Raw genomic sequence first — 55521 nt, forward strand, 5'->3', positions numbered from 1 at the left:
AACACGTTGAAAATAACCAGAACGAAAAATGGGATGTGCATAATTTCATGATGGCATATCATAGGGAGGCGACTGCCGATCTGTATGAGTACCTTTTGCTAACTGGCGAAGAGACATTTTGTGATAATAGCGAGCCAGAGTGGATCTTTTCGTATGCCGTAGGTGTGGATATTCCACTCACTTCGCTAAATATTGTTGGTTAAATTTCTGGGGATGTAAACCATGCTGGGTTCATTATTTGCTTTTCTTTCTTACTTCTTAACCGGTCTGGCGATGACCGTCATATTCTTATTCATCTACTCAAGAATAACGTCACATGATGAATGGATACTGATTAAAGAAAATAACCTGGCGGCGGCAGCAGCATTCAGTGGCACTCTATTGGGGTATGTGATTCCTCTGTCCAGCGCTGCCGTAAACTCGGTTAGCATGCCGGATTACCTGATATGGGGATGCGTTGCGCTAGTCGTGCAGTTACTGGTGTATGGCTGCGTACGCATTTATATGCCGAACATCAGTGAAAAAATCGTTAACCGCCACTACGCCGCAGGTTTATTTATGGGGATGGCAGCACTGGCTGGCGGAATCTTAAATGCTGCCTGCATGACATGGTAATAAATGAACATGGCTAAAAAGAAAAAAACACGGAAGTCTAATCCGATTCAATCTGCATTAGGTAGCCAAAATGCAGCGTTCCGCTCTTCGCCCTCAAAGCGCAAAAGCGGGAAGTATTTGACGCTGGCAATTATGGGCGGAGCTGCATTTATCGCCCTGAAGGGGTGCGATAGTTCGGCTGATGATAATGACGGTGATGGCGTGTTTTACGCATCGCCGCAAGCGTGCATTGACGATGGCAATAGTGCTCAGGTTTGCAGCGATGCATGGAACAATGCGAAAGCTAAATTTGAAGCAGATATGCCGAAAAATATGTCCAGGGAAGACTGTATACGTCAATTCGAGAACTGCTATTACGACAATATCGAAAATAGCTGGATACCGGTTCTGTCAGGATTCTTACTTAATAAAAAAGTCAGAGAAGACGCTGATGAAGGATACAGGTATACAAGCGGAGGTTCATTTTACTCTTCCCGTCCTGTGTGGCGAAGCTCTTCATCCTATGTCTGGCGCTCCGGTAAGCAGGCCAGTAGTCAAATGGGCTATACAACAAAGCGCGTATCAACAATTTCTCGTGGTGGATATGGGCGCTCATCCAGTGCTCGTGGAAGTTGGGGGGGATAATTATGTTACGTCATGACGTTCCTGTTCGTCCGGGGCTGGACAAAATTGCCCACGACCATGGTTTTCATTTTCATATCATCGACGATGAAATTTACTGGGATGAAAGCCGTGCCTACCGTTTTACGTTACAGCAAATTGAAGAACGAATAGAAAAACCCACGGCTGAACTCCATCAAATGTGTCTGGATGTGGTGGATCGTGCGGTAAAAAGTGAAGAACTGATGACGCAGTTAGCCATCCCGCCACTTTACTGGGATGCCATTGCGGAAAGCTGGCACAGCCAGGATCCTTCACTGTATGGCCGTATGGACTTTGTCTGGACTGAAGAAGGTAGCGTCAAACTGCTGGAATACAATGCCGACACGCCGACGTCCTTGTATGAGTCAGCCTACTTTCAGTGGCAATGGATGGAGGACGCTCGTCGCTCCGGGTTCATTCCGCGAGACGCCGATCAGTTTAATTCCATTCAGGATAAGCTTGTTGCTCGCTTTGAAGAATTAGCTACAGATATTCCACTTTACTTCTGCTGCTGCAAAGAGAGTGAGGAGGATCGCGGCACGCTTCTTTATCTGGAGGATTGTGCCGTCCAGGCCGGGCTGAACACCCGCTTTATCTATATGGATGATATTGGCCTGGGCACCGGCGGATTTTTAACAGACATTGACGATAACGTGATCCGTCGTGCGTTTAAGCTCTATCCTCTGGAGTGGATGATGCGTGATGAAAATGGTCCACTTCTCTGCGCCAGAAGAGAACAGTGGCTGGAGCCGCTCTGGAAAAGCATCATTAGTAATAAGGGTATTTTGCCCCTCTTGTGGCGCTTTTTTACGGGCCATCCCAACCTTCTTCCTGCGTGGTTTGAAAATGAGTTAACGTCGATTCCAAAAGGCGTTCCGATAGTTCGTAAGCCCTTGTTTTCGCGGGAAGGGGGAAATGTGACTATTTTCGACGCACAGCGCAATATCATTGAGAGTGAAGCAGGGGATTATGCAAACGAACCTATGATTTATCAGGGTTTCCAGGCGTTACCGCGTTTTGGCAACAGCTATACCTTGATAGGAAGTTGGGTGATTGATGATGAACCTGCGGGAATCGGTATTCGTGAAGACGGATCGTTGATCACGAAAGATACTTCGCGTTTTATCCCGCACTATATAGCGGGTTAATTTAAGCTGGGGTGAAAACCCCAGCTCTGAGGCTCACTCCTCCAGAGACCGTAAATGGTCATCCTTCCTCAGCGTCATCAGCGCGAAAATACTCACCACCGCCGTTGCCATCACGTAGTACGCCGGAATATCCAGGTTACCCGTCTGCTTAATCAGCCCGGTAATAATTAACCCCGCACAGCCTGAGAAAATCGCGTTCGATAACGAGTAGGCCAGCCCCAGCCCGGTATAGCGTACGCGCGTCGGGAACATCTCAGAGAGCATCGCCGGGCCGGGCCCTGCCAGCATGCCCACCAGACCGCCCGCAATCAATACCACTATCGCTTTCACCGCCAGCGTGCTGGACTCCGCCTGCAGAAGTTTCAGCAGCGGCAGGGCGAGGATCAGCAGCAGCGCGGTGGCGATAATCATCACCGTGCGACGCCCGATCCTATCGCTCAGGATCCCCGACGGAATGATGGTCAGCGCAAACCCAACGTTCGAGATCACCGCGATCAGCAGCGCCTGGTTAAACCCGGTGTGCAGCGCCGACTGCAGATAGGTCGGCATAATCACCAGGTAGGTGTACCCCGCCGCAGACCAGACCATCACGCGGCCAATCCCCATCATGATGGCCCGGAGCGTGGCGGCAGTATCCGCCTGAGCGACAACCGGTTTATCCTGCTGCTGCACAAAGCTGGGTGTCTCTTCCATACTGACACGAAGCCACAGCGCAACAACGCCCATGGGCAGCGCCAGGAAGAAAGGAATGCGCCAGCCCCAGTCGTGCAGGGCCTCAGGCGTGAGGAGGGCAGAGAGCAGCGCCACGATGCCTGCACCCGCTAACAGCCCCAGCGCTACGGTAAAGGACTGCCACGCGCCGTACAGGCCACGCTTGCCGCGCGGAGCAAACTCCGTCATCAGCGAGACCGCACCGCCGTACTCGCCGCCCGCGAACAGCCCCTGCAGGATGCGAAGCAGCGTAACGATCAGCGGTGCGGCAATCCCGATACTGGCGTAGACCGGCACAATGCCGATGGCGGCTGTGGCCAGCGTCATGAGCACCAGCACAATAATGAGCGTCGGCTTACGGCCAATTCGGTCGCCGATGCGTCCAAACACCACCGCACCCAGCGGACGGAAGAAGAAGGCGATGGCGAATGAGGCGTAGGTGAGGATCAGGCTGGTAAGCCCAGCTTCCCCTTCAAGCTGGAAGAAGTTCTTCGCAATGACGGTCGCCAGAAAACCGTAGACCGCAAACTCATACCACTCGATAAAGTTACCAATGGAGCCGGCAATTAATGCTCGCTTGTGCGCATCCGGTTGCATAACGATCCTCACTGAAAAGGGTAAGAATAAATTATTCAACAAAAGCGAAGTCATGAAATAGTTTATTCTTATGTTCTGTGAGCTATTTCACGAATGATATCAGCGGGATCGTGAACGTGTGACTCCCCTCCCATGCAGCGTGTGCGCGGTCTGTCCATACTTATCGTCATTGCCACTGAAGGAGGGAGACAGTATGCACTGGCAGACCCATACCGTTTTCAATCAACCCGCACCACTCTCTAACAGCAACCTTTTTCTCTCGGACTGCGCGCTGCGTGACGCAGTTTCGCGCGAGGGTGCCGAGTGGGATATCGAGCTGCTCGCCAGCATCGGGCAGCAGTTAGGCACCGCAGAGTCGCTGGAGCTGGGCAGGCTGGCGAACGTGAATCCGCCGGAGTTGCTTCGCTATGACGCCACCGGAGAGCGACTGGATGACGTCCGCTTTCACCCGGCATGGCACCTGCTGATGCAGGGGCTGTGTGCCAATCGGGTACATAACCTGGCATGGGAAGAGGAGGCGCGTAAAGGGTCGTTTGTCGCGCGGGCCGCACGCTTTGTGCTTCATGCTCAGGTGGAAGCGGGCACGCTTTGCCCGGTCACCATGACGTTTGCCGCCACGCCGCTTCTGCAGCAGGCGCTTCCCAAAATATTTCACGACTGGCTGACGCCGCTACTCAGCGATCGCTACGATCCGCATCTGGCGCCTGGCGCGCAAAAGCGCGGCCTGCTGATCGGTATGGGGATGACGGAAAAGCAGGGCGGCTCGGACGTGCTGAGCAACACCACCAAAGCGGAAAAATGCGGCGACGGCAGCTACCGGCTGGTGGGGCATAAATGGTTTTTCTCCGTCCCGCAAAGCGATGCGCATCTCGTGCTGGCGCAGGCGAAGGGCGGGTTGTCCTGCTTTTTTGTGCCGCGCTTTTTGCCTGACGGACAGCGCAACGCCGTCCGGCTGGAGCGCCTTAAGGACAAGCTCGGGAACCGCTCCAACGCCAGCAGCGAGGTGGAGTTTCTCGATGCCTCCGGCTGGCTGCTGGGGGAAGAGGGCGAAGGGGTCCGGCAGATCCTCAAAATGGGCGGTCTGACGCGCTTTGACTGTGCGCTGGGCAGCCACGGACTCATGCGCCGTGCGTTGTCCGTGGCGCTGTACCATGCGCATCAGCGCCAGACCTTCGGCAAAAATCTTATCGATCAGCCGCTCATGCGCGAAGTGCTAAGCCGGATGGCGCTGGTGCTGGAGGGGCAAACGGCGCTGCTGTTCCGCCTGGCGCGGGCGTGGGATAAACGCGCGGATCCGCAGGAGGCGGCATGGGCGCGGCTGTTTACCCCGGCCGCGAAATTTAGCGTGTGCAAAGCGGGCATCCCGTTTGTGGCGGAAGCGATGGAGGTGCTGGGCGGAGTCGGGTACTGCGAGGAGAGCGAACTTCCCCGCCTGTATCGCGAGATGCCAGTGAACAGCATCTGGGAAGGGTCCGGCAACATCATGTGCCTGGACGTGCTGCGCGTGCTGGCGAAGCAGCCGGGTATTCACGATCTGCTTGCCGAGGAGTTTGCACAGGTCAAAGGGCAGGACAGACACTTCGACCGCAGCTGGCGACAGCTTCAGCAAAAACTGCGTAAACCGCAGGAGGCGCAGGGGCGGGAAATTGCGCAGCAGCTTTTCCTGCTGGGTGCCGGGAGCGAAATGCTGCGGCACGCATCGCCCCCGGTGGCGCAGGCGTGGTGCCGCATGATGCTGGATACCCGTGGCGGCACGCTGATGAGCGAGCAGGTGCAAAGTGACCTGCTGCTGCGTGCGACGGGCAGAGTCGGTTAGTCTTTTAGCTGGAACAGGCTTACCAGCTGGGCCAGATGTGATCCCTTCTCACGCAGCGTTTGAGCCGTTTGTTCGCTGCGTGAGATACGATCGGCATTAATATGCGACGCTTCGCCAATGTGGGTCATGGCGAGATTCACCTGGCCAATCCCGGCGGACTGCTCGCGTGAAGCATGGTTAATCTCGGTGACCAGCTGGCTGATGTTATCGATATGAATGATGATGTCATCCATCGCCAGGCGCGTCTTTTCAGACAGCGCATGGCCTTCGCTCACTTTCCTGAGCGTATCGCCAATCAGCTGTTCAATCTCCTTCACCGCGTTAGCGCTGCGTCCTGCCAGGGCGCGAACTTCCTGCGCGACTACCGCAAACCCTTTCCCATGCTCGCCCGCGCGGGCCGCTTCCACTGCCGCATTCAGCGCCAGGATATTGGTCTGGAAAGCGATAGACTCAATCACGCGCGTGATGTCTTCGATGCGTTTTGACGCTTCGCGAATGTCGTCCATCGTCGACACCGCGTGGGTGACCGTCTCACCGCCCTGATGCACCGCGAGCGAGGTTTCACCCACCAACTGCTGCGTTTGCTCCATGTTGGCGGCATTTTGCTGCACGGTGGCGGCCAACTGCTCCATGCTGGCGGAGGTCTCTTCCACGCTGCTGGCCTGCTTGTTGATCTGCTCTGAAATCTCGCCGGTATCGGCGGCCAGCGCGTTGGTGCCCAAATGGATCTCGCCTGCGGCCTCGCGGACCTGCAGGACAATTTTTTGCAGGCCGCCGCCGATGCCGTTGATGGCGTCGATCAACTGGCCGACTTCGTCATGGCGCGTCACGGGCAGGCTGGAACGGAGATCCCCTGCGGCATATTGCCGGGCAAGATGGATCACATTGCGCAGCGGTCGGGTCAGCACGCGGCGAATAAGGACCACGAACAGACCAGCAAACAGGATAGATAAGACCACGCCGGCCAGCAGGAAGCGATCGCGCATGGCGTTGACGCTTGCGAGCAGCACCGATTTATCCACTTCGCCGACAATAGTCCAGTTCCAGCCTGGCAGCGGGGTATACGCCATTTTCAGCGTGCGGCCGTCGTCGCTTACGCGTTCCAGGGTGCCGGGCTTGTCACCCAGAAGCTGCTGCTGCGTCGCGTCGTCCCACTTCGGCAGCTGTCCCTCTTCACCGGCATTGAACAGGTATTGCCCGCGCGTTTTGCCGTTGCTGCGATCCAGCACGAAGAAGTGACCGCTCTCACCCAGGCGGCGGTTGAGAATTTTCTCGCGCATGACGTTCCAGGAGTGAGTGATGTCCACCCCGACAAAGACGATCGCAATGACCTGTCCTTCGGCGTTTTTTACGGGCTGATACTGGGTGATGTAGCGTTTGCCAAACAGCAGCGCCAGGCCGCGGTAGACTTCACCTTTGTTGACGGCGGCAAAGGCCGGACTGGAAGTATCCAGCACGGTGCCCATTGCCCGCTCGCCATTCTCTTTGCGCAGGGAGGTCGCTACGCGAACAAAGTCGTTTCCGCTGCGTACAAACAGCGTCGAGATGGCTCCCGTACGGTTCAGGAAGTCGTCCGACAGGGTGTTATTTTCATGTAGCCCGGTGTCGCCGCCTTTCAGAAGCGGGACGCTGAGCCCGTTGATCGTCTGGGGTTGGGAAGGATCACTATTCAGGGGCTGCGGTAAAAAGGTAGTAAACAGCCGGGTATAACTCTCAACCTCTTCACTCAGGCTGGTGTTAAACATCTGCACCATGTCGACCATGCCGGTAGACTGATTATGCAGGTCTTCTACCGCAAGGGCTTCAAGCTGCTGGCTGGCTTTTTGACTGAGCAGAAAAGTGAAAAGCAGAAACAGCGTGGCGACACTGACGCCTGTAAGCAGCGACAGCTTCGCCCCCAGGCCTGCACGGCGAAAAACGTTGATCATAAATTGCTCATCATTGAAAAGGTATGGTTCTTCAACGGCAGAGCGGGGATTACGTTTACTGAATTAATGTAACAAAATGTTATTTTGTTGTTATTGATTGGTTTTTGATTAGATAAAAAATTTGCAAAAGCGAAAAGCCACTAAAAATAAGTGGCTTTTATCAGGAGGGATATTACACGTAGAGAATGGCCTGTACCCGCCAGTGGTCGATATGGTTATCTTCCTGCATCTGGATGATGCGATACCATGAAGCACCCTGCTCATCGGCCTTTAATGCCACAACGCGTTCAACGTCTTGCGGGCTCCCCGAGATATTATTCACGGAGATCTGGCCAATTTCATTCAGGCCAGTTACACAGTCAGCACTGGCGAATTCTGCTGACTGCGCAGTGGTGCTCACCAGGCCTGCTGAGAGCAACAGAGAGGTCAAAGCAAGAGTTCGTTTCATCGTCAGCTCCATTTCACATATCTCCGGTATCCGCCGGGCAATCCTTCGCGAATAAACTCCCTTCCATTGACGCGGGCATGGAGTTTATTGTGGACAGGAAAATGTCTATGGACGCAAAGCAGTGTAAATCTCGTTCAAAGGAAAACCATTATTTACGGTACAAAATGGCCTGTGAATACCACTGTCCCGTTATGATGGTTTCGTCGATCATAATGATGACGTAATAATCTGCTTTGGCGGCGACGGCTTGTGCTTTGATTGCCGCTTCTGCGTCATCCGGGGAGCCGCGAACCAGCGCGGAGACGGTGCCCATTCGTTGTAATCCTTCCGTCTGATTACGACGAATCTCCTGTGGATGATCGGCGACCGGTGGAGCGGGTTGCGGCGTTCCCAGCAGCGCGCTACAGCCACTGAGCAGAAACACCAGCACTAAAGCAGCAAACCTGCGCATAACCATATCTCGTTTCCTGATAGCCATAGTGTAGTTGTCTGTGAATTTAGTTTTGGGGGAATGTTCCCGAAGTGTTATCTGGGACGTATATTTCGAATGAAAATGATGTGAAAGCGTAACCCAGTTCTCAACATTATGAATCATACATTCGTACAGGGTCGACAATGATTGAAATTGAAATACGCCACCTCGGCGACCATGAAATTTTACACGCTATGCCAGCGGGTAAACGTGATAAACCGCTGCCTGTTGTGGTTTTTTATCATGGGTTTACCTCATCGAAGCTGGTTTACAGTTATTTTGCGGTTGCGCTGGCGCAGGCGGGTTTTCGCGTGGTGATGCCGGATGCGCCTGACCACGGCGCCCGCTTTATGGGTAACGAACAGGCGCGCCTTGGGCAGTTCTGGCACATTCTGCACGGGAGCCTGACCGAGTTTGCCGGGTTGCGCGATGCGCTTTATGAGGCAGGGCTGGTGGCAGAGAATCGTCTGGCCGTGGCCGGGGCGTCGATGGGCGGTATGACGGCGCTGGGGATTATGACGCATCATCCGGAAGTGAAGTCGGTCGCCTGCCTGATGGGCTCGGGCTATTTTACGTCGCTGGCGAAGACGCTCTTTCCCCCTCAGGATTTAGCGGAAATCACCGCGACGCTCGAAGAGTGGGACGTGACCCGGGCATTGCCGCGCCTGGCGGATCGCCCGCTGCTGCTGTGGCACGGCGACGCGGATGATGTGGTCCCGCCAGAGGGAACCTTCCGACTACAGCAGGCGTTAATGAATGCAGGCCTGGACGGTAATCTCACCTGTCTGTGGGAAGCGGGCGTCCGCCACCGCATCACGCCCACGGCGCTGGACGCTACGGTGGCGTTTTTCCGCCAGCACCTTTAAACGCGCAGCACTTTTACGCCCTGATCTTCCAGCTTCTGGAGGATCTCAGGGTTGGCGCCTTTGCCGGTGATCACCATGTCGATCTGCTCGGCACGGCTGAACAGCATGCCAGCGCGCTCGCCCACTTTGCTGCTGTCGACCAGCACAACGAGCTTGCCCACAACGTTGAGCATGTTTTGTTCCGCCATCGCGGTCAGCATATCGGTTTTATACAGGCCATCTGCCGTCAGGCCTTTGCCGCTGGTAAACATCCAGTGCCCGGCATAGAGACTGTTTTCGCTGTCCTGAGGGCTAAGGGTGATGGACTGGCTTTTGTTGTACTGCCCGCCCATGATCACCACGCTCTCATGCTCCTGGTCGATCAGATAGTTAGCTAGCGGTAAGTAGTTGGTGATGATTTGCACCGGCTTGCCGCACATTTCACGGCCCAGCAGAAATGCCGTGGAACCGCAGTTGATCACGACGCTCTCACCGGGATTCACCAGCTGCGACGCGGCTCTGGCAATCCGCACTTTTTCATCATGATTTTGCGCCTGATGAATATTCATTGGCGTCCAGCGAGGGCGCTGCTGGCTGATCGCTTCCGCGCCGTTGCGGACCTTTTTCAGCTTGCCGCTTTCATCCAGCTTGTTGATATCCCGCCGCGCCGTTGCCGGGGAGATCCCTAAACGTTCGATCACTTTCTCGACGGTGATAAACCCGGTTTGCGCCAGGAGTTCCAGGAGAATTTGATGCCGTTGCGCTTCCGTCATGAGCTATTCCGATAAGAATTGATTTGAAAAGATGATATTTGAAATAGCGTGAAATTACTAAAAGAAATATGACATCGCCAGACATCAAATCTGGCGATGTGGCTGCACAATCAGAGGAAGGACTTGAACGGCAGGTCTGGCTCAATGGTGAAGCAATCATCGAAACCACGTGGGTAGTGATATTCAAGATTATCTTTGTCCAGCGGCCAGGTGAACTTGCCGCCGACCTGCCAGATGAACGGCTTGAAGCCATACTTCAGGCGGTCTTTTTTCATCTCCCACAGCACGCGGATTTCCTGCGGATCGGCCTGGAAGTTTGACCAGATATCGTGGTGGAACGGAATCACCACTTTGGTATTCAGCGCTTCCGCCATGCGCAGCATGTCGGCGCTGGTCATTTTGTCGGTAATGCCGCGCGGGTTCTCACCGTAGGAGCCCAGCGCCACGTCGATCTGGTGCTCGTTACCGTGCTTCGCGTAGTAGTTAGAGTAGTGAGAGTCGCCGCTGTGGTACAGGGAGCCGCCAGGGGTTTTAAACAGATAGTTAACCGCGCGCTCATCCATACCGTCCGGCAGTACACCCGCGGCTTTCTGATCGGCAGGCAGGGTAATCAGTGCTGTACGGTCAAAGGCATCCAGCGCATGGATTTCAATATCTTTAATTTTCACCACGTCGCCAGGCTTCATCACGATGCAGCGCTCTTTCGGCACGCCCCAGCCAATCCACAGATCCACGCAGGTCTGCGGCCCGATAAACGGCACATCGTCAGCACAGTTTTGCATCACCGCTGCCGCCACGTTCACATCGATATGATCGTTGTGATCGTGAGTGGAGAGCACGGCGTCGATCTGGCGAATGGCAAACGGATCGAGCACAAACGGCGTGGTACGCAGGTTCGGCTGCAGTTTTTCCACGCCCGCCATGCGCTGCATCTGGTGGCCCTTTTTCATCAACGGGTTGCCGTGGCTCTGCTTGCCGGTGCCGCACCAGAAATCGACGCAGATATTGGCGCCGCCTTCTGATTTCAGCCAGATACCGGTGCAGCCCAGCCACCACATCGCAAAGGTACCAGGAGCAACCTGTTCCTGCTCGATCTCTTCATTCAGCCAGCTGCCCCATTCCGGGAAGGTGCTCAGAATCCATGACTCACGGGTGATGGTGTTCACTTTACTCATCGTTTTGACTCCTGGTTTAATCAAAAGTAATCACTTGGTGATTTGTTGTGATTAATGCTGGCACCATTTGACGCGCTTTGCAATGGTAAAAATGCGGATTTTTATCCGTTCAACTTCACAGATTCTCCGCTTCTTGCTTGTTATAGTAGTACGCACAACTCATTAATTTGATGAATTATAAAGATTAATTTGTTTTTGCAATGCAGTAGTGAAAATCATTATTAACTGCATGGAAATAAATTGCGTGATACGTCACAAATAATCAAATGCAATCTTGTGGTGATTATTTGTGATTAATAGAGTGATGACACCAACCGCACAGGGATTACCCCTCGTGTTCTCATTTCTGGAGAGAGTTATGGAGATCCTCTACAACGTCTTTACCGTGTTCTTTAATCAGGTAATGACCAACGCCCCGCTGCTGCTGGGTATCGTGACGTGTCTGGGCTATATCCTGCTGCGCAAAAGCGTCAGCGTGATTATTAAAGGCACCATCAAAACCATTATCGGCTTCATGCTGTTACAGGCGGGGTCTGGCATTCTGACCAGCACCTTTAAGCCGGTCGTCGCCAAAATGTCCGAAGTGTATGGCATCAACGGTGCGATTTCTGACACTTACGCCTCAATGATGGCGACCATCGAGCGCATGGGTGATGCCTATAGCTGGGTGGGGTATGCAGTGCTGCTCGCCCTGGCGCTGAACATCATCTACGTTCTCCTGCGCCGTATTACCGGCATTCGCACCATCATGCTCACCGGGCACATCATGTTCCAGCAGGCGGGGCTGATCGCGGTTTCTCTCTATATCTTCGGTTACCCAATGTGGACCACGATTATCTGCACCGCGGTGCTGGTCTCGCTCTACTGGGGTATCACCTCCAACATGATGTACAAGCCGACTCAGGAAGTGACGGACGGCTGCGGTTTCTCCATCGGCCATCAGCAGCAGTTTGCTTCCTGGATTGCCTATAAAGTTGCGCCATACCTGGGCAAAAAAGAAGAGAGCGTTGAAGACCTCAAGCTGCCTGGCTGGCTGAATATCTTCCACGACAACATCGTTTCGACCGCAATTGTCATGACCATCTTCTTCGGTGCCATTCTGCTCTCCTTCGGTATTGACGTGGTGCAGGCGATGGCAGGCAAAACCCACTGGACGGTTTACATCCTGCAGACCGGTTTCTCCTTCGCGGTGGCGATCTTCATCATCACTCAGGGCGTACGTATGTTCGTCGCCGAACTGTCGGAAGCGTTCAACGGTATCTCCCAGCGCCTGATCCCTGGCGCGGTACTGGCCATCGACTGTGCCGCTATCTATAGCTTCGCGCCAAACGCGGTGGTCTGGGGCTTTATGTGGGGCACTATCGGCCAGCTGATTGCGGTGGGCATTCTGGTCGGCTGCGGCTCCTCAATCCTGATTATTCCAGGCTTTATCCCGATGTTCTTCTCCAACGCCACCATCGGCGTATTCGCTAACCACTTCGGCGGCTGGCGTGCGGCGCTCAAAATCTGCCTGGTGATGGGCATGGTGGAAATCTTCGGCTGCGTGTGGGCGGTCAAGCTCACCGGTATGAGCGCCTGGATGGGTATGGCGGACTGGTCAATTCTGGCACCGCCGATGATGCAGGGCTTTGCCTCCATCGGGCTGGTCTTTATGGCCATCATCATCCTGATTGCTCTGGCTTATATGTTCTTCGCTGGCCGTTCGCTGCGAGCAGAAGAAGACGCGGAAAAACAAACAGCAGAAGTCTCTGCTCATTAAGGAGTTTCGATTATGACCGTACGTATCCTGGCTGTGTGTGGTAATGGGCAAGGCAGCTCCATGATCATGAAGATGAAAGTGGACCAGTTTTTAACCCAGTCCAACATCGACCACACGGTGAACAGCTGCGCAGTGGGTGAATACAAAAGTGAGCTGAACGGCGCGGACATCATCATCGCCTCTACTCATATCGCCGGCGAAATCAGTGTGTCGGGTAATAAATACGTGGTGGGCGTGCGCAACATGCTGTCGCCTGCGGATTTCGGACCAAAACTGCTGGAAGTGATTAAAGAGCACTTCCCACAAGACGTGAAGTAAGGACGCCATATGAAACTACGTGATTCGCTGGCAGAGAATAACTCCATCCTTTTACAGGCTGAGGCCAGCACCTGGCAGGAAGCGGTAAAGCTGAGCGTGGATCTGCTGGTTAAGGCTGACGTTGTCGAGCCGCGTTACTACCAGGCCATTCTGGATGGCGTGGCGCAGCATGGCCCCTATTTTGTGATTGCGCCGGGCCTGGCGATGCCGCATGGCCGCCCGGAAGAGGGCGTCAAGAAAACCGGCTTCGCGCTGGTGACGCTGAAAACGCCGCTGGTGTTTAACCACGAAGATAACGACCCGGTCGACATCCTGATCACCATGGCCGCTGTTGACGCTAACACCCACCAGGAGGTGGGCATCATGCAGATCGTCAATCTGTTTGATGACGAAGCCAATTTCGACCGTTTACGCGCCTGCCGTACCGAGCAGGACGTGCTGGATTTAATTGATAACGCCACAGCGGCGGCTGTTTAAGAGGAATTGAAAATGTCATTACCCATGTTGCAGGTTGCGCTTGATAACCAGACCTTGTCCCACGCTTATGAAACGACCCGTCTGATTGCGGAAGAAGTCGATATCATCGAAGTGGGTACCATTCTCTGCGTGGGCGAGGGCGTTCGCGCCGTTCGCGACCTGAAGGCGCTTTATCCGCACAAAATCGTGCTGGCAGATGCCAAAATAGCCGACGCAGGCAAAATCCTCTCCCGCATGTGCTTCGAAGCCAACGCCGACTGGGTCACCGTCATTTGCTGTGCGGATATCAACACTGCCAAAGGCGCGCTGGACGTGGCAAAAGAGTTTAACGGCGACGTGCAGATTGAGCTGACCGGTTTCTGGACCTGGGAACAGGCCCAGGAGTGGCGTGATGCGGGTATACAACAGGTGGTGTATCACCGCAGCCGCGACGCGCAGGCCGCAGGGGTGGCGTGGGGCGAAGCGGATATCAGCGCGATCAAACGTCTGGCGGATATGGGCTTTAAAGTCACCGTTACCGGCGGTCTGGCACTGGAAGATCTGCCGCTGTTCAAGGGCATTCCGATTCACGTCTTTATTGCCGGTCGCAGCATTCGTGATGCGGCGTCTCCGGTGGAAGCGGCGCGTCAGTTCAAACGCTCAATCGCTCAGCTTTGGGGCTAAGGAGCGGGTATGTTGTCCAAACAGGTCCCGCTTGGCATCTATGAAAAGGCACTCCCTGCGGGGGAGTGCTGGCTGGAGCGGTTACAGCTGGCAAAACAGCTGGGCTTCGATTTTGTCGAAATGTCCGTGGATGAGACGGACGAACGCCTCTCTCGTCTCGACTGGGGCCGTGAACAGCGCCTGGCGCTGGTGAGCGCCATCGCCGAAACGGGGGTACGCGTGCCGTCGATGTGCCTGAGCGCCCACCGCCGGTTCCCTCTCGGGAGCGAAGATGATGCTGTGCGCGCTCAGGGGCTGGAGATCATGCGTAAAGCCATTCGCTTTGCGCAGGACGTGGGTATCCGCGTGATCCAGCTGGCGGGTTATGACGTTTATTACCAGGAAGCCAACGATGAAACGCGCCGTCGTTTCCGTGACGGGCTGAAGGAGAGCGTTGAGATGGCCAGCCGTGCGCAGGTCACGCTGGCGATGGAGATCATGGACTACCCGTTGATGAACTCCATCAGCAAGGCGCTGGGCTACGCGCACTATCTGAATAACCCGTGGTTCCAGCTTTATCCTGATATCGGCAACCTGTCGGCATGGGATAACGATGTGCAGATGGAACTGCAGGCAGGTATGGGGCATATCGTGGCGGTGCACGTCAAAGATACCCGTCCTGGCGTGTTTAAAAACGTACCGTTCGGCACCGGGGTGGTGGATTTCGAACGGTGCTTCGAGACGCTCAGGCAGACCGGCTATTGCGGGCCTTATCTGATTGAGATGTGGAGCGAAACGTCGGAAAACCCTGCGGCGGAAGTAGCAAAGGCGCGGGACTGGGTGCGCGAGCGTATGGCGCGCGCGGGATTACTGGAGGCTGAACATGCTTAAGCTTAAACAGCAGGTCTTTGAAGCCAACATGGATCTGCCGCGCTATGGCCTGGTCACCTTCACCTGGGGTAACGTCAGCGCTATCGATCGCGAACAGGGGCTGATCGTGATTAAGCCGAGCGGTGTGGCGTATGACACCATGAACGCTGACGATATGGTGGTGGTCGATCTTGACGGAAACGTCGTAGAGGGAAAATGGCGTCCCTCGTCAGATACGGCGACCCATCTGGCGCTTTATCGTCGTTATCCCTCACTCGGCGGCGTTGTGCATACCCACTCGACCCATGCCACGGCCTGGGCACAGGCGGGGCTGGCGATCCCGGCGCTGGGAACAACGCATGCGGACTACTTCTTTGGCGACATCCCCTGCACGCGCGCATTAACGCAGGATGAAGTGGAAGGAGAGTACGAGCTCAACACCGGAAAGGTGATTATCGACACGCTGGGAGAATGCGAGCCGCTGCATACGCCGGGGATTGTGGTGTATCAGCACGGCCCGTTCGCCTGGGGAAAAGATGCCCACGACGCCGTCCATAATGCGGTCGTCATGGAGGAAGTGGCACGTATGGCGTGGATTGCCCGCGGCATTAACCCACGGCTTCAGGGCATTGATGATTTCCTGATGAACAAGCATTTCATGCGCAAGCATGGCCCGAATGCCTATTACGGGCAGAAGTGAATAAGTGCTCTGGAATACCGAAAAACAGTTGTAACCGGTGGTATTCCGGAGCCATTCACAAAAAAAGCCCCCGGGCAGGGGGCAACGTCAACTATGGCTATGTTCTCGTTGTTGGCTTTCCTGGTGCTAGCGTTAAGGCGTTATCGGTAAATATCTGCACTGGCGTGCATATTGCCGTTGCTGCCGGGCTCACGGATTAACATCACGTGGTAATAGGTTGCGCCCTGGGCGTCGGTCTCTTCATTTAGTGCCTGATCTGCTTCGCTTTCGGTGGCGAAATTATGATTAATATAGATTACGCCTAAGCTGTGCACATCATCCATGTTTCTGGCCTGTCGGCTGTCTATCTTGATGGCTGCCATCGCGTTTGCACTGAGCAAAAGCGCTGCCATTAGGGCTAATGCGATTTGTTTCATGATATGCGCTCCACGACTGCGTGCTCTGAGAGGGGGACTCCTTCTTCTGTTCAGGTGATCTCTGATTAAAGTGTAATCATTCCTCCGGCGGGGAAGCGTGACCATTTCTGATGCAGTTGTTCAAAAAAACACCGCTTCCGGGTGTGAGTAATTTTAAATCACCCACTTAGACCCGCTTCGCGCTTTGTGCGAATTATTTGTGCAATCAGCTTGAGTTTCCGGGGGCGCGCAAGTATTATGACGCGTCAATTTTTCAGCCGACCTTTAACACGTTCCTTGCCTCCCCGGGCCTCGGCTGACCCAGACAGGAGGCTGAATAATCCGTAAGGAGCAATTCGATGCGTCATTACGAAATCGTTTTTATGGTCCATCCTGACCAGAGCGAACAGGTTCCGGGTATGATCGAGCGCTACACTGGTGCAATCACTGCAGCAGCGGGCACGATCCACCGTCTGGAAGACTGGGGCCGCCGTCAGCTGGCTTATCCGATCAACAAACTGCACAAAGCTCACTACGTTCTGCTGAACGTTGAAGCGCCGCAGGAAGTGATCGATGAGCTGGAAACTAACTTCCGCTTCAACGATGCCGTTATCCGCAGCATGGTTATGCGTACTAAACACGCAGTTACCGAAGCATCTCCGATGGTTAAAGCGAAAGACGAGCGCCGTGAGCGTCGCGATGATTTCGCAAACGAAACCGCAGATGATTCTGATGCTGGGGATTCTGAAGAGTAATTTCTGATGACCAACCGTCTGGCGTTGTCCGGCATCGTATGCAGGGCTCCCCTTCGAAAGGTCAGTCCATCAGGAATTCCGCATTGCCAGTTCGTGCTTGAGCATCGTTCTGTGCAAGAGGAAGCCGGGTTTCACCGGCAGGCGTGGTGCCAAATGCCCGTTATTATTAGCGGACACGAAAACCAGGCCATTACTCACAGTTTAACGGTCGGTAGTGCAGTAATCGTTCAGGGGTTCATCTCTTGCCACAAGGCAAAGAACGGTCTGAGCAAAATGGTTCTGCATGCCGAGCAGATTGATTTGATAGATTCTGGAGACTAGCCATATGGCACGTTATTTCCGTCGTCGCAAGTTCTGCCGTTTCACCGCGGAAGGCGTTCAAGAGATCGACTATAAAGATATCGCAACGCTGAAAAACTACATCACCGAAAGCGGTAAGATTGTCCCAAGCCGTATCACCGGTACTCGTGCTAAATATCAGCGTCAGCTGGCTCGCGCTATCAAACGCGCTCGCTACCTGTCCCTGCTGCCGTACACTGATCGTCATCAGTAATCGGGCACGGTCCATTAATACGACTTTAAGAGGATAAGGTAATGCAAGTTATTCTGCTTGATAAAGTAGCAAACCTGGGCAGCCTGGGTGATCAGGTAAACGTTAAAGCGGGCTACGCTCGTAACTTCCTGGTTCCACAGGGTAAAGCTGTTCCAGCTACCAAGAAAAACGTAGAGTTTTTCGAAGCACGTCGCGCTGAACTGGAAGCCAAACTGGCAGACGTTCTGGCGGCTGCTAATGCTCGCGCTGAAGCAATCAACGCACTGGGCACCGTTACCATCGCGTCCAAAGCTGGCGACGAAGGTAAACTGTTCGGTTCCATCGGTACCCGCGATATCGCTGATGCAGTTTCTGCAGCAGGCGTTAAAGTGGCTAAGAGCGAAGTTCGTCTGCCGAACGGCGTTCTGCGTACCACTGGTGAGCACGAAGTTGACTTCCAGGTTCACAGCGAAGTGTTCGCTAAACTGGTTGTTAACGTTGTAGCTGAGTAATTTTTTACTCTGCTCACGTTGAAACGCCGGCCTTGTGCCGGCGTTTTGCTTTTTACAGATCCCAGTCCTTAACGTGCCCTGATAAAACTGCCGTCCGGCTGGCGGGTAAACAGCACCTGTTGTCCATTTCCGGTATCAATCGTTAACCCTGTCACCACCCCACTGGCATTCTGACGTATTTGCACCATCTGGCCATTCTGCAGGTTACTGAGCGGCTTACCCGCACCTTCCACTTTCGCCATGGCATACACGTCTGTCGGCGGCAGGTTGTGGTCACGGAACAGCTGCGCCAGCGTTTTACCCGGTTCTACGCGATAGGAACGCCACTGTTGCTCAATGCCGGTGGGCTGTTGCGTCTGAGGCTGAGACGGGGCGGCGGCTTGTTCCTGCGGCTGTTCGTCCTGAATGGGCTCTGGCTCAACCGGCGCGACCTGACCCGGGTCGTTAGACGGGGTGACGAGCTGCGTCTGCATCGGCTGTGCGTCAGGCTGCGGTCGGGTTTGCGACTGAATATCCAGCTGAGCATTGCGGGTGACGGGGGCGGTATCAACATCATCGCCACCGGAAGGAAGCAGGAAGCCCACAATCACCATCAGCGCACCAATGATGATCCCTCTGCGATGCAGAGGCGGCAGCGGGTCCATGATGCGAAAATTGTCCGGCGCCTGCCAGATTTTCGCCAGGGTAGGTTTCAGTTCAAATCGCCCGGGCATGGCACTCCTCCTGCTCCGCGTATTTTTTATCCTGTGCCCCGAAGTATAGTTTGCTAACTGCCTGAACGGCGTAGTAAACCCGACATCCGTGACATCAGTTCGGGATTAATCCTGGTTCTCTCTATTGTTTCTGTTTCGTCGCGGTTTGTCACCTTAACTTCAGACAAAGTTTTACCCATAAGGGCATGGCTGATATGCTGCCCGCTACTTTAAATGTGATGGAAGGAAAACCCATGACCACCCCGACTTTTGACACTATCGAAGCGCAGGCAAGTTACGGTATCGGCTTGCAGGTAGGACAGCAGCTGAGCGAATCCGGCCTGGAAGGTCTGTTACCCGAAGCGCTGGTGGCGGGTATCGCTGACGCGCTGGAAGGTAAACAGCCTGCCGTTCCGGTTGACGTTGTGCACCGTGCGCTGCGTGAAATCCACGAACGTGCTGACGCCGTGCGTCGCGCACGTTTTGAAGAGATGGCCGCCGAAGGTGTGAAATATCTGGAAGAGAACCGTGAGCGTGAAGGCGTGAACAGCACCGAGTCTGGTCTGCAGTTCCGCGTGATCAATCAGGGTGATGGCGCAATCCCGGCGCGTACCGACCACGTTCGCGTACACTACACCGGTAAGCTGATCGACGGTACCGTCTTCGACAGCTCCGTGGCGCGCGGCGAACCGGCTGAGTTCCCGGTGAATGGCGTTATCGCAGGCTGGATCGAAGCGCTGACCCTGATGCCAGTGGGTTCTAAATGGGAACTGACTATTCCGCACAACCTGGCCTACGGCGAGCGCGGCGCTGGCGCGTCCATCCCGCCATTCAGCACCCTGGTCTTTGAAGTCGAGCTGCTGGAAATTCTGTAATCGACTTTTCTTATTTCCTCTCCCCGGCTGGGGAGGGGAAAATAGCGTGAAAACCTATAGTTAAGCCGGAATCAATATTTTATCTTGCAAACGAAACTGTTGCGTGTATTTTTGTGAGCTGTTTCGCGCTGTATGAGTGATATGACACTCACTTTCAACATATTATTAACATAATATCTAAATCATAGTATTCATCCCGCCGATTCTTACCTAATATCGATTAGCCCTTACAAGGGAACGTCATTTTTTTGGCGTATTTAAAGGCCAGAAGAGCCTTAACAACACAGACAGGCATAAACAGGAAAATATCACATGGTAGATCAGGTCAAAGTCGTCGCCGACGAAGAGGCGTCGTCTGAACAGTCGCTACGGCGCAATCTCACAAACCGTCATATTCAGCTCATTGCCATCGGGGGTGCCATCGGTACCGGGTTGTTTATGGGGTCAGGCAAAACCATCAGTCTCGCCGGACCGTCAATCATATTCGTCTATATGATTATCGGTTTTATGCTGTTCTTCGTGATGCGTGCAATGGGTGAACTGCTGCTCTCGAACCTTGAATACAAATCCTTCAGCGATTTCGCTTCAGACCTGCTCGGACCATGGGCGGGCTATTTTACCGGCTGGACCTACTGGTTCTGCTGGGTCGTGACCGGTATGGCGGACGTCGTGGCGATTACCGCCTATGCGCAGTTCTGGTTCCCGGGGCTGTCGGACTGGGTGGCCTCGCTGGCGGTCATCGTTCTGCTGCTGAGCCTTAACCTCGCCACCGTTAAAATGTTCGGTGAGATGGAGTTCTGGTTCGCAATGATCAAAATTGTGGCCATTGTCGGGCTCATCGTGGTGGGCCTGGTAATGGTGCTCACCCACTTCCAGTCACCAACCGGCGTTCAGGCGTCGTTTACCCATCTGTGGAATGACGGCGGCTGGTTCCCGAAAGGCATCAGCGGCTTCTTTGCCGGCTTCCAGATTGCGGTGTTCGCGTTTGTAGGGATTGAGCTGGTCGGAACGACCGCTGCGGAAACCAAAGATCCGGAGAAGTCCCTGCCGCGCGCCATCAACTCCATTCCGGTGCGCATCATCATGTTCTACGTCTTCGCGCTGATTATCATTATGTCCGTGACGCCGTGGAGCTCGGTGGTGCCAAGCAAGAGCCCGTTCGTTGAGCTGTTCGTGCTGGTAGGTCTGCCTGCGGCAGCGAGCCTGATTAACTTCGTGGTGCTGACCTCTGCGGCTTCTTCCGCAAACAGCGGCGTGTTCTCAACCAGCCGTATGCTGTTTGGTCTGGCGCAGGAAGGCGTGGCGCCGAGCGCGTTCGCCAAGCTCTCTAAGCGTGCCGTACCGGCAAAAGGGCTGACCTTCTCATGCATGTGTCTGCTGGGCGGTGTGGTGATGCTCTACGTGAACCCAAGCGTGATTGGCGCATTCACCATGATCACCACGGTCTCTGCGATCCTGTTTATGTTCGTCTGGACCATCATCCTCTGCTCCTATCTGGTGTACCGCAAACAGCGCCCACACCTGCATGAAAAATCGATCTACAAGATGCCGCTGGGCAAGCTGATGTGCTGGGTGTGCATGGCGTTCTTCGTCTTCGTGCTGGTTCTGCTGACGCTGGAAGATGATACCCGTCAGGCGCTGATCGTCACGCCGCTGTGGTTTATCGCGCTGGGGCTGGGCTGGATGTTTATCGGTAAGAAACGTATGGCTGGCATGCGTTAAGCATGTTGCCGGGTGGCGCTGACGCTTACCCGGCCTACGTTCGAGGACGTTGCAGGCCCGGTAAGCTCTAGCGCCACCGGGCTTTTTATTCCCCCGCCAATGCCCGTGGGAACAGAACGTTATTCTCCAGACTGATGTGTTCCATCAGGTCGTCGATCGTTTCGTTAATGCCGTTGTACATCGCTTTCCACGTTGTGCACGCTTCTGGCGGCGGCGTGACGTTGTGGGTGGTATGTTTGATCACCTCCAGCAGTTCGCCCGCGTCATCATGCTCGCTTTCCATCACGCTGATGGGCCCCATCGCCTGGCTTCCCATTCCCTGTTTAATCATCGGGAAGAGGATCTGCTCTTCTTTCATCATATGGCTGGAAAGCTCTTCGTGCAGAAGGGTCAGGTATTTCGCCAGACCGCGCGGTACGGAAGGTTTGTCGGCATGGACGCGCTCGACTTTGGTCGCCTGCAGGATCAGCTCCGGCAGCTGTTCACGGTGACGGTCATGATAACGCACGATGATATGGTCGATGATTTCCGCGAGCGGAGCGGTTCGCCAGTCTTTGTCGATGGGCTGCGCGGCCAGTTGCGCCAGCTCGGCTTCAATCACCTCAACGTCCAGCTCTTTGCGTAACGCCGCACGCGCCAGGGTTTGCTTACCGCCGCAGCAGTAGTCCATATCGTATTTACGGAACAGCGCAGAAGCGCGAGGAATGGAGAGCGCCAGCTCGCCGAGGGGTTGGTCGCGAAAGGCCATAGCAGTTACCTCATTCTCAATAATATAAGATGCATATTAAATGCATCTTTACGATGACGCTATAACCCTTTAGAGGGACGGGTAAAAATGAGATGCAGATCACAAAAAAATATCCGATTTAACTCTCTGAATGGGCTCAGGAAAGTGGTTTCGAAACTTTTTAAAGGTGGAGAAACAGTAAACAACCCGCTGTGCCTGCCGATATATCCACGTCAGACAAACCTGCATATAACAAAGGCAACGCATGTTTAAACGTATAAAAGTCATTACCCTTCTGATTTCGGTGCTGCTTGTGCTCGGCATCATGCAAGTGATTTCCGCCGGTATCTTTATCAACGCCCTGAACAACGATAAAGACAACTTCACCGTGGCGCAGCTCTCCAGCAAGAACGTGGCGGAGTTTACTGATGCGTGGATCAGTCTGAACCAGGCGCGCGTCACCCTGAACCGCGGGATGCTGCGCCTGCAAAGCAGCATGGCCTCGCAAATTAACGGCGGTCAGCTGAATGAGCTGGTGACCACGGCGAAAAATCTGCTGACTGAAGCGCAGGTTCATTACGATAAATACTATGCCTTGCCGAACACGCCAGGCCTGGATGAGAGCCTGACTAACCAACTCGAAGAGCAGTACCGCATTTACTCTGCGACGCTGACGCAAATGAACGTTCTGCTGAGCCAGGGCAATCTGGAAGATATGTTCAAGCAGAATGCCGAACAAAAACAGAACGCGATGCAGACGGTGTATCGTGAATGGCGTGAAGCGCAGGCTGCGCTCACGGATAAAGGCATTCAGGATAACGAAAGTGATTACAAGCGCATCCTGTGGATCCTCTCTGCGGTCATGTTGCTGGTGATTGTGGTGATTATCTCCAGCTGGATTGCGATGCGCCGCGTGCTGCTGCTGCCGCTGGAAGAGGTGATTAACCATATTCGCGCCATTGCGGCAGGCGATCTCACCCAGCCGATTCAGGCCGACGGGAAAAATGAAATGGCTATCCTGGCGCGCAACGTGCAGGAGATGCAAACTTCGCTGGCGAACACCGTGGGCGTAGTGCGTGAAGGCGCAGATACCATTTACACCGGTGCAGGCGAAATCTCTGCAGGCAGTAACGATCTCTCTTCCCGCACCGAGCAGCAGGCCGCGTCTCTGGAAGAGACGGCAGCCAGCATGGAGCAGCTGACGGCAACCGTGAAGCAGAACGCCGATAACGCGCGTCAGGCCTCCCGTCTGGCGCTGGATGCCTCCTCAACGGCGAAGAAGGGCGGTAACGTGGTGGAAGGCGTCGTACGTACGATGGATGAGATCGCCACCAGTTCCAGCAAGATCGCGCAAATCACAAACGTGATCGACGGTATTGCTTTCCAGACGAATATTCTGGCGCTGAACGCGGCGGTGGAAGCGGCCCGTGCAGGCGAGCAGGGCCGTGGCTTTGCGGTGGTGGCAGGGGAAGTGCGTACCCTTGCCCAGCGCAGTGCTCAGGCGGCGAAAGAGATCAAAGCGCTGATCGACGATTCTGGCGAACGCGTGAACGCGGGTTCGCAGCTGGTTAACGAAGCCGGGGCCACGATGGCCGAGATCGTCAATGCGGTCACCCGCGTCACCGACATCATGGGCGAAATAGCCTCGGCCTCTGACGAGCAGAGCCGTGGTATCGACCAGGTGGGCCAGGCGGTAGCTGAGATGGACCGCGTGACCCAGCAGAACGCCTCGCTGGTGGAGGAGTCTGCGGCCGCAGCGGCGGCGCTGGAAGATCAGGCTGCACGTCTGAACGAAGCGGTGGCGGTGTTCAAAATCACCCGCAACCAGGCGGTTAAAGCGGCGCCGGTGAAAACCTATGCGCCAAAAGCGCAGCCCGTAGCGACGGCACCTGAAGCGAACTGGGAAACGTTTTAAGGTCTTGCCCGGTGGCGGCTACGCCTTACCGGGCCTACGGTTTTGTAGGCCCTGCAAGCGCAGCGCCGCCGGGCAATACTCACATCTCCGACGCCGGAACAACACTCGGTTTTTCCGGCTTCGCTCTCACCGCCATCACCACGCCCACGACCAACAGCACGATCCCGCAGGCCGTGAACAACGGCGGCACGCTCTGGCGCATCAGGAAGGTATACAGCAGCCCGGCCAGGGTTTCGAAGACAATCAGCGGCCCTAAGATCACCGTCGGCAGCTTCTGGCTGGCAATATTCCAGCACAGCGCGCCCACCCATGAACACAGCACCGCAATCGCCACCATCAGGCCGATAAACACCCACGGTCTTGGCCCGAAGGGCTGGGCGAAGTCCGGCTGCTGATGGCCCAGCCAGAGGCATGCGCCGAGATACCCCACGACAGATACAGGCAACGTGACCAGCGCCTGCGCCGTCGCCCACATCATTGGGTGCTTGTCCGGATTCTCACGCAGCCAGCGCGCGTTGCGCAGGGCATACCAGGCCCAGCACGCCACGGAAATGAACGCCAGCAGAATGCCAGAGCCGTATCGCCACAGGTCAACATCCCCCTGCCCATGACGCAGCTCGGCAATATTGACGCATATCAGCCCCAGGGCAGTGCAGACCAGCGCCGGTGCCATTTTTGACCACGCCAGTTTGCCATCGCGGTGGCTGTAAAGCAGGTTAGCAAAGACGGGGATGACGACCGGCAGCGTGCCGATAATCATGGTCGATACCGGCGCACCGGTACGCTGAATGGCGCTCGCGAGGCAAACGTAATAGATAAGATTGCCCATCATGGTCAGCGCCAGCGCGGTGCCCCAGTCCTGACGGCTGAGCTGACGCAAGCGCGCGCGCCCCAGCCACGCCAGGGGCAGGGCAATCAGCCCCAGCGCCAGATAACGTCCGGTCGACTGCAATATCGCCGGGTACTCCGGCACGATCAGCGGGCCGACAAAAATCAGCCCCCACATCATCCCGGCCAGCAGGGCATACAACACTCCACTAATCATTTTTCCATCCACAGGTATTTACGCTGTTCTCAGTGTAGGAGGGGCAAATGCGCGCGTATTGTATGAGGTTGCGCATTAGCGCCGGGTGACCTGCTTCTGGTAGCGCACGGGGGTAATGCCATAGCGGTGGGTAAACGCGCGGGTCAGATGCGACTGATCGGTCAGTCCGGTTGCGGCGGCGACCTCTGCGGCGGGCATGCCGTGGGTGAGGAACGCTTTGGCGCGCCAGAGGCGAATGGCCATCAGCATCTGATGCGGCGTCACGTGAAAATGGGCTTTGAACTGGCGCTGGAAATGATACGGGCTGAGTGAAACGACGCTGGCCAGCTCGTCCAGCGTCAGGGCGCGCATATAGTTGTCGTGCAGGTACTCGCGTACCCGTTCGAAGCGGTGCGCGCGTTCCTGAACCCGCGGCGCGTGATGGGCAAACGGCTGGAAGGTCTCAATCAGATCCAGCAGTAATCCTTTTTGCGCAAGCGGATCGTCCGTGTGCCACAAGCCGTAAATAAGCCTGCCAATTTGCTGCGAGCGCAATGGGTCATGACGGGTCACGTCGCTGAACCACCAGTGCCGCAGACCGGTCACCTCTTCCAGTAGATCGGGTTCGATATAGACCATCCGGTAGCGCCAGCCGCCCTCGGTGGCGGATTCGCCGGTATGGATCTCGTCCGGGTTCATGGTAACGACGGATTTTTCCGCCGCGAGATGCTGGCTACCGCGATAGCGAAAGCGTTCGGCACCGGTTTCAATCGTGCCGATCCCGAAGGCTTCATGGGTGTGAGGCTCAAAGGCGTAGTCAGAAATGTGCGCGTGGTACAGCTCCAGGCCCGGCAGCTGCGCCAGATGGCGAAAGCGCGCGCTGTCTCTTTCATCATTAAACTGTTCCGGTACGCCTTGCACGGTAAGCCTCCTCGTGGGTCATCTTTTCATTATCAAAGATGACAAGAGGGGATGCCACAAAAAATAACCATCCCGTAACAATTACAGGATGTCTTTAATGCTCTGCGCCAGCGGCGTGGTGGCGCGTCCGATCAGTTTGCTCAGCGTATGGCTGTCGTCAAAGAGCCCGCCTTTGGAGGCCCCGACATCGGAGTCCGCCAGCATATCGGCCAGACCGGCAGGCAAGCCGACGCTCTTCAGCGCGGCGGCAAAATCCGCTTCACTGAGATTCTGGTAGGTGACCGGCTTCCCGCTCTGTTTGCTGAGTTCAGCCGCCAGTTCGCTCAGCGTCCAGCCGTGGTCGCCCGCCAGTTCATACACCTTGCCCGCATGGCCCTCTTCAGCGATCACTTTGGCTGCCGCCGCGGCATAGTCTGCGCGGGTGGCTGAGGCAATTTTGCCTTCGCCTGCCGCACCAATAAACACGCCGTGTTCCAGCGCAGGCGGCGCGCTCGCCAGATAGTTTTCGGTATACCAGCCGTTGCGCAGCAGGGCATAAGGAATGCCGGACGCCGCCAGCGCTTTTTCAGTGGCAACGTGTTCAACGTGCAGGCCGAGCGGTGAGGTATCCGCGTGCAGCAGGCTGGTGTAGGCGATAAATTTCACCCCTGCCGTTTTGGCGGCGTTAATGACGTTCTGGTGCTGGGTCGCGCGCTGGCCGACTTCGCTGGACGAGATCAGCAGCAGCTTATCCACGCCGCTCAGCGCGGCGGCGAAGGCGGCTTCATCCGTGTAGTCCGCCTGACGCACCACAATTCCCTGCTGGCTTAAGGCTTGCGCTTTCGCCGGGTTACGTACGATAGCTACAATCTGGTTAGCCGGTACGGTTTTCAACAGCTGTTCGATAACGAGATGGCCAAGCTGGCCGGTGGCGCCGGTAATCGCGATCATGATGAATCTCCTTCGTGTTTGTCTGGTGTTGTGGCACACTAGCACCATAGCTAACTTTTAGTAAGTACGTACAAAAAGGTAAGTATGAAAACAACGATACCGACGCTCAGCGAGCAAATGCGCGATGGCAATCTTTTCGCGGAACAGTGCCCTTCACGAGAGGTGCTCAAACACGTGACCAGCCGCTGGGGGGTACTGATTCTGCTGGCGCTGCGCCAGGGGACGCATCGCTTTAGCGATCTGCGCCGTAAAATGGGCGGGGTGAGCGAAAAGATGCTGTCCCAGTCGCTTCAGGCGCTAGAACAGGACGGGTTTGTCGATCGCGTATCGTATCCGGTCGTGCCGCCGCACGTAGAGTATAGCCTGACGCCGATGGGTATCGAGGTCAGCGAAAAAGTCGCCGCGCTGGCGGACTGGATTGAGGTGAATACGCCGAAGGTGATGGCGAACAGGGAGGATCGCGCGGCGTAAAAGCCGGGTGGCGCTTCGCTTACCCGGCCTACGGGATGGAAGATTACGGGTAGGCCGGGTAAGGCGAAGCCGCCACCCGGCACAATCGCCGCTACTTGCTTAAATCCACCTGATAAATCGCGAACCCGATATCATCCGTCGCGACCTGTTTCATCGGATATTGCGCCTTCTCCTTGATAAACGCGGCTGCCTTGTCGGACGGTGACGTTTCAAAACGGATATCCAGCGGCGTATCGCTGTGGATCGGCGCCAGACGCCAGTTGTTATCCACCGCCGGATGAATTTCTCCCGCTTTTTTCGACTCCGCGCTGATCCACGCCGCCAGCACCGAGCGGTTCTCGTCCGGCGAGGCAAAGGCGATATGGCTATCTCCCGTACCGGCAAACTTACCGCCGTAGGCACGGTAGTTATTGGTCACCACCAGGAAGGTGGCATTCGGGTCGATCGCCTTGCCATTGAAGGTCAGGTTTTTAATGCGCTCCGCCTGCGGGTTGATCGCCTGACACGCACCGTCATATTTCGCCGGTTGGGTGACGTCAATCTGGTAGTTCACGCCGTCGATCACGTCGAAGTTGTAGGTGCGGAAGCCGTCCCAGTTAATCAGCGACTGCGGCTTGCTGCTGCGCGGGTCAATCTGGTTAAACTGTCCGGCAGAACACTCCAGCCACTCCTTTACCTCTTTCCCGGTGGCTTTAACCACTACCAGCGTATTCGGATAGAGATAGAGATCGGCGGCATTACGGAAGGTGAGCTGGCCCTTTTCGACCTCAACATAGCTTGCCGGGTCATTCTTACGTCCGCCCACTTTGAATGGCGCAGCGGCCGACAGGACCGGCAGCTTCGCCAGATCCGGATCGCCCTGCACAAAGTGTTCGGCATAGGCTTTCTGTGCCATGTTGACGACCTGGACGGTCGGATCGTCCTGCACCAGCGCCAGGAAGCTGTACATGTTGTCGGCGGATTTACCGATCGGCTTGCTGACGAATTCGCGCGTGGCGTCGTGATCGTGCTTCAGCACGTCGACCAGTTTTTTATCTTCCGCCGCCAGTGATTTCTTCGCTGCCGCGTCGTAGATCGGACGCGCTTCGGCTTTTGACTGCGTCACCTTCCAGCGGTCGCCGTCGTTATTCAGCACCAGATCCACTACGCCAAGATGGTCACCCCACATGCCCGGCATCACCGACGGCACGCCGTTGAGCGTGCCTTTCCCGATATCCGCCCCTTTGATGCTGGCGAAGTCTTTGCCCGGGAAGACCGCGTGGGCGTGGCCGAACAGGATCGCATCGACGCCCGGAACCTCACTCAGGTAGTAAACGGAGTTTTCTGCCATGGCCTGGTACGGGTCGGCGGAGAGACCCGAGTGGGCGACAACGACCACCAGATCGGCGCCTTTCTCACGCATTTCCGGCACGTATTTGCGCGCGGTTTCGGTGATGTCGTTAACGGTCACCTTACCGTCGAGGTTGGCCTTATCCCATGTCATGATCTGCGGCGGGACAAAACCAATATAGCCGATGTTCAGCGTCTGCTTTTTCCCGTCCCGATCGACAACCTCGGTCTCTTTAATCAGGTAAGGGGTAAAGAGCGGTTTTTGGGTCTTAACGTCGATGATATTGGCGTTAACGTACGGGAATTTTGCACCTGCCAGGGCATCGTGCAGGTATGTCAGACCGTAGTTGAATTCATGGTTGCCAAGGTTACCCACGGTATAGTCCAGGGTGTTCATCGCTTTATAAACAGGATGGACCTCGCCTTTTTTCAGCCCCTTAGTCGCCATGTAATCCCCGAGCGGACTGCCCTGAATGAGATCGCCGTTATCGACCAGCACGCTATTTTTCACTTCGCCACGTGCGGCATTGATCAAACTTGCCGTGCGTACCAGTCCGAATTTTTCCGTCGGGGTATCTTTGTAGTAATCGAAGTCCATCATGTTGCTGTGCAGATCGGTCGTTTCCAGAATACGCAGATCTACCGTCGCCGCCTGAACGCTCGCTGCAATCAGCGTCGCCAGAAGCGTTGCACTAAACTTAATCATCAGAGGAGTCCTTTTTTCGATGCAGACCACAAAAGAGTATGTATCTATAGCTTGTTGCTTACAGAAATGTGAATCCTGACAGAAAAATGTAACCTGAAACCGGAATTGCTTCACAGATAGCGGAATTGTTCACATTACGATATAACTAAAACAAAGAGTTAACCTCACTGCGTTAACAAAGAGGTGGAAAATGCTAGATAAAATTTGTCAGCTCGCACGGGATGCGGGAGATGCCATCATGCAGGTGTATGACGGTATTAAACCTATGGAGGTCGTCAGCAAAGCGGACGACTCTCCGGTCACGGCGGCAGATATCGCGGCGCATAAGGTGATCCTGAAAGGGTTACAGGCCTTAACGCCGGACATCCCCGTCCTGTCAGAAGAAGCGCCGCAAAGCTGGGACGAACGCCAGCACTGGCAGCGTTACTGGCTGGTGGACCCCCTGGACGGGACAAAAGAGTTCATCAAGCGCAACGGTGAATTCACCGTCAATATCGCCCTGATTGAGAAGGGTAAAGCGGTGCTGGGCGTGGTCTACGCGCCGGTCATGAAGGTGATGTACAGTGCTGCAGAAGGGAAGGCGTGGAAAGAAGAGTGCGGCGTGCGCAAGCAGATCCAGGTGCGCGATGCGCGTCCGCCGCTGGTGGTGATTAGCCGCTCGCACAGCGACAGCGAGCTGCAGGAGTACCTGCAGCAGCTGGGTGAACACCAGACCACCTCGATTGGCTCATCGCTGAAATTCTGCCTGGTGGCGGAAGGACAGGCTCAGCTCTATCCCCGCTTTGGGCCGACGAACGTCTGGGATACCGCCGCGGGGCATGCCGTTGCTGTGGCCGCCGGGGCGCATGTTCATGACTGGCAGGGCAAGCCGCTGGACTACACCCCGCGCGAATCCTTCCTCAACCCCGGCTTCCGCGTCTCTATTTATTGAGCCAGCAGCTTATGCAGCAGGTCGACAACCTGCTGCACCTCTTCCTGGGTCAGCGCCCCGTCTTTCACCCACTGTACGCGACCTTCTTTATCCAGCACGATAATCGCGGAGCTCTCTTCCTCCAGCTGCCAGGCCTTACGGGTGACGCCGTTGCTGTCGACGATAAACTGCGACCACGGGTAGAGCTTTTTATTGCTCTCAAGGCTTGAGCGCACAAACATCCCCGAACCCGGAATGGCGTCATCGGTATTCACGATCGTGGTGGTCTGGTAGCGGTCGTGAGGGAATTTTGCGGCCTTGATCGCTTCCACCAGGCTGGCATTTTTCTCTTTTGCAGATGTACGACCGGCAATATGTTGTACAACTCTCACTTTGCCCGCGAGTTGCGCGCTATTCCAGGCTTTGTAGCTAAACTTATCATTGTCGAGAATCAATTCTCCCCGGTCAGCAATGCCGACTGGCGGTACACGTTGTCCTTTTTCAATGTTGTGAGCACTCGCCCACAGTGGCAGCAGCAGGCAGGCTGCTGCAAGGATATTACGTAGGGTCATGGCGTTTCCTTATTGTTTGCAGGTGATCCGACCACTTGGTCATACGCTTTTAATGATAAGTGCGATCAATGTGGTTTTCCCGCAATCCCGATGCCAGTTTGCGGGTGAACGCACATATCCATGAAAAAACGACGGCTTATACTGCGCTCAGTCACGCTTTGCAAAGATTATTCTGAATAATTGTAATCAAACGGTAAATAAACTTATGCACACTGGGTAACACCGTAGTTCTGGTCTATAGTCATTGGGCATTAAAATTTGCGCTCAGGACAGTCGGGCCGATTGTGGCACCGCAAGAGCGTATGATTCGCAGGAGATACAAGAATGAAAATTTTCCAACGCTACAACCCGCTTCAGGTGGCGAAGTACGTGAAGATCCTGTTCCGTGGACGGTTGTACATCAAGGATGTTGGCGCTTTTGAGTTTGATAAGGGCAAAATCCTTGTCCCAAAAGTGAAGGACAAACAGCACCTGTCTGTGATGTCCGAAGTCAACCGTCAGGTTATGCGTCTGCAAACTGAGATGGCTTAACCAACGTGCTATGCAGTAGTAGTAGATAAAAAGACGGCTCCCGATGGGAGCCGTTGATGTTTGTGGGGGCAGGAACGTTACGCCGACACCTTCTCTTCCGCATCCGGCAGCTTCGGCACCAGCACGGTCGGTTTGTTGTCGATACGCGTCACCAGCAGCTGGTCGATGCGGTAGTTATCAATATCCACCACCTCAAACTTGTAGCCGGAGAACTTCACCGAGTCGGTGCGTTTCGGGATTTTACGCAGCATAAACATCATAAAGCCGCCGATGGTCTCGTAGTTTCCGGACTGCGGGAACTCGTCGATATCCAGCACACGCATCACGTCTTCAATCGGCGTGCCGCCATCAATCAGCCATGAATTATCGTCACGCTGAACAATCTGCTCTTCCAGCCCCTGGCCTACCAGGTCGCCCATCAGCGTGGTCATGACGTCGTTGAGGGTGATAATACCCACCACCAGAGCGTATTCGTTCATGATCACCGCGAAGTCTTCCCCGGCGGTTTTGAAACTTTCCAGCGCTTCTGAGAGCGTCAGGGTGTCCGGCACAATCAGGGTATTGCGGATCTGCACGCCGCTGTTCAGTGCCAGGCTCTGGTTCGCCAGCACGCGGTTCAGCAGGTCTTTGGAGTCGACGTAACCGATGATGTGGTCGATATCTTCATTACAGACCAGGAACTTGGAGTGCGGATGCTGCGCCACTTTGTTCTTCAGGCTCTGCTCATCTTCATGTAAATCGAACCAGATAATGCTTTCACGGCCCGTCATGGAAGAGGGCACGGTACGGGATTCCAGTTCGAATACGTTCTCAATCAGCTCATGTTCCTGCTTGCGCAGCACCCCGGCCAGCGCGCCGGCCTCCACGACCGCATAAATATCGTCAGAGGTGATGTCGTCTTTACGCACCATAGGTAGCTTAAAGATGCGGAAAATGACGTTTGCCAGGCCGTTGAAGAACCACACCAGCGGGCGGAACACGAACAGGCAGAAGCGCATCGGGTTGATGATACGCAAAGCCACAGCTTCTGGCGCAATCATACCGATGCGTTTCGGGGTCAGGTCGGCGAAGAGGATGAACAGCCCGGTCACCAGCGAGAAGGAGAGGATAAAGCTCAGCTGTTCGGCCAGTTCGGCGGACATGTACTGCGCAAAGAGGCTATAAAACGCCGGGGAAAACGCCGCATCGCCCACGATACCGCCGAGAATGGCGACCGCGTTCAGACCAATTTGCACCACGGTAAAGAACGTACCGGGATTTTCCTGCATTTTGAGAATGCGTGAGGCGTTGATGTTGCCTTCGTCGGCAAGCAGCTTCAGTTTGATTTTACGGGACGCGGCCAGCGAGATCTCGGATATCGAGAAAAATGCACTGACGGCAATCAGACAAAGTATTACTAAAATACTGTTTAACATAGTTTATCCGGCTTCTCGCCAGATCCTCAGAAGGGGAGTTGATACCATTTGTGTGGAAACACATTGAACACCAGCTCGTAGCGTTGAGCCGATTATTTCAGCGGGTAGTATAGCGTAAAGAGATGTAAATCTGCCAGAGGTCACATTTTTGGCATAAAACAGACCGGACAGCGGGCGCTGTCCGGTACATCGCGTTATTTCACGGTAGACAGGCGGACATCGCCCACCGCCCGACGGGTGGCATCGCCTCCCCATACCTGATCGTATTCATAGCCCGTGAGCTGCTTAATCACCACGCGGGTGCTAGCGTCGCAGTCGCGGTAATCGCCACCCAGCTTACGGCGCGCAATCTCCTTGAGGAGCAGCTTGTGCGTCTCACGGGTGAGCTTGAACCTGTAGGTGGTGAAGAAGCTTACCGCCAGCAGAGCTGCCGTTGCGAAGATCATCAGGCCGATAATCGCCCCCAGCGCGCTTTCAGGCTGCGCGCCGCTGCCCTTCACAAAGCCGGATTCCTGCAGCACCAGGCCAATAATCATGATGGCAATCGCCACGGTGCTCTTGCGGGTCAGGACCATCACCCCGGCAAAAATCCCTTCGCGGCGCTGCTGGGTCACCATCTCGTCAATATCCGGAATGAAGCTGTAGATATTCCACGGAATATAGTAGAGGCCAGAGCGGGCGGCACCGAGCAGAATAAAGACCGCGGAGAACAGCAGCGTCGGTACCTGCGTTTTGGTGAGGTAGACCGTAAACAGGAAGGCCAGCACCAGGAAGATACAGCCGTAGGAGAGCCGCAGGGCGGCAGACGGCGTGACGTTCAGCCGGTTCAGCAACAGCATAAACCCATAGGTGCCGGGTACCGAGGCGAAGGCCGCAATGCTCAGCCAGCCGGATACCGCAGCCGCATCCTGGCTCAGACAGTACACGACATAATAGGTAAACACCGAACCGAACACGTCCATCGCCGTGAACGAAAAGATATAAATAATAATATGCAGGCGGAACGCGCGGATACGGAAGGAGGAAAAGAGATCCAGCACCAGATATTTGAGGTGATTCAGTAGCCCGCCGCTGCGCTGGTTATCCACTTTAAAACTGGATTCCTGCTGCACATCCTTCGCTTCCCAGGTGGTGAACCAGGTAATAAATACCGCAAGGCAGAACACGCAGGAAAATATCAGCCCGGTGAGGGTATAGGTAAACGGATTATCTTTCCCCGTGAACTGCATAATCACCCCGGGAACGGATACCGCAAGAAAACCGCCCAGCTGGGAGCAGATCATCCGCACGCCGGACAGGCGGCTACGTTCTTCATACCGGTTCGTCATTTCAGCCGCCAGGGTCTCCCAGGGAACCAGCACCATCGCCGACAGCAGCTCAATAGAGAGGTAGGTGCCCAGGTAGTACCAGTAACCCATGTCCGTCAGCCATAACAGGGCATACAAAAACATGAGCGGTGAACTGAGTAATAAAAAGAAGCGGCGACGGCCAAATTTACGCCCGAGCCAGGTATCCCCGAAGTTATCGGTGATATAACCCATTATCGGGCTTAATAGCGCATCAATCACGCGGGCAATGGCGAATATTGATCCCGCTTCAATGACTGAGAGTCCGCAATAGGTGGTGTAAAAAAATAACAGCCAGGTGCCGATAATGGCGAAAGCGCCTCCGCCAAAAAGATCGGTTACGCCGTAGCCGAGCGCTACGCCATAACCCACTCTACGTTCAGTTGGTTTGACCATAATAATATCCAGTGTAGGGTAATGATTAACCCGTTTTCGGGTCGTTTTTTTATTGAGTGCTGGAATACAAATTACGTTCTAGTTATTGATATCTATCCATTGTCTTAATTGAGATGAGCGGTAAATAGCCTCCACAAGCGTGAGTGAATGTCCGGCTTCACGGATGGTGGTGTAATCCGTGTGCCCCGGGTGGGTGATTGCGTGATAAAACCGGCGGATCGCCTGCTCGTGCCCCAGCCCCCAGTAGCTTTTGACCGAGCCGTCGGGAGAGTCATCGCTGGCCAGCCTGAGGCGCTCGCCGCGGGTGATGCACCAGAGCACGTTGTTATTCAGCAGCAGCGAGCCCTGTTCGCAGTGGATCTCCATCAGAAGCGCGGAATCGGTGGTATTGCAGTTGCTGGCGTAAAACAGGCCGCGCGCGCCGTTGGCAAAGTGCAGCGTGGCCATTGCGCTGTCTTCCCCTTCGGTCACGTCCGCCAGCTCGCCGCTGTCCACCACGCCTTTCACGCGCGTTACGCCACCGGCAAACCACTGCATCAGGTCGAGGGTATGAATGGCCTGGTTGATCAGCAGGCTGCCACCTTCCGTTGCCAGCCGCCCGCGCCACGGGCTTTCGGTGTAGTACGCGCCCGAGCGTGACCACGTCAGCACGGCCTTAATGCTGAGCATTTTCCCCAGCCCGCCCTCCTCCAGCATCTGGCGAATGCGCAGGCTGGTGGGGTTGAGGCGATTCTGGTAGCACACGCCGAGCAGACCCGACGCCTGTTCGGCGGCGCGGGTGATATCCACGAGTTCGCTGCTGTTCATGCCCACCGGTTTTTCGCAGAAAACATGTTTCCCGGCGGCGAGCGCCGCCAGGATCATGCTTTTATGCTCGAAATGCGGCGTGCAGATGTGGACCACGTCGATGGCATCATCCAGCAGCATTTCCCGGTAATCCTGATAGAAGCGGCACTGATAGCGCATTGCCAGCTCCAGCCCTTTGACGCTGTCGATGTCGACCAGCGCGCGTAGCGCGACGTTGGGGAGCAGGCGCAACGCATTCACATGGCAGCCGTGAATCGCTCCGGCACCGATAACCGCCGTGTTCAGGATCGTCATTGTCGCCTCCCGTTATTCCGTCGCGTTGGCCAGCATCTGGGCCTTCACGCAAAGCTCGGCCGCTTTGAAGGCGTGCGCCTGCGTCATGGCGTTTTCGGTACGATGCAGACAGTCGAGGATCAGTTCGCCAAAGAACGGGAACCCGACCTGTCCGGCGACCGGATAGCGGAATTCCCCCTCTTTATTGACGAGATAAACCACGTCCTGCTCGCCGCGGGTGAGATCGACATATTTGCGGATCTCGATATACCCGTCGGTGCCGAGCAGCGTCAGACGTCCATCGCCCCAGGTTGAGAGTCCGTCGGGGGTGAACCAGTCACAGCGGAAATAACCGCTGGCGCCGTTTTCGCCCCTGATTGTTGCGTCACCGAAATCTTCGAATGCCGGATGCTGTGGATGGTTGAAATTGCGTGCCTGACTGGCGACCACGGTGGCGTTACGGTTGCCCGTGTAAAACAGAAATTGCTCAATCTGGTGGCTGCCGATGTCGCACAGAATGCCGCCGAAGTAGCGACGATCGTAGAACCAGTCCGGGCGGCCGGTCCCTTCCCGGTGCGGGCCTGTCCCCAGGGTTTGGACGACGCGGCCAATGGCCCCCTGCTGCACCAGCTGTCCGGCAAACACCGCGCTCTCCACGTGGAGACGTTCGCTGTAGTACACGGCGTATTTCCGGCCGGTTTTCTCAACCATCGCTTTGGCATCCGCCAGCTGTTCAAGAGTGGTGAGCGGGGCTTTATCCGTGAAGTAGTCCTTGCCGGCCGCCATCGCTTTCAGCCCCAGCGCGCAGCGCTCAGACGGGATGGCCGCGCCGGCCACCAGACGCACTTCGTCGTCGTTGAGTATCACCTCCAGCGACTCCGCCACGTTGACCTGCGGGTATTGCTGGATAAATTTATCCACTTTTGCCGGATCGGGGTCGTATACCCACTTCAGCGTGGCCCCGGCTTCAATCAGGCCGTTACTCATGCCGTAGATATGGCCGTGGTCGAGCGCGGCAGCGGCAAAAACAAACTCCCCCTCGCGGACGACCGGCTGAGGTTTACCCACCGGCGCGTAGTTCATTCCGTCATTTTTGTTCATGGTGTCACTCCTTAATCCAGGTCTTTGCCAAGGGGAATCGCACCCACTTCGCTGAAGTTGGCGACGCTTGCGGATTTTTCATAAAAACGGGGAGCGAGGGCGCTCGTCCCGCCGGTACGGTAAAACGGGTCGTCGCGCTGAATCGGCAGCGAGACCACGGTGCGGGTAATGGCGGATTTATAGATCGCGGCGATCAGCTCCAGCGAGCGTTTGCCCTGTAACCCATCCACTAACGGTGCCGTGCCGTGCTCGATGGCAGAAAGCAGGTCATTAATCTGCCCGGCGTGCAGCGTCCACTCGAGCTTCGGCGTCTGCTGAAACACCGCGTCGAGCTGCGCTTCGCGCTGCTGGTCGTGGGTTTCCTGCGGGAAGCCGTTATCGGCGCTGACGCTGGCAAAGGCCTGCCACGGCGCGGAGATGCGCGCCTTCTCACCCTGAATAATGATTTTCTGATCTTCCCCGTGGTGCACGACCGAGGCGGTAAGCTGGGTGAGCGCACCGCTGGGGTATTTGAAGATCGCGGCGCTGAGGTCTTCGACTTCAGCGTTGTCGTGCGCCACGTTGGTCATCATCGCTACCACCTCGGACGGAAAGCCCAGCATCCACTGAATAGCGTCGATGTGGTGAACCGCGTGGTTAAGCGTGCAGCCGCCGCCCTCTTTTTCCCAGGTGCCGCGCCACCACAGGTCGTAGTAGCAGTGTCCGCGCCACCAGAAGGAGTCCACCTGCGCGTGGCAAACCTTGCCCGCAAGCTCCGAATCCAGCGCTGCTTTTAAGCGCCAGAAGGCATCGGTAAAACGGTTTTGGGCAATGATGGAGAGCATTTTGCCGCTGGCCTTTTGTGCGGCGATCATCGCGTCGCACTCCTCCAGCGAGGCGGCCATCGGTTTTTCGCACAGCACGTGGCAGCCCGCGTTCAGGGCATCAATGCTGATCTCTGCGTGGACGTAGGGTGGCGTGCAGACGTCGACGATGTCGATATCCGGTTCTGACGACAGCATCTGCTGGTGGCTGTCATACACGCGGGCATCCGTCAGGCCGTAGCGCGCTTTTTTCTCGTGGGCTTTTTCCGGATAAATATCAACCAGCGCGACGATCCGGCAGCGTTGGCCAAACTGCAAATAGCCCTGAATATGGTTGTGCGAGATATTCCCTGTTCCCACAATAGCGACATTTAACATTAATTCTTCTCCGGAGTTACCAGATGCCTGAGGCGTCCAGCGTGACGCTGGCTGTCTCTTTAGCCACTGAGGTGCTGATGCGTTGTTGAAGCAGGCGCAGATACTGTTTTTCGTTGAGCGGGAACTCGACCCAGTCGTCTGTCCAGGTGGAGAGGTGCATGGCGTTGGAGAGCGTCAACCCGTGGATCCCTTCCAGACCCGGCGCAATGAGCGGCTCGCCGCGCAGGATGGCGGCACAGAAGTTGGCGGTAATGACGTGGTGTTCGCTGCATTCCGGGGCCACGGGAAGCGTGACCTCCCAGCATTCAGGCTCGCCAAAACCGTTCTGCCAGCGGGCGTTGAAGGCGGTTTCAGATTCCCGCAGCCGCCAGTAGCGCAGCTTGCCCTCTTCGACGACCACCTTGCCGCGATCGCCGACGATTTCCAGCCGGTTGGTTCCCGGCGTTTCCGCCACGGTGGTGATGAACACGCCCGTCGCGCCGTTGGCATATTCGGCATAGGCGGTGACGTCGTCTTCCACTTCGATATCGCGATGCTTGCCGAACTGGCAGAATGCGCGCAGACGGACCGGCATACCGACCAGCCACTGCCAGAGATCGAGCTGGTGCGGGTCCTGGTTGAGCAGCACGCCGCCGCCTTCTCCTTTCCAGGTGGCGCGCCAGCCGCCGGAGTTGTAATAGCTCTGCGAGCGATACCAGTTGGTGATGATCCAGTTGGAGCGGCGGATCTCACCCAGCTCGCCGCTGTCGATCAGATCTTTCACCTTCTGGTAGAGCGGGTTCGGGCGCTGGTTGTACATGATGCCGAACACCACATCGCACGCCTGGGCGCAGGCGTTCATCTCCTGTACCTGGGCGGTATACACGCCCGCCGGTTTTTCACACAGGGTGTGGATGCCGTTGCGCATCGCCAGCATCGACAGGCGCGGATGCTCGTAGTGGGGCGTAGCGACAATCACCGCGTCGATAAGCCCGCTCTGGAGCATCTCCTGCGCGTCGCTGAACACGGGGAGGGTGCCGACCAGCTGGCGAATGGCCGGATGCTTTTCCGGCGCATTATCACAAACTGCGGCAAGGCAGGCGTCGCTGACCGTACCCGCCAGTAAATAACGCGCGTGGACCGTACCGATATTACCTATTCCAATAATGCCAAAACGTACCTTCTCCATGTCACACCTTAATTTCAGTTGAAATGAGTGATGACCGGAAAATAGGAAAGGGGAGCGGTAGCGACAATGTGTTTTTGTGAGAATACTCGCAAGGTGATTAAGTAATCTCCAGGCGTTTTGAAATTTGGTTTTAAAATCAAAGGACTGTTTCTGCAAATATTTGCAAAAACTGAATGAGAGCGAGGTCACACTATGCCGGGCAAGTTAAAAATGGAGGAAATTGCGGCCCTGACGGGCTATTCCGTCAGCACGGTTTCGCGGGTATTAAGCGGCAAGTCTTACACCAGCGATAAAGCCAGGGAGGCGATCGTTCGCACCGCGCGGGAGCTCGGTGTACTGGAGTCTATGGCGAGCGGAAGACTGCTCATTAACGGTATCGCTGTTTTTGCACCGGAAAGAACCTTTCAGGGACGCGGGGATATTTTTTATCTGGAAGTGACGAAAGGAATTGCTGAAGCCTGCGCGCGGCATAATGTGTGGGTCACGTGCTGTGGTTTAGAAGAGCAGCACGCCGATGTGAAAGTCTTTATGGAAAAGGCCAGCCATAAGAATATTAACGCGATAATTATTATTGGCACTGATGATTCCACCATATTTAAACTGGCCAGCACCCTGAATAAGCCCTGCGTGTTAATTAATTCCGTTGACCGGGATCGGGTGCTGGATTCCGTGTCACCCGATCACCGGGCGATCGGCTTCACCACCATGCAGTACCTTTTCGAGCAGGGGCATCGCCGCGTACTCACGCTCACCTGCCTGCGGCGGGATACGCTGTACGCGCGTCTGGACGGCATCAAAGAGGCGTACCGTCATTTTCACGTCGCCTTCGATCCTCAGCGCGATTTGCTCGTAACGGAGTGGTTTACCGCAGAAGAGGCCGAGCAGGCGCTGGATGCGTGGTTAGTGAATCATGACCGCTCGCAGTGGCCGGAGGTGATTTTCCCGAACAGTACCAGCATGACGGAAGGGGTGGTAAGGGCGTTGACGCGACACGGGCTGCGCATTCCGGAAGACATTTCGCTCATCACGACCGATTTTGCATGGAATTTAGCGCACCGTCTGGAAAAACCGGTCACGGGCGTGACGGTGCCCTGCCGCGAGCTGGGAATTGAGGCCGTTCACCTGCTGCAAACGCGGCTCAACCGACCGCAGGCACCGGTCTTTAACCTGCTGTTGCAGGGCAAAGTGATGGATTACGGCTCGGTCAGCAATGCCACGCGCCACGCGGCTCGCGTGGCGCTGGATCAGTGATCAGGCCAGCTGTGGCGGCAGGCAAACGCCGATGCCCCCAATGCCGCAGTAGCCGTACGGGTTTTTATGCAGATACTGCTGGTGATCATCCTCGGCGTAGTAGAACGGTTTCGCCGTCGCGATTTCCGTGGTCACCTCGCGCGTATCGCCCGCTTCACGCATGGCCTGCTGGAAACGCTCCAGGCTGGCGCGCGCGGCGGCATCCTGCTCGGGCGTGAGCGGATAGATAGCCGAACGGTACTGCGTGCCATGGTCGTTGCCCTGACGCATGCCCTGCGCCGGGTCGTGATTCTCCCAGAAGACCTGCAGGAGCTGTTCGTAGCTGATTACCGCAGGGTCATAAACCACGCGTACCGCTTCCGCATGGCCGGTTTCGCCGGAGCAGACTTCGCGGTAGGTTGGATTCGGCGTGTAACCGCCCGTGTAGCCGGCTGCCGTGCTGTAAACGCCGGGCAGTTGCCAGAAGAGGCGCTCAACGCCCCAGAAGCAGCCCATGGCGAACAGGGCGATTTCCATGCCATCCGGCACGTTGGTCATGGAATGGCCATTGACGGCGTGTAAGGTCGCTACAGGCATAGGGGTGTTGCGTCCCGGTAATGCATCTGCTTGTGAAACCAGATGCTTTTTGTCGAATAAACTCACGATGGGGCCTCCCGGGGTGCGATGTTTCAGTTAAGGTTGTCACGAAGCGTTTAATTGAACACAATAAATGCGCTGAATGAGACTAGATTTAATCATAAGAAATATTTGGGTGTTACACCCATTTTCAACCCGCGATTCGGGTTTTTGGCCAACAGGCCGTATTTTGCCGCGGAGCGGCACTTCATTTGCTTCCAGGGTGGAAACAGGGATATTCAGGAGAAAACGTGACAAAAATCCGCCAGTTATGTTTAGTCAGTGTGTTGCTGACAAGCGGGATTGCCAGCGCGGCGAATGTCCGTTTGCAGGTTGAGGGGTTATCCGGGGCGCTACAAAAAAACGTACGTGCGCAGTTATCGACCATCCAGAGTGATGAGGTGACGCCGGACCGGCGTTTTCGCGCGCGCGTCGATGATGCGATCCGCGAGGGGCTGAAAGCGCTGGGTTATTACGAACCCACCATTGATTTTGACCTCCGTCCGCCTCCAAAGAAGGGGCGCCAGGTGCTTATTGCCCGCGTTTCGCCGGGCGAGCCGGTGTTGATTGGCGGCACGAACGTTATCCTGCGCGGCGGGGCGCGTACCGACCGGGATTATCTGGACCTGCTCAGCACGCGGCCGAAAATCGGTACCGTGCTTAACCACGGCGACTACGACCATTTCAAAAAAGAGCTGACCAGCGTTTCCCTGCGTAAGGGCTACTTTGACAGCCAGTTCAACAAAAGCCAGCTGGGCATTGCGCTGGCGCGACGTCAGGCCTTCTGGGATATCGACTACGACAGCGGAGAACGTTACCGCTTTGGCGACGTGACGTTCGAAGGTTCGCAAATTCGTGAAGAGTATCTGCAAAACCTCGTGCCCTTCAAAAAAGGGGACTACTACCAGTCGAGCGACCTCGGAGAGCTGAACCGACGCCTCTCCGCTACCGGCTGGTTTAACTCCGTGGTTGTCGCACCGGAATTTGATAAGTCACGCAAAACCAAGGTGTTGCCGCTGCATGGCGTTGTTTCGCCGCGCACCGAGAACACCATTGAGACCGGTGTGGGCTACTCGACGGACGTGGGGCCACGGGTGAAAACCTCGTGGAAAAAACCGTGGGTGAACTCGTACGGCCACAGCCTGACCACCAGCCTGAGCCTCTCAGCGCCCGAGCAGCAGCTGGATTTCAGCTACAAAATGCCGCTGCTGAAAAATCCGCTTGAGCAGTATTACCTTCTGCAGGGCGGCTTTAAGCGCACCGATTTGAACGACACCGAGCAGGACTCGACGACGCTTGCGGTCTCCCGCTTCTGGGATCTCTCCAGCGGCTGGCAGCGCGCCATTAACCTGCGCTGGAGCCTTGATCACTTTACCCAGGCTAACGTCACCAACACCACTATGCTGCTTTATCCGGGGGTGATGATCAGCCGCACCCGCTCGCGCGGGGGCCTGATGCCGACCTGGGGCGACTCACAGCGCTACTCCATCGATTATTCCAACACCGCCTGGGGCTCCGACGTGGACTTCTCCGTCTTTCAGGCGCAAAACGTCTGGATCCGCACGCTGTACGATAAACATCGCTTTGTGATGCGCGGCAATCTCGGCTGGATAGAAACGGGAGACTTCGAGCGCGTTCCGCCGGATCTGCGCTTCTTCGCCGGGGGCGACCGCAGCATTCGCGGGTATAAGTACAAATCGATCTCACCTGAGAACGAAAAGGGCCAGCTGACCGGTGCGTCAAAACTGGCGACGGGCTCGCTGGAGTACCAGTACAACGTCAGCGGAAAGTGGTGGGGCGCCATGTTTGTTGACGGCGGTGAAGCGGTGAACGATATCCGCCGCAGCGACTTTAAAACCGGCGCGGGCGTCGGCGTGCGCTGGCAGTCACCCGTCGGGCCTATTAAGCTCGATTTCGCCGTGCCGGTGGGTGACAAAGATGAACACGGATTACAGTTTTACATCGGTCTGGGGCCTGAATTATGAGTTTATGGAAGAAAATAAGCCTCGGAGTGCTGATCTTTATCGTGCTGCTGCTCGGGACGGTGGCGTTTCTGGTAGGAACGACGACCGGGCTGCATCTGCTGTTTAACGCCGCGAACCGCTGGGTACCGGGGCTGGAAATTGGCCAGGTGACGGGCGGCTGGCGTGACCTGCGCCTGAAGAACATCCGCTATGAGCAGCCGGGCGTGGCGGTTAACGCCGGGGAGTTTCACCTGGCGGTGAAGCTGGGCTGTTTGCGGGACAGTAAGCTCTGCGTCAACGATCTGTCGCTAAAAGATGTCAACGTGGCGATAGACTCGAAGAAAATGCCGAAGTCTGCGCCGGTTGAAGAAGAGGACAGCGGCCCGCTGAATCTCTCCACGCCGTACCCGATCGCGCTTTATCGGGTCGCGCTCGATAACATCAATATCAAAATCGACGACACCACCGTGTCCGTGATGGATTTCACCTCCGGCCTGCGCTGGCAGGAGAAAAACCTCACCCTGACGCCAACGTCCCTGCAGGGCTTATTGATCGCGCTGCCGAAAGTGGCCGACGTGGCGCAGGAAGAGATCGTCGAGCCGAAGATCCAGAACCCGCAGCCGGAAGAGAAGCCGCTGGGCGAAACGCTGAAAGACCTCTTCTCGAAGCCAGTGCTGCCGGAAATGACCGACGTTCATCTGCCGCTGAACCTTAACATTGAGGAATTCAAAGGCGAACAGCTGCGTCTGACGGGCGATACCGACCTGACGGTCTATAACATGCTGCTGAAGGTCAGCAGCATTGACGGCAACATGAAGCTCGACGCGCTGGATATCGATACCAACCAGGGCTCGGTGAATGCGTCAGGTAAAGCCCTGCTGCGCGACAGCTGGCCGGTGGATATCACGCTGAATAGCACCCTGAACATCGACCCGCTGAAAGGCGAGAAAGTGAAGGTTAAGGTGGGCGGGGCGCTGCGCGATAAGCTCGATGTTGGCGTGAATCTCTCCGGCCCGGTGGATATGGCCCTGCGTGCGCAAACCCAGCTGGCGGAAGCCGGGCTGCCGCTCAATCTTGAGGTTGTCAGCAAGCAGCTTTCCTGGCCGTTCACTGGCGAAAAGCAGTTCCAGGCCGATGACCTGAAGCTGAAGCTGAGCGGCAAGATGACCGACTACACGCTCTCGTTCCGCACCGCGGTGAAGGGGCAGGGCGTGCCGCCCGCGAACATCACCCTGGATGCGAAGGGCAACGAACAGCAGGTCAACCTCGACAAGCTGACCGTCGCGGCGCTGGAAGGTAAAACCGAGCTGACCGCGCTGCTCGACTGGCAGCAGGCGATCAGCTGGCGCGGCGAGCTGAAGCTGACGGGCATTAACACCGCCAAAGAGGTGCCGGACTGGCCGTCGAAGCTCGATGGTCTGATCAAAACCCGCGGCAGCCTGTACGGCGGCACGTGGCAGATGGACGTGCCGGAGATCAAGCTCACCGGGAACGTGAAGCAGAACAAGGTAAACGTTGAAGGCTCGGTGAAAGGCAACAGCTATCTGCAGTGGGTTATCCCGGGCCTGCATGTGGCCCTGGGGCGCAACACGGCGGATATCAAAGGCGAGCTGGGGGTGAAAGATCTTAATCTGGATGCCACCATCGATGCGCCGAATCTGGATAACGCCCTGCCGGGGCTTGGCGGTACGGCGAAAGGACTCGTGAAGGTGCGCGGCACGGTAGACGCACCGCAGCTGCTGGCGGATATCACCGCCAATAACCTGCGCTGGCAAGAGCTGAGCGTTGCCCGCGTCCGCGTGGAAGGGGATGTGAAATCCACCGACCAGATCGGCGGTAACCTGAACCTGCGCGTGGAGCGTATTTCTCAGCCGGACGTGAACATCAGCCTGGTCACCCTGGACGCGAAAGGGAACGAGAAGCAGCACGACCTGCAGCTACGGGTGCAGGGCGAGCCGGTCTCCGGCCAGCTTCACCTGACCGGCAGCTTCGACCGCAAACAGGAGCGCTGGAAAGGGACGCTGGATAACACCCGTTTCAATACGCCGGTCGGGCCGCTGGCGCTGTCGCGCGCCATTGCTCTGGACTACCGCAACGCCGAGCAGAAGATCAGCATTGGGCCGCACTGCTGGACCAACCCGAATGCGGAACTGTGCGTGCCGCAGACCATCGATGCGGGCGCGGAAGGGCGCGCGCAGATCAACCTCAACCGCTTCGATCTGGCGATGCTAAAACCGTTTATGCCGGAGAACACGCAGGCGAGCGGCGTCTTCAGTGGGAAAGCCGATGTTGCCTGGGACACCACCAAAGAGGGGCTGCCGCAGGGTAGCGTCACGCTGTCCGGGCGTAACGTGAAGGTGACGCAGGAGGTGAATGACGCGCCGCTGCCGGTGGCCTTCGACACCCTGAACCTGAGCGCTGACCTGCATAACAACCGTGCGGAGCTGGGGTGGCTGATTCGCCTCACCAATAACGGTCAGTTTGACGGAAAGGTTCAAATTACCGACCCACAGGGACGGCGAAATCTGGGTGGCAACGTCACTATCCGCAACTTCAACCTGGCGATGGTGAACCCGATTTTCGCACGCGGGGAAAAAGCCGAGGGCATGGTGAATGCCAACCTGCGCCTGGCGGGCAATGCACAAAGCCCTCAGCTGTTCGGCCAGCTGCGGCTCAGCGGCGTGGATATTGACGGCAACTTTATGCCGTTTGACATGCAGCCCAGCCAGATCGCCATGAACTTCAACGGCATGAGCTCGACGCTAAGCGGCTCGGTACTGACGCAGCAAGGGCAAATCAACCTGAGCGGCGACGCGGACTGGAGCCAGCTCGATAACTGGCGCGCCCGTATTGCCGCGAAAGGCAGTAAGGTGCGCATCACCGTACCGCCTATGGTGCGTCTGGACGTCTCACCTGATGTGGTCTTTGAAGCCACGCCAAGCCTCTTCACGCTTGACGGTCGCGTCGACGTGCCGTGGGCGCGCATCGTGGTTCACGATGTGCCGGAAAGTGCGGTCGGCGTCTCAAGTGATGAAGTTATGCTCAATGAAAATCTGAAACCTGTCGAACAGAAGAGCGCTGGCATACCGATTAATAGTAACCTTATCGTGCACGTGGGGAATAACGTGCGGTTGGATGCGTTTGGGCTGAAGGCGAGGCTTACGGGCGACCTGAAGGTGGCGCAGGATAAACAAGGGCTAGGCCTGAACGGGCAAATCAATATTCCTGAAGGGCGTTTCCACGCCTATGGTCAGGATTTGATTGTCCGTAAAGGCGAGCTGCTGTTCTCCGGTCCACCGGATCAGCCCCTGCTGAACATCGAAGCGATTCGTAACCCGGAAGCGACGGAAAACGACGTCATTGCTGGGGTACGCGTTACCGGTTCTGCTGACGAACCGAAGGCGGAGATCTTCTCTGACCCGGCGATGTCCCAGCAGGAAGCCCTCTCTTACCTGCTGCGTGGACAAGGTCTCGACAGCGGTCAGAGCGACAGTGCGGCGATGACCTCGATGTTAGTGGGGCTGGGGGTTGCACAAAGTGGGCAGGTTGTGGGTAAAATCGGCGAGACGTTCGGCGTAAGCAATCTGGCGCTGGACACCCAGGGCGTGGGTGACTCCTCGCAGGTGGTGGTCAGCGGCTATGTACTGCCGGGTCTGCAGGTAAAATATGGTGTGGGGATCTTTGACTCACTGGCAACACTCACGTTACGCTATCGCCTGATGCCTAAGCTATATCTGGAAGCAGTGTCCGGCGTAGACCAGGCACTTGATCTGCTCTATCAGTTTGAGTTTTAGCAATGCGAATATTTGTCTACGGCAGTTTACGAACCAAGCAAGGCAACAGTCACTGGATGACCAATGCCCTGCTGCTGGGGAATTACAATATCGAGAACTACCAGTTGTACAGCCTGGGCCACTATCCAGGCGCGGTTCCCGGCGAAGGAACAGTACAGGGTGAAGTTTATCGTATTGATAACGCGACACTTGCCGAACTTGATGCCTTGCGCACCAGGGGCGGTGAATACGCGCGCCAGTTGATCCAGACGCCGTACGGAAGTGCGTGGATGTATGTCTACCAGCGTCCGGTCGAAGGGTTAACGCGGATTGTAAGCGGTAACTGGTTAGACAGAGACCAGTACTGAAAAAAAACAACGCCACCGTGAGGTGGCGTTGTTTTTTTACGCCTCTTGCCGGGTGACGCTGCGCTTACCCGGCCTACATGTTCCAGCCACAAAAAAGCCCCGGCATGCGGGGCTTTTTTTAATCGACAGTAAGAATTACTTCTTAGCAGCGCGTTCGAAAGAGGCGATGATTTCCGCTTTCGCTGCTTCTGCGTTGTCCCAGCCGTCAACTTTAACCCACTTGCCTTTTTCGAGGTCTTTGTAGTGCTCGAAGAAGTGAGTGATCTGCGCTTTCAGCAGCTCTGGCAGGTCGTTCACATCTTTGATGTGATCGTATTCTTTGCTCAGCTTGGTGTGCGGTACCGCAACCAGCTTCGCATCTTCACCGGATTCGTCGGTCATTTTCAGCACGCCAACGGGACGGCAACGAATCACTGCGCCTGGCTGCAGTGGATATGGCGTTGGGACCAGCACGTCAACCGGGTCACCGTCCAGAGACAGGGTGTGGTTGATGTAACCGTAGTTGCACGGATAGAACATCGCGGTAGACATGAAACGGTCTACGAACAGGGCGCCGCTCTCTTTGTCCACTTCGTATTTGATCGGATCTGCGTTAGCCGGGATTTCGATAACTACGTAGATGTCTTCTGGCAGTTCTTTACCTGCTGGGACGTTGAGTAAGCTCATGTCGGTGTCCTTTAAAATGGATGGTAAACAAGTGGCAGGTATTATAGCCAACTCGCGCTGAATGTCTCCGCCTGTTTTCGCCTTCTCTCCACGTTCTTCCCACTTTTCAGACCGTTTCCATGACAGAAAAATCCATAAACTCAGCCGCATTTTTCATGGAGAAATGAAAGCGATTACAAACTTGTGATTAACGTTTTATTCACTTTTCTGAAGTGTGATGTAACGCAATTCGTTACATATTTCATGGGCTATAGTCATTCCGCAGAACATCTTTTAACCAACAATAACTCACCCTACGAGGACGTTCATATGTGGAAGCGCTTACTCCTGGTCACAGCCGTTTCGGCAGCCATGTCGTCTATGGCGATGGCCGCTCCCTTAACCGTAGGTTTTTCGCAAGTCGGCTCTGAATCTGGCTGGCGAGCGGCAGAAACCAACGTGGCGAAAAGCGAAGCTCAGAAACGCGGCATTACCCTGAAAATCGCCGATGGTCAGCAAAAACAAGAGAATCAGATTAAAGCCGTGCGCTCCTTTATCGCCCAGGGCGTGGATGCCATCTTTATTGCCCCCGTCGTGGCGACCGGCTGGGAACCCGTCCTGAAGGAAGCGAAAGACGCTGAGATCCCGGTCTTCCTGCTCGATCGTTCCATCGACGTCAAAGACAAATCTCTCTATATGACCACCGTGACGGCCAACAACGTGCTGGAAGGGCAGTTAATTGGTGACTGGCTGGTAAAACAGGTCGACGGCAAGCCGTGTAACGTCGTTGAGCTGCAGGGGACCGTCGGGGCGAGCGTGGCCATCGACCGTAAAAAAGGCTTTGCTGAAGCCATCGCGAAAGCGCCAAACATCAAGATTATCCGCTCTCAGTCCGGCGACTTTACCCGCAGCAAAGGTAAAGAGGTCATGGAGAGCTTCATTAAGGCTGAAAACAACGGCAAGAACATCTGCATGGTTTACGCCCACAACGATGACATGGTGATCGGTGCAATTCAGGCCATTAAAGAAGCGGGCCTGAAGCCGGGCAAAGATATCCTCACCGGCTCTATCGACGGCGTGCCGGACATCTATAAAGCGATGATCGACGGCGAAGCCAACGCCAGCGTGGAGCTGACGCCAAACATGGCGGGCCCGGCATTCGACGCGCTGGAGAAATTCAAGAAAGACGGCACGATGCCGGAGAAAGTGACGGTCACCAAGTCCACCCTCTACCTGCCTGATACGGCGAAAGAAGAGTTAGAGAAGAAGAAAAATATGGGCTACTAAGCCTGTCTGAACATGCCGGGTGGCGCTGCGCTTACCCGGCCTACGATACGCTCTTTTGTAGGCCGGATAAGCGCAGCGCCATCCGGCTTGATGCAGGGGGAAACCATGACCACTGAACAACACCAGGAAATCCTCCGCACAGAGGGCTTGAGTAAATTCTTTCCCGGCGTAAAGGCGCTGGATAACGTTGATTTCAGCCTGCGGCGCGGGGAGATCATGGCGCTGTTGGGCGAGAACGGCGCGGGAAAATCGACGCTGATTAAATCCCTGACCGGTGTTTATCACGCTGACCGCGGCACCATCTGGCTGGAAGGCAACGCCATTTCACCCAAAAACACCGCCCATGCCCAGCAGCTGGGGATCGGGACGGTCTATCAGGAAGTGAACCTGCTGCCGAATATGTCGGTGGCGGATAACCTGTTTATTGGCCGAGAGCCACGACGCTTTGGCCTGCTGCGCCGTAAAGAGATGGAGGCGCGGGCGACAAAGCTGATGGAATCCTACGGCTTCTCCCTCGACGTCCGCGAGCCGCTGAACCGCTTTTCCGTGGCGATGCAGCAGATCGTCGCCATTTGTCGCGCGATCGATCTCTCCGCAAAGGTGCTGATCCTCGACGAACCCACCGCCAGCCTCGATACCCAGGAGGTGGAGATGCTCTTTACCCTGATGCGCCAGCTGCGCGATCAGGGCGTCAGCCTGATCTTCGTTACCCACTTCCTCGATCAGGTGTATGAGGTGAGCGATCGCATTACGGTGCTGCGCAACGGCAGCTTTGTCGGCTGCCGCGAAACCCGCGAGCTGCCGCAGATCGAGCTGGTCAAAATGATGCTGGGCCGCGAGCTGGAGACCAACGCCCTTCAGCGCGCGGGCCGCACGCTGCTGAGCGAGAAGCCGGTCGCCGCGTTCAGCGATTACGGTAAAAAAGGGGTCATCTCGCCGTTTAACCTTGAGGTGCGGCCTGGCGAAATTGTCGGGCTGGCGGGCCTGTTAGGCTCGGGTCGAACCGAGACCGCCGAGGTGATCTTTGGGATCAAGCCGGCCGACAGCGGCAGCGCGCTGATCAAGGGCAAACCGCAAACCCTGCGATCGCCGCATCAGGCCTCCTGTCTCGGCGTCGGCTTCTGCCCGGAGGACCGGAAAACGGACGGCATTATTGCCGCGGCCTCGGTGCGGGAAAATATCATTCTGGCGCTACAGGCCCAGCGCGGCTGGCTGCGGCCGATCCCTCGCAAAGAGCAGAACGCCATTGCCGAGCGGTTTATCCGCCAGCTCGGCATCCGCACCCCGAGCGCGGAACAGCCCATTGAATTTCTCTCCGGCGGTAACCAGCAAAAAGTGCTGCTGTCGCGCTGGCTGCTGACTAAACCCCAGTTCCTGATCCTCGACGAACCGACCCGCGGCATTGACGTGGGGGCGCACGCCGAAATTATCCGGCTTATCGAAACGCTGTGTGCGGACGGGCTGGCGCTGCTGGTCATTTCGTCCGAGCTGGAAGAGCTGGTGGGGTATGCCGATCGCGTCATTATCATGCGCGATCGCAAACAGGTGGCAGAGATCCCGCTGGATAAGCTGTCCGTTCCGGCGATCATGAATGCCATCGCGGCATAAGGAGTGAATCGTGATGTCCCGTTCGCTTTCGCAAACCGGTGAGTCAAAGCGCCGCTTCAGCTGGCCGACCGGCACGCCGCAAATCGCGGCGCTGCTGGTGGTGCTGCTGGTTGATAGCCTGGTTGCCCCGCATTTCTTCCAGATCATCGTGCAGGATGGCCGCCTGTTTGGCAGCCCGATAGACATTTTAAACCGTGCCGCGCCCGTGGCGCTGCTGGCCATCGGGATGACGCTGGTGATTGCCACCGGCGGGATTGACCTCTCCGTCGGCGCGGTGATGGCTATCGCCGGGGCCACGGCCGCCTACATGACCGTGGCCGGGCACAGCCTGCCGGTGGTCCTGCTGGCAGCCTTAGGTACCGGCGTGCTGGCCGGGTTATGGAACGGCATTCTGGTGGCGGTGCTGAAAATCCAGCCCTTTGTCGCCACGCTGATTTTAATGGTGGCCGGGCGCGGCGTCGCGCAGCTGATTACCTCCGGCCAGATTGTGACCTTCAACTCACCGAGCCTGGCGTGGCTCGGCAGCGGCAACCTTCTGTTCTTCCCGACGCCGGTGATTATTGCCCTGGTGACGTTAGTGGTGTTCTGGCTTTTCACCCGCAAAACGGCACTGGGCATGTTCATTGAGGCCGTCGGGATCAACATCCGCGCCGCGCGCAACGCCGGGGTCAACACGCGGCTGATGGTGATGCTGACCTACGTGCTGAGCGGTATCTGCGCCGCCATCGCCGGGGTGATCGTCGCGGCGGATATCCGCGGAGCCGATGCCAACAACGCCGGGCTCTGGCTGGAGCTGGATGCGATCCTGGCGGTGGTCATCGGCGGCGGGTCGCTGATGGGCGGACGCTTTAACCTGCTGCTCTCGGTGATCGGCGCGCTGATTATTCAGGGCATGAACACCGGGATCCTGCTCTCCGGTTTCCAGCCGGAACTCAACCAGGTGGTGAAAGCGGTGGTCGTGCTCTGCGTGCTGATCGTCCAGTCGCCGCGCTTTGTCAGCATCATTAAGGGGATCCGTGGCCATGATAAAACGTAATTTACCGCTAATGATCACGCTGGGCGTGTTTGTGCTGGGCTACCTCTACTGTCTGACGCAGTTCCCCGGTTTTGCCTCGACGCGCGTGATCTGCAATATCCTGACCGATAACGCCTTTTTAGGCATCATCGCCGTCGGCATGACCTTTGTGATCCTCTCCGGCGGGATCGACCTCTCCGTCGGCTCGGTGATCGCGTTTACGGGCGTATTCCTCGCAAAGGCGATCGGCTTCTGGGGCATCTCACCGCTGGTGGCGTTTCCGCTGGTGCTGGTGATGGGATGCGCGTTTGGCGCCTTTATGGGGCTGCTGATCGACGCGTTAAAAATTCCGGCGTTTATTATTACCCTCGCGGGAATGTTCTTCCTCCGTGGGGTGAGCTACCTGGTGTCGGAAGAGTCGATTCCGATTAACCATCCGGTGTACGACACGCTCTCCAGCCTGGCGTGGAAAATCCCCGGCGGCGGCCGCCTGAGCGCGATGGGGCTGCTGATGCTGGGCGTGGTCGTCATTGGCATCTTCCTTGCTCACCGTACCCGGTTTGGCAATCAGGTTTACGCCATTGGCGGCAACGCCACGTCGGCCAACCTGATGGGGATCTCGACCCGCAGCACCACCATCCGCATCTATATGCTCTCGACCGGCCTGGCGACGCTGGCGGGTATCGTCTTCTCGGTATACACCCAGGCGGGCTATGCCCTCGCAGGCGTGGGCGTTGAGCTGGATGCGATTGCTTCTGTGGTCATCGGCGGTACGCTGCTCAGCGGCGGCGTGGGGACGGTTCTGGGGACGCTGTTCGGCGTGGCGATTCAGGGGCTGATACAAACCTATATCAACTTTGACGGCACGCTCAGCTCGTGGTGGACGAAGATCGCCATCGGCATTCTGCTGTTTATTTTTATTGCCCTGCAGCGTGGTCTGACGGTGCTCTGGGAGAACCGTCAAAGCTCGCCTGTTACCCGCGTAAACACATCGGTAACAGAGCGATAACACCCTGAATTTGCTTAAAGTCTAAACATTTTCCGGTAGCGGCCGATACTCTTTTTTTATGCCCAGAAATATCTCGCTACCGGAAATAATATCATGCTGAAAACGCTATCGATTCGTACCGGCTTGCTCTCTTTACTGGCCGTTATGACCCTTCTGCTGCTGATTGTCAGCGGCATTGGCATTTATGCCCTCACACAGAGTTCTTCTTCGCTGCAGCGTATTAATCACCTTCAGGGTGAGCAAATGGTGCAGCTTAATTCAGGCTATACGCTGATCCTGCGCGCGCGTAATGAAGCGGGGCAGGCCGTCCGCATGATGGAAATCGGCATGCTGGACGATGCGGCCAACGCGGTAAAAAACATCAACCAGGAAGTCGCCCTGGCCCAGAAAACGCTGAAGGGCGTGATCGACGGCGGCGTGGCTGACGAGCAGGGGCAACAGCTGCTCAATAAGGTGGCGGCCAGCCTGGGGGCGTATACCCAACAGGGGATCAACCCGATGCTGAAAACCCTCAATGACCAGAGCGCGGACGGGTATTACGATCTGCTGGAGAAGACGCTGATCCCGCTGGCGTCAACGTTCGATAATGACATGCAGGCGTTTCAGAAATGGAGCGAAGCGCGAGGTCTGGCGGAAGTGAGTGCCGTGCAGGCGAGCAAAACCCGCGTCCTGATCCTGATTATCGTCGCAGCGCTGCTGACGGCGGGCATTATTGTGCTGGCATGGCTGGCGCTGCGCCATATGCTGCTCAAGCCGCTCTCGGCGTCGATTGCTCAACTGGAGAATGTGGCAGCGGGCGATTTAACCCATACGCTGGCTGCGCCCGCGAGCCAGGAGTTTAACCGCCTTAACGCGGTCATTGAGGAGATGCGTCAGTCGCTGATGAACTCGGTTCTGCGGGTACGCGATGCCAGCGCGCAGATTGACACCGGCAGCCGCGAGCTGACGCTGGGAAACCGCGATCTCGCCGAGCGTACGGAATCCACCGCCACGTCGCTGGAGCAGACGGCGGCCAGCATGGAACAGATCACCGCCACGGTGAAACTCAACGCCGATAACGCCGAGCAGGCGCACCAGTTGGCGAAGTCGGTGTCCGACACGGCCGATCACGGCAGTGAAATGGTCTGCTACGTGATTGAAAAAATGCGCGATATCTCCGGCAGTTCGGCGCGTATCGCTGACATCCTGAGCGTCATCGACGGCATTGCCTTCCAGACCAATATTCTGGCGCTTAACGCCTCCGTGGAAGCGGCGCGTGCGGGCGAGCAGGGGCGCGGTTTTGCCGTCGTCGCGGGCGAGGTGCGCAACCTTGCCAGCCGCAGCGCCGACGCGGCGAAAGAGATTCGAACGCTTATCGGCGACTCGCAGACCCACGTTAACGAGGGCAGCGAGTTGGCCCAGCAGGCTGGCGAAACGATGGACGAGATCGCAACCGAAGTGCTGCGTATGACCAAACTGATGCGTGAGATTGCGACCGCGTCTCATGAGCAGAGCCGCGGCATTGAGCAGGTGAATATTGCGGTGAATCAGATGGACGAAACCGCGCAGCAGAATGCGGCGCTGGTACAGCAATCCTCTGCCGCGACCCGCTCCCTTGAGGAGCAGTCGCGTCAGCTGATGGAAGCCATGTCATCATTCAAAGTGACGACTCAGAACGCGGCATAATATTACCCAGCCCCGGTACGTTCTGTGCCGGGGTTTTATTCCTTCCGGAATTAAGCGCCCCGATATTATCGTGAATTTCACCCATTAATATTTCCAGCGAGCTGGTTAAGGCTAACGCTTTTTCAGTCGGTTCAAGATATAAACCTTTACGGAAAAATAACGGCTCATCAAAGAGTTGATTAAAACGCTTTAATGCCAGACTCACTGCAGGACGGGACATCTCCAGACGCAAAGAGGCCTTTGCCATGCTGCCGCAGCGGACGATTTCAATAAATACAGGGATAAGATTTAAATCAATGCCGGTATTAGCACGGGAATAATTTTTCATTGCGATTCTGCTCCACGAAATATCTGTCAAACTGTTATGGAAATAATGCAGGAGCAGTGGCGAAGATTAAAGCATGTTTTTTATAAACACTTATACGGTAAAATATATAAATGACCAGGGGAGCCGGATCGGCTCCCCTGAAGAGAGGGATTATGCGTCCGGGTACTCACGGATGAAACGTTCGACGTCTTCAACCATGTGGTTGTTGCCGACGAAGAAAGAACGGCGCTGGTGAAGGCTTTCCGGCACGATCTCCAGAATACGCTCTTTACCGTCGCTCGCCTTGCCGCCCGCCTGTTCGGCCAGGAACGCCATCGGGTTGCATTCGTACAGCAGACGCAGTTTCCCGTCCGGGTGGCTGGCGGTGCTTGGGTAGAGGTAGATGCCGCCTTTCAGCAGGTTACGGTGGAAATCCGCGACCAGAGAACCAATATAGCGGGACGTGTAAGGGCGCTGCGTCGCTTTATCTTCTTCCTGGCAGAATTTGATGTACTTCTTCACGCCGTTCGGGAAGCGGATGTAGTTGCCTTCGTTGATGGAGTAGGTGTTACCCTTCTCCGGGAAGCGCATGCGTTCCTGGCTCAGACAGAAAACGCCCAGGGAAGGATCGTACGTAAAGGCGTGCACTCCGCACCCGGTGGTGTACACCAGCATGGTGGAGGAGCCATAAACCACGTAACCGGCAGCAACCTGATTAATGCCCGGCTGCAGGAAATCTTCTTCGGTCACCGGCGTGCCAACAGGCGTGACGCGGCGGTAGATAGAGAAAATGGTACCGACAGAAACGTTAACGTCGATGTTGGAGGAGCCGTCGAGCGGATCCATCAGAACAACGTATTTCGCGTGTTCAC

Annotated in this window: 55 protein-coding genes (2 of these 55 cut by a window edge); 31 read left to right on the top strand and 24 right to left on the bottom strand. The window is 56.2% G+C overall.

Features of this window, described 5'->3' with window-relative positions:
- The 4 genes in view from ACMGGU_RS00295 to ACMGGU_RS00310 are tightly spaced (at most 19 nt apart) and all read left to right on the top strand, a layout consistent with a single transcriptional unit that may run on beyond the window.
- Window positions 1-203, top strand: partial view of a DUF2491 family protein gene (locus tag ACMGGU_RS00295; protein WP_252077661.1) — the end only. The gene continues 451 nt to the left of window position 1, outside the view; the window shows 203 of its 654 coding nt (coding positions 452-654); the start codon falls outside the window, past its left edge; the stop codon is at window positions 201-203.
- A gap of 19 nt (window positions 204-222) precedes the next feature.
- Window positions 223-615: a DUF350 domain-containing protein gene (locus tag ACMGGU_RS00300; protein ID WP_126534157.1), complete on the top strand. Its 393-nt coding sequence runs from the start codon at window positions 223-225 to the stop codon at window positions 613-615.
- A 9-nt stretch (window positions 616-624) separates the two neighbouring features.
- Entirely contained in the window at window positions 625-1239 is a 615-nt protein-coding gene (locus tag ACMGGU_RS00305; RefSeq protein WP_395299744.1) for a DUF1190 domain-containing protein, read from the top strand.
- A 2-nt stretch (window positions 1240-1241) separates the two neighbouring features.
- Window positions 1242-2405, top strand: a complete 1164-nt coding sequence (locus ACMGGU_RS00310) for a glutathionylspermidine synthase family protein (protein ID WP_252077659.1) — start codon at window positions 1242-1244, stop codon at window positions 2403-2405.
- A gap of 33 nt (window positions 2406-2438) precedes the next feature.
- Here the strand turns inward: ACMGGU_RS00310 and ACMGGU_RS00315 are convergent, their stop codons facing one another.
- Window positions 2439-3713, bottom strand: a complete 1275-nt coding sequence (locus tag ACMGGU_RS00315) for an MFS transporter (RefSeq protein ID WP_395299745.1) — start codon at window positions 3711-3713, stop codon at window positions 2439-2441.
- A gap of 193 nt (window positions 3714-3906) precedes the next feature.
- Here ACMGGU_RS00315 and ACMGGU_RS00320 point away from each other — a divergent pair, with 193 nt between their 5' ends.
- Complete coding sequence (locus ACMGGU_RS00320) at window positions 3907-5529, top strand: isovaleryl-CoA dehydrogenase (RefSeq protein ID WP_343666737.1); 1623 nt, start codon at window positions 3907-3909, stop codon at window positions 5527-5529.
- On the opposite strand, the gene ACMGGU_RS00325 is transcribed toward ACMGGU_RS00320, so the two are convergent.
- The 3 genes from ACMGGU_RS00325 to bsmA form a co-directional block, all read right to left on the bottom strand.
- Entirely contained in the window at window positions 5526-7457 is a 1932-nt protein-coding gene (locus tag ACMGGU_RS00325) for a methyl-accepting chemotaxis protein (protein WP_395299746.1), read from the bottom strand. The two genes, ACMGGU_RS00320 and ACMGGU_RS00325, sit on opposite strands and share 4 nt — an antisense overlap.
- Window positions 7458-7629: 172 nt before the next feature.
- A complete protein-coding gene (gene yjfN, locus ACMGGU_RS00330; RefSeq protein ID WP_021240708.1) occupies window positions 7630-7917 on the bottom strand; it encodes a DUF1471 family protease activator YjfN in 288 nt (95 codons plus the stop codon).
- A 136-nt stretch (window positions 7918-8053) separates the two neighbouring features.
- Window positions 8054-8383, bottom strand: a complete 330-nt coding sequence (bsmA, locus tag ACMGGU_RS00335; RefSeq protein ID WP_395299747.1) for a biofilm peroxide resistance protein BsmA — start codon at window positions 8381-8383, stop codon at window positions 8054-8056.
- Between the two features lie 137 nt (window positions 8384-8520).
- On the opposite strand from bsmA, the gene yjfP reads away from it, so the two are divergent.
- Window positions 8521-9243, top strand: coding sequence for an esterase (gene yjfP, locus ACMGGU_RS00340; protein WP_048225304.1), 723 nt, complete (start codon window positions 8521-8523; stop codon window positions 9241-9243).
- Here the strand turns inward: yjfP and ulaR are convergent.
- Both ulaR and ulaG read right to left on the bottom strand, forming a co-directional pair.
- The gene (gene ulaR / locus ACMGGU_RS00345; RefSeq protein WP_045907973.1) at window positions 9240-9995 is read right to left on the bottom strand and encodes an HTH-type transcriptional regulator UlaR; all 756 of its coding nucleotides are present in this window, start codon (window positions 9993-9995) and stop codon (window positions 9240-9242) included. The two genes, yjfP and ulaR, sit on opposite strands and share 4 nt — an antisense overlap.
- A 110-nt stretch (window positions 9996-10105) precedes the next feature.
- A complete protein-coding gene (ulaG, locus tag ACMGGU_RS00350) occupies window positions 10106-11170 on the bottom strand; it encodes an L-ascorbate 6-phosphate lactonase (RefSeq protein ID WP_010427455.1) in 1065 nt (354 codons plus the stop codon).
- 358 nt (window positions 11171-11528) lie between these two features.
- Between ulaG and ulaA the strand changes: the two genes are divergently transcribed.
- The 6 genes from ulaA to ACMGGU_RS00380 are packed head-to-tail and all read left to right on the top strand — an operon-like array spanning window position 11529 to window position 15936.
- Window positions 11529-12929 (top strand): PTS ascorbate transporter subunit IIC, encoded by a 1401-nt coding sequence (ulaA, locus tag ACMGGU_RS00355; protein ID WP_032675818.1) that lies wholly within the window; start codon window positions 11529-11531, stop codon window positions 12927-12929.
- Window positions 12930-12941: 12 nt separating this feature from the next.
- Entirely contained in the window at window positions 12942-13247 is a 306-nt protein-coding gene (gene ulaB / locus ACMGGU_RS00360; RefSeq protein WP_003856022.1) for a PTS ascorbate transporter subunit IIB, read from the top strand.
- Window positions 13248-13256: 9 nt separating this feature from the next.
- Window positions 13257-13724: a PTS ascorbate transporter subunit IIA gene (ulaC, locus tag ACMGGU_RS00365; protein ID WP_024907321.1), complete on the top strand. Its 468-nt coding sequence runs from the start codon at window positions 13257-13259 to the stop codon at window positions 13722-13724.
- Between the two features lie 12 nt (window positions 13725-13736).
- The gene (gene ulaD, locus ACMGGU_RS00370; RefSeq protein WP_008502901.1) at window positions 13737-14387 is read left to right on the top strand and encodes a 3-keto-L-gulonate-6-phosphate decarboxylase UlaD; all 651 of its coding nucleotides are present in this window, start codon (window positions 13737-13739) and stop codon (window positions 14385-14387) included.
- 9 nt (window positions 14388-14396) lie between these two features.
- Entirely contained in the window at window positions 14397-15257 is an 861-nt protein-coding gene (locus ACMGGU_RS00375) for an L-ribulose-5-phosphate 3-epimerase (protein WP_045907974.1), read from the top strand.
- The gene (locus ACMGGU_RS00380) at window positions 15250-15936 is read left to right on the top strand and encodes an L-ribulose-5-phosphate 4-epimerase (RefSeq protein ID WP_395299748.1); all 687 of its coding nucleotides are present in this window, start codon (window positions 15250-15252) and stop codon (window positions 15934-15936) included. The genes ACMGGU_RS00375 and ACMGGU_RS00380 overlap by 8 nt, the downstream gene beginning before the upstream one ends.
- A gap of 140 nt (window positions 15937-16076) precedes the next feature.
- Here ACMGGU_RS00380 and yjfY read toward each other — a convergent pair whose 3' ends face one another.
- Window positions 16077-16352: a DUF1471 family protein YjfY gene (gene yjfY, locus ACMGGU_RS00385; protein ID WP_058653830.1), complete on the bottom strand. Its 276-nt coding sequence runs from the start codon at window positions 16350-16352 to the stop codon at window positions 16077-16079.
- 338 nt (window positions 16353-16690) lie between these two features.
- On the opposite strand from yjfY, the gene rpsF reads away from it, so the two are divergent.
- From rpsF to rplI, 4 genes are read left to right on the top strand one after another with little or no spacing between them, the layout of a single operon-like run.
- Window positions 16691-17086 carry a 30S ribosomal protein S6 gene (gene rpsF, locus ACMGGU_RS00390; RefSeq protein WP_014830397.1) on the top strand — a complete coding sequence of 132 codons (396 nt, stop codon included), beginning with the start codon at window positions 16691-16693 and terminating at the stop codon, window positions 17084-17086.
- Window positions 17087-17092: 6 nt separating this feature from the next.
- Window positions 17093-17407: a primosomal replication protein N gene (priB, locus tag ACMGGU_RS00395; protein ID WP_008502895.1), complete on the top strand. Its 315-nt coding sequence runs from the start codon at window positions 17093-17095 to the stop codon at window positions 17405-17407.
- 4 nt (window positions 17408-17411) lie between these two features.
- A complete protein-coding gene (gene rpsR, locus ACMGGU_RS00400) occupies window positions 17412-17639 on the top strand; it encodes a 30S ribosomal protein S18 (RefSeq protein ID WP_000135199.1) in 228 nt (75 codons plus the stop codon).
- Window positions 17640-17680: 41 nt separating this feature from the next.
- Entirely contained in the window at window positions 17681-18130 is a 450-nt protein-coding gene (gene rplI / locus ACMGGU_RS00405) for a 50S ribosomal protein L9 (RefSeq protein ID WP_008502894.1), read from the top strand.
- A 68-nt stretch (window positions 18131-18198) separates the two neighbouring features.
- Here rplI and ACMGGU_RS00410 read toward each other — a convergent pair whose 3' ends face one another.
- Window positions 18199-18843: an OapA family protein gene (locus ACMGGU_RS00410; protein WP_126328973.1), complete on the bottom strand. Its 645-nt coding sequence runs from the start codon at window positions 18841-18843 to the stop codon at window positions 18199-18201.
- 233 nt (window positions 18844-19076) lie between these two features.
- Between ACMGGU_RS00410 and fklB the strand changes: the two genes are divergently transcribed.
- The gene (gene fklB, locus ACMGGU_RS00415; RefSeq protein ID WP_008502892.1) at window positions 19077-19697 is read left to right on the top strand and encodes an FKBP-type peptidyl-prolyl cis-trans isomerase; all 621 of its coding nucleotides are present in this window, start codon (window positions 19077-19079) and stop codon (window positions 19695-19697) included.
- A 312-nt stretch (window positions 19698-20009) separates the two neighbouring features.
- Complete coding sequence (cycA, locus tag ACMGGU_RS00420; protein ID WP_008502891.1) at window positions 20010-21419, top strand: D-serine/D-alanine/glycine transporter; 1410 nt, start codon at window positions 20010-20012, stop codon at window positions 21417-21419.
- Between the two features lie 85 nt (window positions 21420-21504).
- Here cycA and ytfE read toward each other — a convergent pair whose 3' ends face one another.
- Window positions 21505-22167 (bottom strand): iron-sulfur cluster repair protein YtfE, encoded by a 663-nt coding sequence (gene ytfE / locus ACMGGU_RS00425; RefSeq protein ID WP_248222647.1) that lies wholly within the window; start codon window positions 22165-22167, stop codon window positions 21505-21507.
- A gap of 244 nt (window positions 22168-22411) precedes the next feature.
- On the opposite strand from ytfE, the gene ACMGGU_RS00430 reads away from it, so the two are divergent.
- A complete protein-coding gene (locus ACMGGU_RS00430; protein ID WP_395299749.1) occupies window positions 22412-24061 on the top strand; it encodes a methyl-accepting chemotaxis protein in 1650 nt (549 codons plus the stop codon).
- Between the two features lie 79 nt (window positions 24062-24140).
- On the opposite strand, the gene ACMGGU_RS00435 is transcribed toward ACMGGU_RS00430, so the two are convergent.
- The 3 genes from ACMGGU_RS00435 to ACMGGU_RS00445 all read right to left on the bottom strand — a co-directional run bounded on the left by ACMGGU_RS00435 (window position 24141) and on the right by ACMGGU_RS00445 (window position 26936).
- On the bottom strand, window positions 24141-25106 hold the full coding sequence (locus ACMGGU_RS00435; protein WP_045907980.1) for a DMT family transporter: 966 nt from the start codon (window positions 25104-25106) through the stop codon (window positions 24141-24143).
- A gap of 75 nt (window positions 25107-25181) precedes the next feature.
- Window positions 25182-26006, bottom strand: coding sequence for an AraC family transcriptional regulator (locus ACMGGU_RS00440; protein ID WP_048225327.1), 825 nt, complete (start codon window positions 26004-26006; stop codon window positions 25182-25184).
- An 81-nt stretch (window positions 26007-26087) separates the two neighbouring features.
- Complete coding sequence (locus ACMGGU_RS00445) at window positions 26088-26936, bottom strand: SDR family oxidoreductase (protein WP_262801998.1); 849 nt, start codon at window positions 26934-26936, stop codon at window positions 26088-26090.
- An 84-nt stretch (window positions 26937-27020) separates the two neighbouring features.
- Between ACMGGU_RS00445 and ACMGGU_RS00450 the strand changes: the two genes are divergently transcribed.
- Complete coding sequence (locus ACMGGU_RS00450; protein WP_048225332.1) at window positions 27021-27407, top strand: winged helix-turn-helix transcriptional regulator; 387 nt, start codon at window positions 27021-27023, stop codon at window positions 27405-27407.
- Between the two features lie 91 nt (window positions 27408-27498).
- Here the strand turns inward: ACMGGU_RS00450 and ACMGGU_RS00455 are convergent, their stop codons facing one another.
- A complete protein-coding gene (locus tag ACMGGU_RS00455; protein WP_262801999.1) occupies window positions 27499-29442 on the bottom strand; it encodes a bifunctional 2',3'-cyclic-nucleotide 2'-phosphodiesterase/3'-nucleotidase in 1944 nt (647 codons plus the stop codon).
- A 190-nt stretch (window positions 29443-29632) separates the two neighbouring features.
- Between ACMGGU_RS00455 and cysQ the strand changes: the two genes are divergently transcribed.
- Window positions 29633-30373 (top strand): 3'(2'),5'-bisphosphate nucleotidase CysQ, encoded by a 741-nt coding sequence (cysQ, locus tag ACMGGU_RS00460; protein WP_262802000.1) that lies wholly within the window; start codon window positions 29633-29635, stop codon window positions 30371-30373.
- Here cysQ and ACMGGU_RS00465 read toward each other — a convergent pair.
- Window positions 30367-30924, bottom strand: coding sequence for a YtfJ family protein (locus ACMGGU_RS00465; RefSeq protein ID WP_023617831.1), 558 nt, complete (start codon window positions 30922-30924; stop codon window positions 30367-30369). The two genes, cysQ and ACMGGU_RS00465, sit on opposite strands and share 7 nt — an antisense overlap.
- A gap of 324 nt (window positions 30925-31248) precedes the next feature.
- Here ACMGGU_RS00465 and ACMGGU_RS00470 point away from each other — a divergent pair, with 324 nt between their 5' ends.
- Complete coding sequence (locus ACMGGU_RS00470) at window positions 31249-31455, top strand: DUF1107 domain-containing protein (protein WP_008501430.1); 207 nt, start codon at window positions 31249-31251, stop codon at window positions 31453-31455.
- Between the two features lie 77 nt (window positions 31456-31532).
- On the opposite strand, the gene ACMGGU_RS00475 is transcribed toward ACMGGU_RS00470, so the two are convergent.
- From ACMGGU_RS00475 to ACMGGU_RS00500, 6 genes are all read right to left on the bottom strand, one after another.
- A complete protein-coding gene (locus ACMGGU_RS00475; RefSeq protein ID WP_008501429.1) occupies window positions 31533-32870 on the bottom strand; it encodes a hemolysin family protein in 1338 nt (445 codons plus the stop codon).
- Window positions 32871-33064: 194 nt separating this feature from the next.
- Window positions 33065-34612: an MFS transporter gene (locus ACMGGU_RS00480; protein ID WP_252077652.1), complete on the bottom strand. Its 1548-nt coding sequence runs from the start codon at window positions 34610-34612 to the stop codon at window positions 33065-33067.
- Window positions 34613-34690: 78 nt separating this feature from the next.
- Entirely contained in the window at window positions 34691-35713 is a 1023-nt protein-coding gene (locus tag ACMGGU_RS00485; protein ID WP_126534171.1) for a Gfo/Idh/MocA family protein, read from the bottom strand.
- A gap of 12 nt (window positions 35714-35725) precedes the next feature.
- Window positions 35726-36793 carry a Gfo/Idh/MocA family protein gene (locus tag ACMGGU_RS00490; RefSeq protein ID WP_048027907.1) on the bottom strand — a complete coding sequence of 356 codons (1068 nt, stop codon included), beginning with the start codon at window positions 36791-36793 and terminating at the stop codon, window positions 35726-35728.
- Window positions 36794-36804: 11 nt separating this feature from the next.
- Window positions 36805-37974: a Gfo/Idh/MocA family protein gene (locus tag ACMGGU_RS00495; RefSeq protein WP_252077650.1), complete on the bottom strand. Its 1170-nt coding sequence runs from the start codon at window positions 37972-37974 to the stop codon at window positions 36805-36807.
- Between the two features lie 16 nt (window positions 37975-37990).
- Window positions 37991-39142: a Gfo/Idh/MocA family protein gene (locus ACMGGU_RS00500; RefSeq protein ID WP_420300157.1), complete on the bottom strand. Its 1152-nt coding sequence runs from the start codon at window positions 39140-39142 to the stop codon at window positions 37991-37993.
- A 192-nt stretch (window positions 39143-39334) separates the two neighbouring features.
- On the opposite strand from ACMGGU_RS00500, the gene ACMGGU_RS00505 reads away from it, so the two are divergent.
- Window positions 39335-40393: a LacI family DNA-binding transcriptional regulator gene (locus ACMGGU_RS00505; protein ID WP_048027913.1), complete on the top strand. Its 1059-nt coding sequence runs from the start codon at window positions 39335-39337 to the stop codon at window positions 40391-40393.
- Here the strand turns inward: ACMGGU_RS00505 and msrA are convergent, their stop codons facing one another.
- A complete protein-coding gene (gene msrA / locus ACMGGU_RS00510) occupies window positions 40394-41035 on the bottom strand; it encodes a peptide-methionine (S)-S-oxide reductase MsrA (RefSeq protein ID WP_048027915.1) in 642 nt (213 codons plus the stop codon). It lies immediately after the preceding gene.
- 224 nt (window positions 41036-41259) lie between these two features.
- Here msrA and tamA point away from each other — a divergent pair, with 224 nt between their 5' ends.
- From tamA to ACMGGU_RS00525, 3 genes are read left to right on the top strand one after another with little or no spacing between them, the layout of a single operon-like run.
- Complete coding sequence (tamA, locus tag ACMGGU_RS00515) at window positions 41260-42993, top strand: autotransporter assembly complex protein TamA (protein ID WP_045908043.1); 1734 nt, start codon at window positions 41260-41262, stop codon at window positions 42991-42993.
- Window positions 42990-46766, top strand: coding sequence for an autotransporter assembly complex protein TamB (gene tamB, locus ACMGGU_RS00520; RefSeq protein WP_420300158.1), 3777 nt, complete (start codon window positions 42990-42992; stop codon window positions 46764-46766). Before tamA ends, tamB begins: the two co-directional genes overlap by 4 nt.
- Before the next feature lie 2 nt (window positions 46767-46768).
- Entirely contained in the window at window positions 46769-47113 is a 345-nt protein-coding gene (locus ACMGGU_RS00525) for a gamma-glutamylcyclotransferase family protein (RefSeq protein WP_014830431.1), read from the top strand.
- Between the two features lie 135 nt (window positions 47114-47248).
- On the opposite strand, the gene ppa is transcribed toward ACMGGU_RS00525, so the two are convergent.
- Window positions 47249-47779 carry an inorganic diphosphatase gene (gene ppa / locus ACMGGU_RS00530; RefSeq protein ID WP_008501423.1) on the bottom strand — a complete coding sequence of 177 codons (531 nt, stop codon included), beginning with the start codon at window positions 47777-47779 and terminating at the stop codon, window positions 47249-47251.
- Between the two features lie 309 nt (window positions 47780-48088).
- On the opposite strand from ppa, the gene ytfQ reads away from it, so the two are divergent.
- The 5 genes from ytfQ (at window position 48089) to ACMGGU_RS00555 (ending at window position 54342) form a co-directional block, all read left to right on the top strand.
- Window positions 48089-49045, top strand: coding sequence for a galactofuranose ABC transporter substrate-binding protein YtfQ (gene ytfQ / locus ACMGGU_RS00535; protein ID WP_014882271.1), 957 nt, complete (start codon window positions 48089-48091; stop codon window positions 49043-49045).
- A 105-nt stretch (window positions 49046-49150) separates the two neighbouring features.
- The gene (gene ytfR / locus ACMGGU_RS00540; RefSeq protein ID WP_008501421.1) at window positions 49151-50653 is read left to right on the top strand and encodes a galactofuranose ABC transporter, ATP-binding protein YtfR; all 1503 of its coding nucleotides are present in this window, start codon (window positions 49151-49153) and stop codon (window positions 50651-50653) included.
- A 10-nt stretch (window positions 50654-50663) separates the two neighbouring features.
- Window positions 50664-51689 (top strand): galactofuranose ABC transporter, ATP-binding protein YtfT, encoded by a 1026-nt coding sequence (gene ytfT / locus ACMGGU_RS00545; protein ID WP_420300159.1) that lies wholly within the window; start codon window positions 50664-50666, stop codon window positions 51687-51689.
- The gene (gene yjfF, locus ACMGGU_RS00550) at window positions 51676-52677 is read left to right on the top strand and encodes a galactofuranose ABC transporter, permease protein YjfF (RefSeq protein WP_021240694.1); all 1002 of its coding nucleotides are present in this window, start codon (window positions 51676-51678) and stop codon (window positions 52675-52677) included. The genes ytfT and yjfF overlap by 14 nt, the downstream gene beginning before the upstream one ends.
- A gap of 93 nt (window positions 52678-52770) precedes the next feature.
- Complete coding sequence (locus ACMGGU_RS00555; RefSeq protein ID WP_048027919.1) at window positions 52771-54342, top strand: methyl-accepting chemotaxis protein; 1572 nt, start codon at window positions 52771-52773, stop codon at window positions 54340-54342.
- Here the strand turns inward: ACMGGU_RS00555 and ACMGGU_RS00560 are convergent.
- Window positions 54314-54670: a helix-turn-helix domain-containing protein gene (locus tag ACMGGU_RS00560; protein ID WP_024907284.1), complete on the bottom strand. Its 357-nt coding sequence runs from the start codon at window positions 54668-54670 to the stop codon at window positions 54314-54316. The two genes, ACMGGU_RS00555 and ACMGGU_RS00560, sit on opposite strands and share 29 nt — an antisense overlap.
- Before the next feature lie 150 nt (window positions 54671-54820).
- On the bottom strand, window positions 54821-55521 hold the 3' portion of the coding sequence (gene fbp / locus ACMGGU_RS00565; protein ID WP_008501416.1) for a class 1 fructose-bisphosphatase. The gene runs 298 nt beyond the window's last position; 701 of the gene's 999 nt are visible here — the last part of the coding sequence; the start codon falls outside the window, past its right edge; it ends in the stop codon at window positions 54821-54823.

This window comes from Enterobacter sp. BNK-8, from assembly GCF_048685095.1.
GTDB classification, from domain to species: Bacteria; Pseudomonadota; Gammaproteobacteria; order Enterobacterales; family Enterobacteriaceae; genus Enterobacter; species Enterobacter quasiroggenkampii.

What these genes read in the sequence shown, in the direction of transcription:
- ytfR (WP_008501421.1), top strand. Translation starts at nt 49,151, where the DNA reads ATGACCACTGAACAACACCAGGAAATCCTCCGCACAGAGGGCTTGAGT.
- ACMGGU_RS00480 (WP_252077652.1), bottom strand. Translation starts at nt 34,612, where the DNA reads ATGGTCAAACCAACTGAACGTAGAGTGGGTTATGGCGTAGCGCTCGGC.
- ulaC (WP_024907321.1), top strand. Translation starts at nt 13,257, where the DNA reads ATGAAACTACGTGATTCGCTGGCAGAGAATAACTCCATCCTTTTACAG.
- ACMGGU_RS00450 (WP_048225332.1), top strand. Translation starts at nt 27,021, where the DNA reads ATGAAAACAACGATACCGACGCTCAGCGAGCAAATGCGCGATGGCAAT.
- ytfE (WP_248222647.1), bottom strand. Translation starts at nt 22,167, where the DNA reads ATGGCCTTTCGCGACCAACCCCTCGGCGAGCTGGCGCTCTCCATTCCT.
- ACMGGU_RS00470 (WP_008501430.1), top strand. Translation starts at nt 31,249, where the DNA reads ATGAAAATTTTCCAACGCTACAACCCGCTTCAGGTGGCGAAGTACGTG.
- ACMGGU_RS00525 (WP_014830431.1), top strand. Translation starts at nt 46,769, where the DNA reads ATGCGAATATTTGTCTACGGCAGTTTACGAACCAAGCAAGGCAACAGT.
- ACMGGU_RS00320 (WP_343666737.1), top strand. Translation starts at nt 3,907, where the DNA reads ATGCACTGGCAGACCCATACCGTTTTCAATCAACCCGCACCACTCTCT.
- ACMGGU_RS00500 (WP_420300157.1), bottom strand. Translation starts at nt 39,142, where the DNA reads ATGGAGAAGGTACGTTTTGGCATTATTGGAATAGGTAATATCGGTACG.
- yjfN (WP_021240708.1), bottom strand. Translation starts at nt 7,917, where the DNA reads ATGGAGCTGACGATGAAACGAACTCTTGCTTTGACCTCTCTGTTGCTC.
- cycA (WP_008502891.1), top strand. Translation starts at nt 20,010, where the DNA reads ATGGTAGATCAGGTCAAAGTCGTCGCCGACGAAGAGGCGTCGTCTGAA.
- ACMGGU_RS00305 (WP_395299744.1), top strand. Translation starts at nt 625, where the DNA reads ATGGCTAAAAAGAAAAAAACACGGAAGTCTAATCCGATTCAATCTGCA.
- ACMGGU_RS00490 (WP_048027907.1), bottom strand. Translation starts at nt 36,793, where the DNA reads ATGAACAAAAATGACGGAATGAACTACGCGCCGGTGGGTAAACCTCAG.
- tamB (WP_420300158.1), top strand. Translation starts at nt 42,990, where the DNA reads ATGAGTTTATGGAAGAAAATAAGCCTCGGAGTGCTGATCTTTATCGTG.
- ACMGGU_RS00310 (WP_252077659.1), top strand. Translation starts at nt 1,242, where the DNA reads ATGTTACGTCATGACGTTCCTGTTCGTCCGGGGCTGGACAAAATTGCC.
- ACMGGU_RS00495 (WP_252077650.1), bottom strand. Translation starts at nt 37,974, where the DNA reads ATGTTAAATGTCGCTATTGTGGGAACAGGGAATATCTCGCACAACCAT.
- ACMGGU_RS00380 (WP_395299748.1), top strand. Translation starts at nt 15,250, where the DNA reads ATGCTTAAGCTTAAACAGCAGGTCTTTGAAGCCAACATGGATCTGCCG.
- ulaG (WP_010427455.1), bottom strand. Translation starts at nt 11,170, where the DNA reads ATGAGTAAAGTGAACACCATCACCCGTGAGTCATGGATTCTGAGCACC.
- ACMGGU_RS00410 (WP_126328973.1), bottom strand. Translation starts at nt 18,843, where the DNA reads ATGCCCGGGCGATTTGAACTGAAACCTACCCTGGCGAAAATCTGGCAG.
- rplI (WP_008502894.1), top strand. Translation starts at nt 17,681, where the DNA reads ATGCAAGTTATTCTGCTTGATAAAGTAGCAAACCTGGGCAGCCTGGGT.
- yjfP (WP_048225304.1), top strand. Translation starts at nt 8,521, where the DNA reads ATGATTGAAATTGAAATACGCCACCTCGGCGACCATGAAATTTTACAC.
- ACMGGU_RS00445 (WP_262801998.1), bottom strand. Translation starts at nt 26,936, where the DNA reads ATGATCGCGATTACCGGCGCCACCGGCCAGCTTGGCCATCTCGTTATC.
- bsmA (WP_395299747.1), bottom strand. Translation starts at nt 8,383, where the DNA reads ATGGCTATCAGGAAACGAGATATGGTTATGCGCAGGTTTGCTGCTTTA.
- ulaD (WP_008502901.1), top strand. Translation starts at nt 13,737, where the DNA reads ATGTCATTACCCATGTTGCAGGTTGCGCTTGATAACCAGACCTTGTCC.
- ulaR (WP_045907973.1), bottom strand. Translation starts at nt 9,995, where the DNA reads ATGACGGAAGCGCAACGGCATCAAATTCTCCTGGAACTCCTGGCGCAA.
- ACMGGU_RS00300 (WP_126534157.1), top strand. Translation starts at nt 223, where the DNA reads ATGCTGGGTTCATTATTTGCTTTTCTTTCTTACTTCTTAACCGGTCTG.
- ACMGGU_RS00435 (WP_045907980.1), bottom strand. Translation starts at nt 25,106, where the DNA reads ATGATTAGTGGAGTGTTGTATGCCCTGCTGGCCGGGATGATGTGGGGG.
- ytfQ (WP_014882271.1), top strand. Translation starts at nt 48,089, where the DNA reads ATGTGGAAGCGCTTACTCCTGGTCACAGCCGTTTCGGCAGCCATGTCG.
- ACMGGU_RS00475 (WP_008501429.1), bottom strand. Translation starts at nt 32,870, where the DNA reads ATGTTAAACAGTATTTTAGTAATACTTTGTCTGATTGCCGTCAGTGCA.
- ppa (WP_008501423.1), bottom strand. Translation starts at nt 47,779, where the DNA reads ATGAGCTTACTCAACGTCCCAGCAGGTAAAGAACTGCCAGAAGACATC.
- ACMGGU_RS00455 (WP_262801999.1), bottom strand. Translation starts at nt 29,442, where the DNA reads ATGATTAAGTTTAGTGCAACGCTTCTGGCGACGCTGATTGCAGCGAGC.
- rpsF (WP_014830397.1), top strand. Translation starts at nt 16,691, where the DNA reads ATGCGTCATTACGAAATCGTTTTTATGGTCCATCCTGACCAGAGCGAA.
- ulaA (WP_032675818.1), top strand. Translation starts at nt 11,529, where the DNA reads ATGGAGATCCTCTACAACGTCTTTACCGTGTTCTTTAATCAGGTAATG.
- yjfF (WP_021240694.1), top strand. Translation starts at nt 51,676, where the DNA reads ATGATAAAACGTAATTTACCGCTAATGATCACGCTGGGCGTGTTTGTG.
- ACMGGU_RS00375 (WP_045907974.1), top strand. Translation starts at nt 14,397, where the DNA reads ATGTTGTCCAAACAGGTCCCGCTTGGCATCTATGAAAAGGCACTCCCT.
- ACMGGU_RS00560 (WP_024907284.1), bottom strand. Translation starts at nt 54,670, where the DNA reads ATGAAAAATTATTCCCGTGCTAATACCGGCATTGATTTAAATCTTATC.
- ulaB (WP_003856022.1), top strand. Translation starts at nt 12,942, where the DNA reads ATGACCGTACGTATCCTGGCTGTGTGTGGTAATGGGCAAGGCAGCTCC.
- ACMGGU_RS00485 (WP_126534171.1), bottom strand. Translation starts at nt 35,713, where the DNA reads ATGACGATCCTGAACACGGCGGTTATCGGTGCCGGAGCGATTCACGGC.
- rpsR (WP_000135199.1), top strand. Translation starts at nt 17,412, where the DNA reads ATGGCACGTTATTTCCGTCGTCGCAAGTTCTGCCGTTTCACCGCGGAA.
- yjfY (WP_058653830.1), bottom strand. Translation starts at nt 16,352, where the DNA reads ATGAAACAAATCGCATTAGCCCTAATGGCAGCGCTTTTGCTCAGTGCA.
- fklB (WP_008502892.1), top strand. Translation starts at nt 19,077, where the DNA reads ATGACCACCCCGACTTTTGACACTATCGAAGCGCAGGCAAGTTACGGT.
- ACMGGU_RS00555 (WP_048027919.1), top strand. Translation starts at nt 52,771, where the DNA reads ATGCTGAAAACGCTATCGATTCGTACCGGCTTGCTCTCTTTACTGGCC.
- ACMGGU_RS00465 (WP_023617831.1), bottom strand. Translation starts at nt 30,924, where the DNA reads ATGACCCTACGTAATATCCTTGCAGCAGCCTGCCTGCTGCTGCCACTG.
- ACMGGU_RS00430 (WP_395299749.1), top strand. Translation starts at nt 22,412, where the DNA reads ATGTTTAAACGTATAAAAGTCATTACCCTTCTGATTTCGGTGCTGCTT.
- ACMGGU_RS00505 (WP_048027913.1), top strand. Translation starts at nt 39,335, where the DNA reads ATGCCGGGCAAGTTAAAAATGGAGGAAATTGCGGCCCTGACGGGCTAT.
- ACMGGU_RS00315 (WP_395299745.1), bottom strand. Translation starts at nt 3,713, where the DNA reads ATGCAACCGGATGCGCACAAGCGAGCATTAATTGCCGGCTCCATTGGT.
- priB (WP_008502895.1), top strand. Translation starts at nt 17,093, where the DNA reads ATGACCAACCGTCTGGCGTTGTCCGGCATCGTATGCAGGGCTCCCCTT.
- cysQ (WP_262802000.1), top strand. Translation starts at nt 29,633, where the DNA reads ATGCTAGATAAAATTTGTCAGCTCGCACGGGATGCGGGAGATGCCATC.
- ACMGGU_RS00325 (WP_395299746.1), bottom strand. Translation starts at nt 7,457, where the DNA reads ATGATCAACGTTTTTCGCCGTGCAGGCCTGGGGGCGAAGCTGTCGCTG.